General features: G+C 63.9%; 54 protein-coding genes (1 of these 54 running past the window's edge). 19 read left to right on the top strand and 35 right to left on the bottom strand.

Annotated features, from left to right (window positions below; all coding sequences use genetic code 11):
* Nucleotides 1-868, top strand: the end of a protein-coding gene (locus NKH30_RS11395) for a polysaccharide biosynthesis tyrosine autokinase (RefSeq protein ID WP_352995469.1). 1553 nt of this gene lie to the left of the window's left edge; 868 of the gene's 2421 nt are visible here — the last part of the coding sequence; the start codon falls outside the window, past its left edge; it ends in the stop codon at nt 866-868.
* 15 nt (nt 869-883) lie between these two features.
* Here NKH30_RS11395 and NKH30_RS11390 read toward each other — a convergent pair whose 3' ends face one another.
* Both NKH30_RS11390 and NKH30_RS11385 read right to left on the bottom strand, forming a co-directional pair.
* The gene (locus NKH30_RS11390; protein WP_352995466.1) at nt 884-1585 is read right to left on the bottom strand and encodes a metallophosphoesterase family protein; all 702 of its coding nucleotides are present in this window, start codon (nt 1583-1585) and stop codon (nt 884-886) included.
* Nucleotides 1586-1778: 193 nt separating this feature from the next.
* Nucleotides 1779-3686, bottom strand: coding sequence for a propionyl-CoA synthetase (locus tag NKH30_RS11385; protein WP_352995463.1), 1908 nt, complete (start codon nt 3684-3686; stop codon nt 1779-1781).
* Between the two features lie 173 nt (nt 3687-3859).
* On the opposite strand from NKH30_RS11385, the gene NKH30_RS11380 reads away from it, so the two are divergent.
* On the top strand, nt 3860-4651 hold the full coding sequence (locus tag NKH30_RS11380) for a DUF2259 domain-containing protein (protein WP_352995460.1): 792 nt from the start codon (nt 3860-3862) through the stop codon (nt 4649-4651).
* Nucleotides 4652-4935: 284 nt separating this feature from the next.
* Here the strand turns inward: NKH30_RS11380 and dhaK are convergent, their stop codons facing one another.
* From dhaK to NKH30_RS11310, 14 genes are all read right to left on the bottom strand, one after another.
* Nucleotides 4936-5922, bottom strand: coding sequence for a dihydroxyacetone kinase subunit DhaK (dhaK, locus tag NKH30_RS11375; protein WP_352681425.1), 987 nt, complete (start codon nt 5920-5922; stop codon nt 4936-4938).
* Between the two features lie 26 nt (nt 5923-5948).
* Nucleotides 5949-6371, bottom strand: a complete 423-nt coding sequence (locus tag NKH30_RS11370; protein WP_023676327.1) for a hypothetical protein — start codon at nt 6369-6371, stop codon at nt 5949-5951.
* 8 nt (nt 6372-6379) lie between these two features.
* Entirely contained in the window at nt 6380-7996 is a 1617-nt protein-coding gene (gene ptsP / locus NKH30_RS11365) for a phosphoenolpyruvate--protein phosphotransferase (RefSeq protein WP_352995457.1), read from the bottom strand.
* Nucleotides 7980-8282: an HPr family phosphocarrier protein gene (locus NKH30_RS11360; RefSeq protein ID WP_023676329.1), complete on the bottom strand. Its 303-nt coding sequence runs from the start codon at nt 8280-8282 to the stop codon at nt 7980-7982. Before NKH30_RS11360 ends, ptsP begins: the two co-directional genes overlap by 17 nt.
* A 22-nt stretch (nt 8283-8304) precedes the next feature.
* Nucleotides 8305-8694 (bottom strand): dihydroxyacetone kinase phosphoryl donor subunit DhaM, encoded by a 390-nt coding sequence (gene dhaM / locus NKH30_RS11355; protein WP_352469937.1) that lies wholly within the window; start codon nt 8692-8694, stop codon nt 8305-8307.
* Nucleotides 8691-9293, bottom strand: coding sequence for a dihydroxyacetone kinase subunit DhaL (gene dhaL, locus NKH30_RS11350; RefSeq protein WP_352469938.1), 603 nt, complete (start codon nt 9291-9293; stop codon nt 8691-8693). Before dhaL ends, dhaM begins: the two co-directional genes overlap by 4 nt.
* Nucleotides 9294-9374: 81 nt before the next feature.
* Nucleotides 9375-11018, bottom strand: a complete 1644-nt coding sequence (locus tag NKH30_RS11345; protein WP_352469939.1) for a dihydroxyacetone kinase subunit DhaK — start codon at nt 11016-11018, stop codon at nt 9375-9377.
* Nucleotides 11019-11085: 67 nt separating this feature from the next.
* Nucleotides 11086-12099 (bottom strand): ABC transporter ATP-binding protein, encoded by a 1014-nt coding sequence (locus tag NKH30_RS11340; RefSeq protein WP_352448469.1) that lies wholly within the window; start codon nt 12097-12099, stop codon nt 11086-11088.
* Entirely contained in the window at nt 12092-13204 is a 1113-nt protein-coding gene (locus NKH30_RS11335; protein ID WP_352448470.1) for an ABC transporter ATP-binding protein, read from the bottom strand. The genes NKH30_RS11340 and NKH30_RS11335 overlap by 8 nt, the downstream gene beginning before the upstream one ends.
* 3 nt (nt 13205-13207) lie before the next feature.
* Entirely contained in the window at nt 13208-13408 is a 201-nt protein-coding gene (locus tag NKH30_RS11330; protein WP_023676334.1) for a hypothetical protein, read from the bottom strand.
* A complete protein-coding gene (locus NKH30_RS11325) occupies nt 13405-14355 on the bottom strand; it encodes a carbohydrate ABC transporter permease (protein WP_352448471.1) in 951 nt (316 codons plus the stop codon). The genes NKH30_RS11330 and NKH30_RS11325 overlap by 4 nt, the downstream gene beginning before the upstream one ends.
* Nucleotides 14352-15299 (bottom strand): carbohydrate ABC transporter permease, encoded by a 948-nt coding sequence (locus NKH30_RS11320; RefSeq protein ID WP_031211681.1) that lies wholly within the window; start codon nt 15297-15299, stop codon nt 14352-14354. Before NKH30_RS11320 ends, NKH30_RS11325 begins: the two co-directional genes overlap by 4 nt.
* Nucleotides 15300-15426: 127 nt before the next feature.
* The gene (locus tag NKH30_RS11315) at nt 15427-16758 is read right to left on the bottom strand and encodes an ABC transporter substrate-binding protein (RefSeq protein WP_352448472.1); all 1332 of its coding nucleotides are present in this window, start codon (nt 16756-16758) and stop codon (nt 15427-15429) included.
* Nucleotides 16759-16970: 212 nt separating this feature from the next.
* Nucleotides 16971-17660 carry a PIG-L deacetylase family protein gene (locus NKH30_RS11310; protein ID WP_352743063.1) on the bottom strand — a complete coding sequence of 230 codons (690 nt, stop codon included), beginning with the start codon at nt 17658-17660 and terminating at the stop codon, nt 16971-16973.
* Between the two features lie 27 nt (nt 17661-17687).
* Between NKH30_RS11310 and NKH30_RS11305 the strand changes: the two genes are divergently transcribed.
* The 5 genes from NKH30_RS11305 to nhaA all read left to right on the top strand — a co-directional run bounded on the left by NKH30_RS11305 (nt 17688) and on the right by nhaA (nt 24599).
* On the top strand, nt 17688-18578 hold the full coding sequence (locus NKH30_RS11305; protein WP_352995454.1) for a DMT family transporter: 891 nt from the start codon (nt 17688-17690) through the stop codon (nt 18576-18578).
* Nucleotides 18579-18653: 75 nt separating this feature from the next.
* On the top strand, nt 18654-21272 hold the full coding sequence (gene hrpB / locus NKH30_RS11300) for an ATP-dependent helicase HrpB (RefSeq protein WP_352995452.1): 2619 nt from the start codon (nt 18654-18656) through the stop codon (nt 21270-21272).
* Between the two features lie 89 nt (nt 21273-21361).
* Nucleotides 21362-22687: an ActS/PrrB/RegB family redox-sensitive histidine kinase gene (locus NKH30_RS11295; RefSeq protein ID WP_352448476.1), complete on the top strand. Its 1326-nt coding sequence runs from the start codon at nt 21362-21364 to the stop codon at nt 22685-22687.
* 63 nt (nt 22688-22750) lie between these two features.
* On the top strand, nt 22751-23314 hold the full coding sequence (locus NKH30_RS11290; protein WP_023676342.1) for an ActR/PrrA/RegA family redox response regulator transcription factor: 564 nt from the start codon (nt 22751-22753) through the stop codon (nt 23312-23314).
* A gap of 91 nt (nt 23315-23405) precedes the next feature.
* On the top strand, nt 23406-24599 hold the full coding sequence (gene nhaA / locus NKH30_RS11285) for a Na+/H+ antiporter NhaA (RefSeq protein WP_352995450.1): 1194 nt from the start codon (nt 23406-23408) through the stop codon (nt 24597-24599).
* A 17-nt stretch (nt 24600-24616) separates the two neighbouring features.
* On the opposite strand, the gene NKH30_RS11280 is transcribed toward nhaA, so the two are convergent.
* The 7 genes from NKH30_RS11280 to NKH30_RS11250 form a co-directional block, all read right to left on the bottom strand.
* Nucleotides 24617-26044, bottom strand: coding sequence for a gamma-aminobutyraldehyde dehydrogenase (locus NKH30_RS11280; protein ID WP_352969941.1), 1428 nt, complete (start codon nt 26042-26044; stop codon nt 24617-24619).
* 25 nt (nt 26045-26069) lie between these two features.
* Nucleotides 26070-26885: an ABC transporter permease gene (locus NKH30_RS11275; RefSeq protein ID WP_352469946.1), complete on the bottom strand. Its 816-nt coding sequence runs from the start codon at nt 26883-26885 to the stop codon at nt 26070-26072.
* Nucleotides 26875-27825: an ABC transporter permease gene (locus tag NKH30_RS11270; RefSeq protein ID WP_352995572.1), complete on the bottom strand. Its 951-nt coding sequence runs from the start codon at nt 27823-27825 to the stop codon at nt 26875-26877. The genes NKH30_RS11275 and NKH30_RS11270 overlap by 11 nt, the downstream gene beginning before the upstream one ends.
* Nucleotides 27826-27839: 14 nt before the next feature.
* On the bottom strand, nt 27840-28835 hold the full coding sequence (locus NKH30_RS11265; protein WP_352995448.1) for an ABC transporter ATP-binding protein: 996 nt from the start codon (nt 28833-28835) through the stop codon (nt 27840-27842).
* A 190-nt stretch (nt 28836-29025) separates the two neighbouring features.
* Nucleotides 29026-30180 carry an ABC transporter substrate-binding protein gene (locus NKH30_RS11260; protein ID WP_352540421.1) on the bottom strand — a complete coding sequence of 385 codons (1155 nt, stop codon included), beginning with the start codon at nt 30178-30180 and terminating at the stop codon, nt 29026-29028.
* A gap of 304 nt (nt 30181-30484) precedes the next feature.
* On the bottom strand, nt 30485-31411 hold the full coding sequence (locus NKH30_RS11255; protein WP_023676350.1) for a LysR family transcriptional regulator: 927 nt from the start codon (nt 31409-31411) through the stop codon (nt 30485-30487).
* Between the two features lie 78 nt (nt 31412-31489).
* Nucleotides 31490-32266, bottom strand: a complete 777-nt coding sequence (locus tag NKH30_RS11250; RefSeq protein WP_352767217.1) for a DeoR/GlpR family DNA-binding transcription regulator — start codon at nt 32264-32266, stop codon at nt 31490-31492.
* 435 nt (nt 32267-32701) lie between these two features.
* Between NKH30_RS11250 and NKH30_RS11245 the strand changes: the two genes are divergently transcribed.
* Nucleotides 32702-33586: a phosphotransferase gene (locus tag NKH30_RS11245; RefSeq protein WP_352995569.1), complete on the top strand. Its 885-nt coding sequence runs from the start codon at nt 32702-32704 to the stop codon at nt 33584-33586.
* Nucleotides 33583-36036, top strand: a complete 2454-nt coding sequence (locus NKH30_RS11240) for a GcvT family protein (RefSeq protein WP_352995445.1) — start codon at nt 33583-33585, stop codon at nt 36034-36036. The genes NKH30_RS11245 and NKH30_RS11240 overlap by 4 nt, the downstream gene beginning before the upstream one ends.
* 18 nt (nt 36037-36054) lie before the next feature.
* Here NKH30_RS11240 and NKH30_RS11235 read toward each other — a convergent pair whose 3' ends face one another.
* Complete coding sequence (locus NKH30_RS11235) at nt 36055-36687, bottom strand: class I SAM-dependent DNA methyltransferase (protein WP_352995442.1); 633 nt, start codon at nt 36685-36687, stop codon at nt 36055-36057.
* Between the two features lie 103 nt (nt 36688-36790).
* Between NKH30_RS11235 and NKH30_RS11230 the strand changes: the two genes are divergently transcribed.
* Nucleotides 36791-37693 (top strand): phosphotransferase, encoded by a 903-nt coding sequence (locus NKH30_RS11230; RefSeq protein ID WP_352995439.1) that lies wholly within the window; start codon nt 36791-36793, stop codon nt 37691-37693.
* Here the strand turns inward: NKH30_RS11230 and NKH30_RS11225 are convergent.
* The 3 genes from NKH30_RS11225 to ilvD form a co-directional block, all read right to left on the bottom strand.
* Complete coding sequence (locus NKH30_RS11225) at nt 37690-38610, bottom strand: DMT family transporter (protein WP_352813803.1); 921 nt, start codon at nt 38608-38610, stop codon at nt 37690-37692. The genes NKH30_RS11230 and NKH30_RS11225 overlap by 4 nt on opposite strands.
* Before the next feature lie 219 nt (nt 38611-38829).
* Nucleotides 38830-40104 carry an amidohydrolase family protein gene (locus NKH30_RS11220; RefSeq protein ID WP_352969929.1) on the bottom strand — a complete coding sequence of 425 codons (1275 nt, stop codon included), beginning with the start codon at nt 40102-40104 and terminating at the stop codon, nt 38830-38832.
* Between the two features lie 231 nt (nt 40105-40335).
* Nucleotides 40336-42180: a dihydroxy-acid dehydratase gene (ilvD, locus tag NKH30_RS11215; protein WP_352681392.1), complete on the bottom strand. Its 1845-nt coding sequence runs from the start codon at nt 42178-42180 to the stop codon at nt 40336-40338.
* Nucleotides 42181-42470: 290 nt separating this feature from the next.
* Here ilvD and NKH30_RS11210 point away from each other — a divergent pair, with 290 nt between their 5' ends.
* Nucleotides 42471-42944, top strand: coding sequence for a VOC family protein (locus NKH30_RS11210; protein ID WP_352540429.1), 474 nt, complete (start codon nt 42471-42473; stop codon nt 42942-42944).
* Between the two features lie 164 nt (nt 42945-43108).
* Here NKH30_RS11210 and NKH30_RS11205 read toward each other — a convergent pair whose 3' ends face one another.
* The 4 genes from NKH30_RS11205 to NKH30_RS11190 all read right to left on the bottom strand — a co-directional run bounded on the left by NKH30_RS11205 (nt 43109) and on the right by NKH30_RS11190 (nt 46936).
* Nucleotides 43109-44707, bottom strand: a complete 1599-nt coding sequence (locus NKH30_RS11205; protein ID WP_502898805.1) for a peptide chain release factor 3 — start codon at nt 44705-44707, stop codon at nt 43109-43111.
* An 83-nt stretch (nt 44708-44790) separates the two neighbouring features.
* A complete protein-coding gene (locus NKH30_RS11200) occupies nt 44791-45153 on the bottom strand; it encodes a hypothetical protein (protein ID WP_352540430.1) in 363 nt (120 codons plus the stop codon).
* 260 nt (nt 45154-45413) lie between these two features.
* On the bottom strand, nt 45414-46340 hold the full coding sequence (locus NKH30_RS11195; protein ID WP_352681389.1) for a haloalkane dehalogenase: 927 nt from the start codon (nt 46338-46340) through the stop codon (nt 45414-45416).
* Nucleotides 46337-46936 (bottom strand): TetR/AcrR family transcriptional regulator, encoded by a 600-nt coding sequence (locus NKH30_RS11190; RefSeq protein WP_352614617.1) that lies wholly within the window; start codon nt 46934-46936, stop codon nt 46337-46339. The genes NKH30_RS11195 and NKH30_RS11190 overlap by 4 nt, the downstream gene beginning before the upstream one ends.
* 118 nt (nt 46937-47054) lie before the next feature.
* Here NKH30_RS11190 and NKH30_RS11185 point away from each other — a divergent pair, with 118 nt between their 5' ends.
* Nucleotides 47055-48131 carry an NAD(P)/FAD-dependent oxidoreductase gene (locus NKH30_RS11185; RefSeq protein WP_352995435.1) on the top strand — a complete coding sequence of 359 codons (1077 nt, stop codon included), beginning with the start codon at nt 47055-47057 and terminating at the stop codon, nt 48129-48131.
* Here NKH30_RS11185 and NKH30_RS11180 read toward each other — a convergent pair.
* Together NKH30_RS11180 and NKH30_RS11175 are read right to left on the bottom strand one after the other, a co-directional pair.
* Nucleotides 48125-49498: an amidase gene (locus NKH30_RS11180; RefSeq protein WP_352995432.1), complete on the bottom strand. Its 1374-nt coding sequence runs from the start codon at nt 49496-49498 to the stop codon at nt 48125-48127. The genes NKH30_RS11185 and NKH30_RS11180 overlap by 7 nt on opposite strands.
* Before the next feature lie 170 nt (nt 49499-49668).
* Nucleotides 49669-49884 (bottom strand): DUF6356 family protein, encoded by a 216-nt coding sequence (locus NKH30_RS11175; RefSeq protein WP_352469961.1) that lies wholly within the window; start codon nt 49882-49884, stop codon nt 49669-49671.
* Nucleotides 49885-49999: 115 nt separating this feature from the next.
* Between NKH30_RS11175 and NKH30_RS11170 the strand changes: the two genes are divergently transcribed.
* The 3 genes from NKH30_RS11170 to NKH30_RS11160 all read left to right on the top strand — a co-directional run bounded on the left by NKH30_RS11170 (nt 50000) and on the right by NKH30_RS11160 (nt 51696).
* Nucleotides 50000-50470 (top strand): Lrp/AsnC family transcriptional regulator, encoded by a 471-nt coding sequence (locus NKH30_RS11170; RefSeq protein ID WP_352995429.1) that lies wholly within the window; start codon nt 50000-50002, stop codon nt 50468-50470.
* Between the two features lie 84 nt (nt 50471-50554).
* Complete coding sequence (dut, locus tag NKH30_RS11165) at nt 50555-51040, top strand: dUTP diphosphatase (RefSeq protein WP_023717930.1); 486 nt, start codon at nt 50555-50557, stop codon at nt 51038-51040.
* Entirely contained in the window at nt 51040-51696 is a 657-nt protein-coding gene (locus tag NKH30_RS11160) for an HAD family hydrolase (protein ID WP_352458656.1), read from the top strand. Before dut ends, NKH30_RS11160 begins: the two co-directional genes overlap by 1 nt.
* Nucleotides 51697-51729: 33 nt before the next feature.
* Here the strand turns inward: NKH30_RS11160 and NKH30_RS11155 are convergent, their stop codons facing one another.
* On the bottom strand, nt 51730-52314 hold the full coding sequence (locus NKH30_RS11155; protein WP_352995426.1) for a TetR/AcrR family transcriptional regulator: 585 nt from the start codon (nt 52312-52314) through the stop codon (nt 51730-51732).
* Between the two features lie 80 nt (nt 52315-52394).
* Between NKH30_RS11155 and NKH30_RS11150 the strand changes: the two genes are divergently transcribed.
* The 4 genes from NKH30_RS11150 (at nt 52395) to NKH30_RS11135 (ending at nt 55634) form a co-directional block, all read left to right on the top strand.
* Nucleotides 52395-52805, top strand: a complete 411-nt coding sequence (locus NKH30_RS11150) for an SRPBCC family protein (protein ID WP_352540438.1) — start codon at nt 52395-52397, stop codon at nt 52803-52805.
* A 77-nt stretch (nt 52806-52882) separates the two neighbouring features.
* Nucleotides 52883-53740, top strand: a complete 858-nt coding sequence (locus tag NKH30_RS11145; RefSeq protein WP_352995423.1) for a hypothetical protein — start codon at nt 52883-52885, stop codon at nt 53738-53740.
* A 77-nt stretch (nt 53741-53817) separates the two neighbouring features.
* Nucleotides 53818-54621: an isocitrate lyase/PEP mutase family protein gene (locus NKH30_RS11140; RefSeq protein ID WP_352469965.1), complete on the top strand. Its 804-nt coding sequence runs from the start codon at nt 53818-53820 to the stop codon at nt 54619-54621.
* Nucleotides 54622-54635: 14 nt separating this feature from the next.
* Nucleotides 54636-55634: a proline racemase family protein gene (locus NKH30_RS11135; RefSeq protein ID WP_352469966.1), complete on the top strand. Its 999-nt coding sequence runs from the start codon at nt 54636-54638 to the stop codon at nt 55632-55634.
* On the opposite strand, the gene NKH30_RS11130 is transcribed toward NKH30_RS11135, so the two are convergent.
* On the bottom strand, nt 55565-56326 hold the full coding sequence (locus NKH30_RS11130; RefSeq protein ID WP_352995420.1) for a sulfate transporter family protein: 762 nt from the start codon (nt 56324-56326) through the stop codon (nt 55565-55567). The genes NKH30_RS11135 and NKH30_RS11130 overlap by 70 nt on opposite strands.
* Nucleotides 56327-56591 lie beyond the last annotated feature (265 nt).

The raw sequence follows: 56591 nt of genomic DNA, 5'->3' as shown, positions 1-56591 counted from the left end.
GGTCATCGGCAAGGCTGGCAAGGATGACCAGCGCAATGGCGGTCAGCCTGACGTCAAAGTCGTTGAATCCAAGACCGCCAAGTCCTCCAAATCCCAGCCCTCCAAAACATTGTCGGCAGCCGAAAAACGTGCGCGGATGCGGGTAACCGTCGATGCCCCGGCATCGATGTTCTCCGAGACGCTGCGCAACGCCAAGATCGCCTTCGACGTCGTGCTGGAGGGCCAGGGCAGCCGGGTCATCGGCGTGGTCTCGGTGCTTCCCGGCGAGGGCAAGTCGACGGTGGCGGCCAATCTTGCCGGGCTGCTTGCCGTCAACGGATCGAAAACGCTGCTGATCGATGGCGACCTGCGCAATCCCGGCCTCAGCCGCAGCCTCGGTATGGAGGCCGAGCAGGGCCTGATGGAAGCTGTGGTGAGCGGGCAGACATGGCAATCGGTCGGCAAGATCGACCGGCAGACCAAGCTGGCTATCATTCCGGCCGTCCTGCGTGGCCAGTTTTCGCATACCAGCGAGCTTCTGTCTTCAGCCGGCATGCGGCGTTTCATCGATAACGCCAAGGAAACCTTCGAATACATCATCGTCGATCTGCCGCCGCTCGGGCCTGTCGTCGACGCCAAGGCCTTCGCTCCGCTTGTCGACGGCTTCGTGCTGGTCACCGAGTGGGGACGCACGCCGCGTGCGATGGTGCAATCCATGCTCAGCTCGGAGCCCTACATCGCCAAGAAGATCATTGGCGCGGTGCTGAACAAGGTCGAACTGAAGAAGCTGGCCAAATATGGCGCGATCGGCGGCTCGGAAAAATTCTTCGACAAATATTCGAGCTACTATCTGGAAAAATCGGAAGCGCGCACCAAGGCAGCCGCCTGAGCGACGACATCGCGCTCAGGAAAATATCAACCTGGCGCGGTTGTCGACGATCCTGAGGGCGGTCAGCTGGCCGGTTTGGAAGGCGCCGGTGTCTATGCCAAGCCGGCGTCCCTCGAGCTTCGGAGTGTCGACCGGCGTATGTCCGTGCACGACATAGCGGTCGAGAAGATGCGCAGCGTCGAAGAAGTCCGAACGGATATTCAGCAGGTCGTCCTCGTCCTGCGCGGCGAGGTCGATGCCGGGCCTGATGCCGGCATGGACGAACACGAATTTCGCCGAACAGACCATGACCGGCAGCGCGCGCATGAAGCTAATGTGGTCGGCTGGAATGACTTCCCGAATGCGCTTGTCGACCTCCTCGCTTGACCCATAGAGATCGGCCATGCGCGACGGGTCGACGCCGTAGGAAAACAGCGTTTGCAGGCCGCCTATCGCCAGCCACGACTCTCTCGAAATGATCCCGTCGACGTAGTTCAGCATCACGACTTCGTGGTTGCCGGCAAGGCAGATGCGCTGGAAATCACGGAGCGGTGGCGCCAGCAGATGATCGAGCACACGCGCCGACTGGGGTCCACGATCGACATAGTCGCCAAGCATGATTATGACCTTGCGCCCTTCGAAGGGCGCCGAATCGAGCACGATCTTCTGCTCCAGGGCGCGGAGTTCCTTGTAGCAGCCATGCACGTCGCCGATCGCATAGACGACTGCGCCCCGCATATCGATCTCCAGCCGCTGGCGTGCCGCGGCCTGGGGCTTTCTCGATCGCTGGAACAGGGTCACGTATGGCGTCTCGCATGGCTGTGGGTGCGTCTCGATTCCGAAACAACATGACGACACCGCGCGTGGATACCACGTCCGGCGCCGGTCGTTCCATACCGGAGCTTCGGACACAACTCGGCTTCGGCGCCCATTACAGGCCGATGCCGCGGCGGTTCAGCGCGGCGGTGATCTCGTCGAGGATGGCCGGGTCGTCGATCGTTGCCGGCATGGCCCATTCCTCCTTGTCGGCGATCTTCTGCATGGTGCCGCGCAGGATCTTGCCGGAGCGCGTCTTCGGCAGGCGCTTGATCGTCACCACCGTCTTGAAGGCAGCGACCGGGCCGATCCGTTCGCGCACCAGGGTGACAACCTCGTTTTCGATGATGCCGGCGTCGCGGTCGACGCCGGCATTCAGCACGACGAAGCCGAGTGGAACCTGGCCTTTCATAGCATCGGAAATACCGACGACGGCGCATTCGGCGACGTCGGGATGCGCGGCCAGAACCTCCTCCATGGCGCCGGTCGATAGCCGGTGACCGGCGACATTGATGATGTCGTCGGTGCGAGCCATGACATAGAGATAGCCGTCCTCGTCCATCATGCCGGCATCCGCGGTTTTGTAGAAGCCGGGGAACTCGTCGAGATAGGCTTGGCGAAACCGCTCGTCGGCATTCCACAGCGTCGGCAGGCAGCCGGGGGGCAACGGCAATTTCACCACGACATTGCCAAGCGCACCACGCTTGACCTCATGGCCGGCATCGTCGAGCACGCGGATGTCGTAGCCGGGCATCGGCACGCCGGGCGAGCCGTATTTGACCGGCAGCAGGCCCAATCCAGCGGGATTGATGGTCATCGGCGAGCCGGTCTCGGTCTGCCACCAATGGTCGATCACCGGCACGGTCAATTTCTGCTCCGCCCATTTGATGGTTTCCGGATCGGCGCGCTCGCCGGCCAGGAACAGCGTCCGGAATTTGGACAGGTCGTATTTCGGGACGAATTCGCCCTTCGGGTCCTGTCCTTTGATGGCGCGAAAGGCGGTTGGCGCGGTGAACAGCGCGACGACGTCATGCTCGGCGATCACACGCCAATAGGTGCCGGCATCGGGCGTGCCGACCGGCTTGCCCTCGAACAGGATCGTTGTGCAGCCATGCAGCAGCGGGCCGTAGACGATATAGGAATGGCCGACCACCCAGCCGACATCGGAAGCCGCCCAGAACACTTCGCCCGGTTTGACGCCGAACTCGTTTTCCATCGACCATTTCAGCGCGACCATATGGCCGCCATTGTCGCGCACGATTCCCTTCGGCTGGCCGGTCGTGCCCGACGTGTAGATGATGTAGAGCGGATCGGTGGCAAGGACCGGAACACAGTCGACATTGGCACCCGCGGCCCGCTCGCGCGCCACGGCGTCGGCATAGTCGATATCGTGGTTTTCCCTGAGTTCGCAGCGCAGTTGGTCGCGCTGCAGGATAAGGCAGCTTTCCGGCTTGTGCCGCGACATCTCGATCGCCTTGTCGAGCAGCGGCTTATAGGCAACGACGCGCCCTGGCTCCAGGCCGCAGGAAGCAGAGATGATCAGCTTCGGCTTGGCGTCATCGATGCGGGTGGCGAGCTCATGCGAGGCAAAGCCGCCGAAGACCACCGAATGCACGGCGCCGATCCGCGCACAGGCAAGCATGGCGAAGGCTGCTTCCGGTACCATCGGCATGTAGATGATGACGCGATCGCCTTTTTGGATGCCACGATTCTTGAGCACCGAGGTCAGCGCGACCACCTCGCGCTTCAACTCGGCATACGTGAATCTCCTGATTGTGCCCGAAATCGCGCTGTCATGGATCAACGCGATCTGGTCGGCACGGCCGCCCGCCACATGACGATCGACGGCATTGAAGCAGGTGTTGCACGAGGCGCCAATGAACCACCTGCCATAGACGCCGGCATTGGCGTCGAACACCGTCTCGAAGGGCGAGAACCAGTCGATTGCGCCCGCGGCATCGGCCCAGAATTTTTCCGGGTCGCGTTTCCAGCCGTCGTAGACCTCGTGGTAGCGTGACGCCATCCAGCTTCCTCCCCAGGAATGTTTGCTGTCCTTGAAATAGCGTATGCTGGTTTGTGTAACCATGTATTTGTGCGTTTCGTTTGCTGTCGTTCTAACTTGGCCGCAAGTGCGGGTCATGAATGGTCTGGGGGCCGGTGTCGTTCGAATTTTCGGCATTAGGGGGTAAGGGCGCGATGAAATTGCGATATGAGCTTGGGTTTGCCGCGGTTGCGACGCTGGCGGTGGTGCTCGCTTCAGCTGCGCAGGCCGGCGATGCGGCGGCAAGGCGCATCATCGGCTTTTCGCCCGACGGCAACTATTTCGCCTTCGAGCAGTACGGCACGCTCGATGCCGGTGCTTCGGATTCGGGCTGGTCGGAGATCGACATCATCGACACGCGGACCGATGAGTTCGTCGGCGGCAAGCCGATCGTCATCGCCGACGAGACGGAGGATTCGACATTGACGCTTGCGCAGGCGAGGGCACAGGCCGCCGAACTGGCGGCGCCTTTGCTGGCCAAATATGCCATCGCGCCGCGCGGCGAGCGGACTGCCTTGGACAGGTTCACCTTTCCCGACGACATGGTCGCCTACAATGACATTGCGCGCCTCGAGCAGGTTTCGCAAAAATGGCTTTCGCCGGCCTATGACGAGCTTGGCACCATCCAGCTCGAGCAGATCCGTGCCGACAGCACGGCGGATTGTTCAGCGAGTTTCGACGCGACGCTGCAAGGCGAAACGACCGGCAAGGCGCTCGGCTTTCGCCTGACGCTGCAGGGTCAGGACGGCAAGCCGATCAAGCTGCTGCATGAGGACAAGGCGGTGCCCGGTTCGAGGAATTGCCCGACTTCCTACAGCCTGTCGGAATCTTACGCATTCACCCCGGATGGAAAACCGGGCGTGCTTGCGGTGCTCGTGCAGCGCTTCAGCCAGGGATTTGAAGGGCGCGACCGCCGTTTCATCGCCGTGACTGGCCAGGCGCACTGAGGCAACGCGCTGAGACGTAGTCCGCTACCCGAGTTTGTTGTCCCTAAAGCGGGAGGGCAGCGAGCATAAGTCCGACCCCGCCGACGATCAGCAAGGCGGCTGCCAGCACCTTTCCATGGCGCTCGAAACCCGTCGGCGCCCGATCCCAATTGTAACGCATGCTCGAACTCCCCAAACCCGCAGATTCTTTATCTTACGCAGGGTGAGGAGGGCAACTGTCTGGCGATGCGCGGCGTTGCCGATACCGGTCTTGTCACCGACTATTTCTGGGGCATTCTCCGCCGCTACATGCCCCAGCGCAGCGCGGCCGTATGTACCGGTGCATCCCACCAAACAGCCGCCTCGTCGTCGAGCATGCTCAGCGTGATCGAACAGCCGGCCATATCGAGCGAGGTCACATAGGACCCGACCAGCGACCGGATCACCGTCACGCCGTGCTTCTCGAAGATTTTGCGGGCGCTGTTGTACATCAGATAAAGCTCCATCAACGGTGTGCCGCCAAAGCCGTTGACGAAGAGTAGCGCCTGGCCTCTGGCACCGTCGCCCAGGTCACCCAGGATTGCGGTACAGATCTCCTCGGCGATAGCATCGGCGCTTTTCAATGTGTCGCGCCGCCTCCCAGGCTCGCCGTGGATGCCGACCCCGAACTCCATCTCGCCGTCGCCGATATCGAAGGTCGGCTTGCCCGCCGCCGGCACGGTGCAACTGGTCAGCGCCACGCCCATCGAGCGCGTCGCGCCGTTGACGCGCTCGCCGAGCGCCTTCAACGGCTCCAGTGCCATGCCTTGTTCGGCCGCCGCGCCGACGATTTTCTCGACCACCAGCGTGCCGGCGACGCCGCGCCGGCCGGTGGTGTAGGACGATTTTTCGACCGCAACGTCGTCATTGGTCACGATTTGCATCACGCCTTCCGACATTTCAGCGGCCATGTCGAAATTCATCACGTCGCCCTCGTAGTTCTTGACGATGAACAGGCAGCCGGCGCCCGTATTGACGACTTCGGCCGCCGCCATCATCTGGTCAGGCGTTGGCGAGGTGAATACCTGGCCGGGGCAGGCCGCATCCAGCATGCCGTGCCCGACGAACCCGCCATGTAGCGGCTCGTGACCCGAGCCACCGCCGGAGATCAGCGCCACCTTGCCCGGTGTGAGCAGCTTGCGGCGGACAAATTTGTGTTCCTCGCCAAGCGCCAGGATATCGGCATGCGCGGCAACGAAGCCGTCGAGGCTCTCGGTCAGCACCGTATCGACCGAATTCAAAAATTTCTTCATGGCCGTCCTCCCGAAATAGCCCAGCGTCAGCTGCCCTTGCCGGCGATGCTGGTGATCTTCTGGATGAAATCGTTGACCGCCCGGTCGAGCGCCGCGTTCTGCTTGTCGTCGCCGAAATCGGGAACGATCAGCGAGACATGGCGTGTCTTGCGCAAGCCTGCGGCCAGCGACATCTTTCCCGGATGCGCCCGATGGTAGGCCTCAAGGAAATGATCGCGTTCGGCCGGGCTGAAATGGCAGACGGAGAAGATAGCCGGCAAATGCTTCGACGGGATCGGCGTCGAATAGGCCGGGCTGGAAATCTGCGTGACGAAGCTGCGATGCTTGCCCAGCGCATCAGCGAGGCGCTGGCGCATGCCGGACGGGCGCTGGTCGATCACCTGCGACAGGATCGTCTTGTAGGCGCGGATCGCCTCTTCGGGGCCGGATTGCGACGCCTTGTCTGCCATACCGGGGCCTAGATCGAAACGTCCGCGATGGCCGCCTTGGCCATCGCGAGTTGGGCGGGAGCGACGGAGAGGTCACGCAGGCCGGTTTCGAGCAGCGCCGGGATCGAGGCGGGGTCGCCGCCGGCATCGCCACACAGGCTGACCGGGATATTATGCTCGCGGCCGAAGGCGGCAACCGAGGCGATCAGCCGGAGCACGGCCGGGTGCCTGACGGAATTCAGATGTGCGACCGACGCATTGTCGCGCGCGGCGGCCATCACGTATTGGGTCAAATCATTCGAACCGATCGAGAAGAAGGCGGCCTTGGCGAATGCCTCCGGTGCGATGGCCACCGACGGCACCTCGACCATGATGCCAAGCGGCGGCATTTTGTGCACGATGCCGCGCGCCAAAAGGTCAGCCTGCTCCTCAGCGAACAGCGCGGTGGCGCGTTCATACTCTTCCGGAACGGCGATCATCGGGAACATCACCTTCAGATTGCCGCGCATGGCGGCACGTAGCAAGGCGCGGATCTGCACGCGAAAGACCTCCGGACGCATCAGCGACAGCCTGATCCCGCGCAGGCCAAGGAATGGGTTACCTTCCTCGACGGTCAGGCCCGGCACAGGTTTATCGCCGCCCGCATCGACAGTACGGATCGTCACCGGCCTGTCGCCTGCCCATTCCAGCACTCTACGGTAGGCGCGATATTGCGTCTCCTCGTCCGGCAGCGTCTTGCCGAACAGGAATTCGGTCCGCATCAGCCCGACACCGTCGCACGCCGCAGCATCGATGCGGTCGACATCGGACGGATCGGCAATATTCACCTGCACGTGGACCGATATGCCGGTCTTCGTTGCTGCCGGCCTTGTCAAATAGGCTGCCGCTTTGTCGCGATGCGCCGCGAAAGACGATGACGATCGCCGGAATGCGTCGATCTCCGCTTTCGAAGGCGCCAACACGATGCCGCCATGTTCGGCATCGAGCAGTGCGATTCCGGCAAGGTGAGCCGGCGAAGCACCGGGCCCGGCTACCCCACGCGCTACGAGCCCCAACCCCACCACCATTGGCACGCCGCGTGAGCGTGCCAGCATTGCGACATGACTTGCGGCACTTCCGGCCGTAAGTGCTATGCCGCCGCCGGCACTCCAGTCGGTTTCGAGGAAGCGCGTCGGTGCGATATCCTCGCCGTAGAAGATCGCACCTGCCGGCGCGGCAATGTCGCCGCCCCCGGCAAGCGCGCGTAGCACCTGGTCGCGTATGTCGCGCATGTCGGCCGCGCGCGCCCGGAAATAGTCCTGCTCGGATGTTTCATAGCCGGCTATCTCGGCGTCGAGCGCTTTTCGCCAAGCCGCATCAGCAGCCATGCCCTCGGCAATTCGCGCAAAGGCCGGGCCGGTCAGCGAGTCGTCCTCCAGCATGGCGAGCTGGAATTCGAGGATCCCGGCCGCCTCGCTGTCGCTGGTTTGGATCAATGTCGCGAGCCGGCCTGCGGCAATAGAGATGGCGGCCTCAAGCGCCGCCTTCTCGTCCGCGGCAGTCGCCTTGCGGACATAACGCACAGCAGCCTGGTCCAGATCGAACAGCGGCCCCTCGGCATAGCCGGCCGATGCCGAAATGCCCTGCAGCCTAAGCGGTTCGGGCATGGTCCTTGCCTTCGTCGAAATCGCGCCGCACCAGCTCGACCAGTGCGCCGACCGCCTCGCCGGCGCCGTCCCCTTTGGCTCTGATATGCAGGACAGTGCCTTTCGGCGCTTTCGCCGCCATCACCTTGACGATGCTCTTGGCGTCGAACCATGGCCCGTTGGCGGCGAGCGCAATCTCGACGTCGGCCGAAAACGTCTTGGCAAGCTTGGTGAACTTCACCGAAGGACGCGCATGCAGTCCCACCTCATGGGTGATCAGGACGCTGGCTTCGGCTGCTGCGGACATGCTTGTCAAAATTCCCGTTCGTTCACGACGGCGACAATTCGTGCGCCGTCGCCACCACTTCCCTGAGCGAGGCGCCGCCGGAAGCCTCGGTCGCCGCCATCACCGCGCCTTCGACGATCGGCGCATTGCAGACGATGATCTTCTGGGCGCGTGGTTCGCCGATCATCTCGACCGCCATCTCGCTATTGGTCTCGGCACCGCCGAGATCGACGAGGATCGCGACCCCCGCCTCCGACCAGGCCTTGTCGATGGCGTCCATGATCGCCTCGACATTGGTTCCCAGCCCGCCATGGCCGTTTCCCCCGCACCATGCAAGCGGCACTTCGTTGCCGACCATCTGCCGCACCATGTCGGCGGTGCCTTCGGCGACCAGCGGCGAATGCGATACGATGACGATGCCGACATTGCTCATGCGCGCCTCTCGATTGCCTCGGCTACGGCCCGCACCAGAAGCGCAGTCGAGCGTGCGCCGGCGTCCATATGACCGATCGAACGGTCGCCAAGGAACGAGGCGCGCCCACGCAGCGCCTTCATCGGCACGGTCGCGTCGGCCGCGTTGTCGGCGATCTCGACGATGTCCGCTGCCGTCTTTCCCTGCAGCAGGGCCTCATGCACCGGCTGCAGCACGTCTAACATGGTTTTTTGCCCGGCCTGCGACTTGCCTCTGGCGGCAACCGCTTCGATCGCCTTGCCGAAGGCCGCCGCCAGGTCGGCGCGACCCGGCGCGGCGGAAATCTCCTTGCCGAGCGCCATGAACAGCGTGCCGAACAACGGACCGGAGGCTCCGCCGACGGTCATCACCAGTTTGGTGCCGATCGCCTTCAGCGCCTCGGGCAACGGCTTTGTCGCAAACGCGCCGGCCTCGGCCCGCACTGCCTCGAAGCCGCGTCTCATGTTGAGCCCATGGTCGCCGTCGCCGATGGCCTGGTCGAGACTGGTCAGCTCGTCGGCATGTGCGGCGATCGTGTTTGCCGCCGCCTCGATCAGCCTGGAAATATCCGCTGCCGCCATATCACCCATGCTCCTGGCCCCTGTGCTGCCGGCAGTACGAGAAAATTGCATATCCGGCAATTGAAGCATTCTTTTCCCCAGTCAAGCGGGTTCGAGCAACGCAGCGAGGGCAGTGAAGACCTCGGCGACGGCAAAGGCGCCGGGGTCGACCACGCCGTCGAGCTGGCTGCCAATATAAGCGGACCGCCCGGCCTTGGCCTTGCGCATGGCAGCGGTGGCCTCGGCGCCGCGTTGCGCCGCGACCGCCGCATCTTCCAGACTCCCCCTATCCAGCGCCCTCAAGGCGGGTTCCAGGGCATCGATCATCGTGCGATCGCCGACCCTCGCTCCACCATAGAAGGACATCCGATCGAGGCCGGCGAGAAGCGCCTTGGGAAGCGTTTCGCCAGACTCCAGCGCCTGCGCGGCGGCGGTGAAGAAGATCGACAACAGCACGCCGCTAGAGCCGCCCATGCTGGCGCTCAGGATGTCGCCGACGACGGCGAGCGTTGCGGCAGGGTCAGCGAGCGGCAGTGTTGCAATGCGGCCAAGCACACTGCGCGCACCGGCCGCCACTGTCGATCCGGTGTCACCGTCTCCCGCCTTGGCATCCAGTCCGTTCAACGAGCCTTCAAGCGAGATCAGCCGTTCGCAGACCGCGACAACCAACCGGTCGGTGCGTGCGTCCTGGCTGGCTTTCGACGCGTTGTTCGGGCCGGCGGCTTTGGCCATCGGCACGACGCTGGCTTGGCGAACGGCTCTTGCCGGCAGCCAGGCGTGGGGGCCTACCGGCGCCCGCAACGCCGCTTCGCGCGACGCATCGAGCCGGATCAGCGACAGGGAAAAGCCGTTCATGTTGAGCGCGGTCATAAGCTGCCCGGGCCCGATTGTCAGCGTCACCTTTTGCGCCAGCGGTGAAGCCAGTACCGCATTGGCGACAAGCAACATTTCCAGCGGTGGCACCGAACCGAGATTATTGATCAGCAAGGCGTAGTGGCTGACCGGATCAAGCCGCGCGGCAAGGCGCTCCGACATGATCGCAACCAGCCTTTCGGCACTTTGCACCGCAATCCGCTCAACGCCCGGTTCGCCATGGATGCCGAGGCCGAGTTCGGCATCGTCCGCCCCGAATCTTTCTTCATGGCTCTGGCCGGGGATCGAGCAGGATGACAGCGATATGCCGAGCGAAACGATATCCGCCGCCACTGCCCGCGCCGCCCCGGCAATCGCCGCCAGGTCAATGCCGGCTTCCGACTGGTGGCCGGCGATCTTGTGCACGAACAAGGTGCCGGCCAGGCCACGCGGCTGGGCAATGTCCGGCAGGGCGATATCGTCGGCGACAATCACCATCTCGACCCGGAAGCCTTCGGCGCGCGCCTTCTCGGCTGCCAGGCCGAAGTTGAGGCGATCGCCGGTATAGTTCTTGACGATCAGCAGACACCCGGCGGGACCGGTCACCGCGCGGATGGCGGCCAATACCGCTTCCACGCTCGGCGAAGCAAAGATCTCGCCCGAAACCGCCGCCGTCAGCATGCCAATGCCAACAAAGCCGGCATGGGCAGGTTCGTGCCCGGCCCCGCCGCCGGAAATGACCGCAACCTTGGTCTTATCCCAGTCCGCGCGGAGAATGACCTTGATCTCGGGATAGCCGTCGAGGCGAGCGAGATCGCCGGCGCCGGTAGTATCGAGGAAGCCGTCCAGGGCCTCAGTTACGATCGTATCCCTGCGATTGAAAAAATGCTTCATCGAATTGGTCCAGTCCGGTGCCCGAAATTGCCGGTTGAAAGGTGCCAGGAAAACACTCGCGCAGCGCTCACATCAGCCGTCGCCCATCGGGGCCGAAATACAGCGGCGAGCGATAGCGGATCATGATCTTGTCGCCCTGAGCCAGGTCGGTGTCGGGGTCGGTTAGCGTCACCAGCTTCCTGGTCCCCACCGTCACATGCAGATGGTTCTGGTCGCCGAGATGCTCGACCCAATCGACGACGCCGTCGGCATGGCCGTTCGCCGCCTTCTCGATCGAAAGATGTTCGGTGCGAGCACCGATCGTCTTTGTTCCCGCCGGCGCGCCGCCATCCGGCAGCAGTCCGACCGGCAACAAATTGATTGCCGGTTGGCCGAGCCGTGCGGCGACGTGTAGGTTTGCCGGCTCAGAATAGATCGCGCGCGGGGAACCGATCTGCACCAGCACGCCGTCGGCGAGAATGCCGATGCGGTCGGCCATGGTCATCGCTTCGATCTGGTCGTGCGTGACGTAGAGCATTGTGGCGCCGAGTTCCGCCTGGATGCGCTTCAGCTCTAGCCTGAGATCGGCGCGCAGCTTGGCGTCGAGCGACGACAGCGGCTCGTCCATCAGGTAGATCGACGGCTTGCGCACCAAGGCGCGGCCGATGGCGACGCGCTGCATCTCGCCGCCAGAGAGTTTGGTCGAGCGATTATTCAGCTTGTGGTGGATGCGCACCATCTTGGCCACGTCCTCGACGCGGCGGCGGATCTGATCCTCCGGCATTTTCCGTGCTGGCGAGCGCAGCGGAAAGGCGAGGTTGTCGTAAACCGACAGATGCGGATAGAGCGAATATTGCTGAAATACGAAAGCGGTGTCGCGCTCGGCCGGCGACAGCGTCGTCGTGTCGTGGCCGGCAATATGGATCGAGCCCGCTTCCGGACGCTCCAACCCGGCGATCAGCCTGAGCGTCGTCGTCTTGCCGGCGCCGGTCGGCCCGAGCAGCACGACGAATTCCCCGTCGGCGATATGCAGGTCGAGATTGTCGACGGCGACATGCTCGCCAAAAGCCTTGGTCACGCTTTTGATGTGAACGTCAGCCATGATGTGCTCTCCCCTGGGAGGCCGAGTCATGGATTTCGGTGCGCACCGCACGCCCGGATCCTTTTGCGAACAGCGACAGCCGCGCGCTGCTCAGCGCCAGGCCCACATGATCGCCCGGATTGAGCCGGATTTCGGCCGGCACCCTGGCCTTGATGATGCCGTCCGCTGTCTCCACCGCGACGATCTGAGTGGTGCCGAGATATTCCGTGCCGTAAATAGCACCGCGCAGCTTCGAAGCGTCATCGAAGCGGATGTGCTCCGGTCGGATGCCAAGCGCCATCTCGGCCGGCGCGACGTCCTCGCGGATCTCCGGCACGGCCACCTTCGCGCCTTGCACAACAATTTCCCTGGCGCCCTTTGAAAGCCCGCCGCCGAAGCCGAGGAAATTCATCGGCGGCGAGCCGATGAAGTCGGCGACGAACATCGTCGCCGGCCGGTCGTAGATCTCGCGCGGCGTGCCGAACTGCTCGATGACGCCGTGGTTCATCACCGCGATCTTGTCGGCCATCGACATCGCTTCCATCTGGTCATGCGTGACATAGACGGTGGTGGCGTGAATGCGGTTGTGCAGTTCTCGCAATTCATGGACCATCAGGTCGCGGAATTCGGTGTCGAGCGTGCCGAGCGGCTCATCCATCAGGAAGCATTTTGGCCGCCGTACGATGGCGCGGCCGAGCGCCACGCGCTGGCGATCGCCGCCGGCAAGCCCGGAGACCGATTTGTTGAGCAGATGGTCGATCCGCAAAAGCTTCGCCGTCTCCTCCACTCGGCTCCGGATTTCAGCGCCTGGCACGCCTTGCGCCAGCAGTGGAAAGCCGATGTTCTTCCGCACATTCATGTGCGGATAGAGCGCGAACAGCTGGAAGACGAAGGCGATGTCGCGCTCGCGGGCACGCCGCATGGTGACGTCCTCGCCGCCAAGCAGGATCTTGCCGCCGGTTGGCAGTTCGAGCCCGGCGATCATGCGCAACGTCGTCGTCTTGCCGCAGCCGGACGGCCCCAGCATGACGAAGAATTCGCCGTCCTCGACGACGAAGTTGGAATCTTGCACGGCGACGAAATCGCCGAATGCCTTCCTCAGATGTTCGACCCTGATCTCGGCCATCGTCTACTCCGGAAATTTCGAGACGATGATGAACATCGCCGTGCCCGCAAGCATGGTGATGAAGGAATAGGTGTAGAGCACCAGTGCGAAGGGCTGGAACAGCATCAGGAAGCCGATGGCGATGATCGCGGTGGCGACGTTTTCCATCAGCCCGCGCCTGGCCCAGACGGGCCAGCGCGATTTGCGTTTTGCGGTCATGCTCATTTACGCACCGCGCCAAAGGTGATGCCGCGCAGCAATTGCTTGCGAAGCAGGATGGTGAAGACCAGGATCGGCACCAGAAAGATCGTCGTGCCGGCCGCGACCGCCGGCCAGTCCTGACCGCCTTCGCCGATGATGGTCGGAATGAAGGGCGGCGCGGTCTGCGCCGTGCCCGAGGTCAGCAGCGCAGCGAAGGCATATTCGTTCCAGGCAAAGATCAGGCAGAAGATGGCGGTTGCGGCAATACCGGTGGTCGCCTGCGGCAGCACCGTGCGCCAGAACGCCTGCAGCCTGGTGTAGCCGTCGATCATCGCCGCTTCTTCATATTCGCGCGGGATCTCGTCGATGAAGCCTTTCAGCAGCCACACCGCCAAGGACACGTTGACCGCCGTATAAAGCAGGATCATGCCGAGAGCCGTGTCCGACAGGCCAAGCTCCCGGTACATCAGGTAGATCGGGATGGCGACCGCGATCGGCGGCATCATCCGCGTCGACAGGATGAAGAACAGAAGGTCGTCGGCGAGCGGCACCTTGAAGCGCGAAAAACCATAGGCCGACAGCGTGCCGAGGAAAACCGCGCAAAACGTCGAGCCGAACGCGATAATCAGCGAATTGACGAAGCGCGGCATGAAGTTGGACGGGCCGGCGATCACCATATTGCGCTTGCGCACCGTCTCGTCGCACAGGCCCGTCGCCGGTCCCAGCGAGTTGATGTATTCCGGTGTTTGCCGAGTCCGGGTCGAGAACAAATTGCAGTAGCCCTCGAGGCTGGGCTGGAACAGGATCTTCGGCGGATAGGCGATCGAATCCGGCGGCGTCTTGAAGCTGGTGGCGAAGATCCACAGCAGCGGCACGATCGAGATCAGCGCGTAGGCGACGATGATGGCGCCGGCGACGCGCTTCGACGTGGCCGACGGCGCGACAACGGAATGGGCTGACGTCAGGCTCATCTCTGCTTCACCTTGTTGAGCGCCTTGACGTAGATGTTTGCGAGGCCAAACACTGCGACGAACAGGATGATGGCGAAAGCCGAGGAATAGCCCGTCCGCCAGCTTTCGAAGGCCTGCCGCTTCAGCGTGATCGAGGCCACTTCGGTGGTCGATCCCGGCCCGCCGCCGGTGAGCAAATTGACCATGTCGAACATCTTGAAGTTCTCGATGCCGCGAAACAGCACCGCCAGCATGATGAAGGGCAGCGCCATCGGCAGCGTGATCGACCAGAACTGCCGCCAGTTGGAGGCGCGGTCGACCTCGGCCGCTTCGTAGATGTATTCGGGGATCGAGCGCAGGCCGGCGAGGCAGATCAGCATTACGTAAGGCGTCCACATCCAGGTGTCGACGATGATGATCGACCATGGCGCCAGTGACACGTTGGAGAGCATGCTGATCTCGGTTGCCGGAATGCCGGTGACGAACGAAACGGCGTAGGCGAACAGCCCGATCTGCGGCTCGTAGAGAAAGCGCCAGAAATTGCCGACCACCGCCGGCGATAGCATCATCGGCACCAGGATGATGGTCGTCCAGAAGGCGTGGCCGCGGAACTTGCGGTCGATCAGCCAGGCCAGAGTGAAGCCGATCAGCGTCTGCAGCAGGATGGTCCAGAACACGAAATGCGCCGTCGTCTGCATGGCGATCCAGATGTCCTGGTCGGCGAGGATGCGCTTGTAGTTGGCCAGCCCGAGGTTCTTCACAACCTCGTTGGGCCGATTGGCGCGAAAATTGGTGAAGGACAGATAGATTGCCCAGAACAGCGGAAAGATGTTGATAGCTAACAGCAACAGGATCGTCGGCGAGATGAACAGCCAGGCGAGGCCCTTGTCGCTGATGCCCCGGACCTTGCGGGCCAACGGCTCGGGCGTAGCCCGGGCAACGCTGTCCGCCGTCCGATTGAGCATGGTCAGTCCTGCTTCGGTCACTTGGCTCGTCTCTGACAATGGAATTTATCTGAACTGTGTCCCGTGCCAAGTGGCACGGGACGGTTCGGTCATGGGCTCGGGAGGAGCCGGTTACATCTTGCCCCGGCTACATCTTGCCATCGTCCTGGAAGACCTCGGTCCAGTCCTTGACGAGGCCGTCGAGCGCATCCTTGGCCGAGCCTTGCCCGGCAACGACATAGTCGTGGAAGCGCTTCTGCGATGCCTGCAACAGCGGGGCATAGCTCGGCTCGGCCCAGAAGTCCTTCACGATGGCCATCGAGTCGAGGAAGGTCTGCGCATAGGGCTGGCTGGCCGGGAAGGCGGGGTCCTTGACGACCGCGTTGAGGCAGGAATAGCCGCCGAGCGACCACCATTTGGACTGCACGTCCTTGTTGGCGAACCATTTGATGTATTTGAGCGCGGCTTCCTGCTTGTCGGAATAGGAGACCACCGAGATGCCCTGGCCGCCGAGCTGGGCGAACTGGTCCCCGTCCGGACCTTTGGGATTGACGAAATAGCCGATCTTGTCGCCGCCGACATTCTCGTCCTTCTGCAGGCCTGGCCAGGTGAAGGCGAAGTTCATGTGCATCGCCACCTGGCCGGATTTGAAGGCATCAACGCCTTCGCCCATGTAGCTGTTCGAGGCGCCGGGAGGGGTGCAGCAATCGTAGAGGGCTTTGTAGAACTCCAGGCCCTTCACCGATTTATCGGAGTTGACGAAGCCTTCCATCTCGTAGGGTTTTTTCGGGTTTTCGTACTGGAAGCCAAAGCTGTAGAGCACGTCCATGGCGCCCATGGTGATGCCTTCCGAGCCGCGCTCGGTGTAGATCGACGCGCCATAGACGGTCTTGCCGTCGATGTCGCGCTTCTGGAAGAATTCGGCGATCTGCTTCAATTGGTCGAAGGTCGTCGGCGGGCCGAGATCCCAGCCGTACTTTTCCTTGAATTCCTTCCGCAGCTCCGGCTTGGAGAACCAGTCCTTGCGGTAAGTCCAACCGACGACGTCACCCATGGCCGGCAGCGCCCAGTAATTCGGCGAGTTCTTCGGCCATTCCGAATAGCCGACGACGGTCGCAGGCACGAAATCATCCATGCTGATCTTCTCCTTGTCGAAGAAGTCGTTCAGCTTGACGTAATGGCCGTTCTCGGCGGCACCGCCGATCCACTGGCTGTCGCCGATGATGAGGTCGCACAGCTTGCCGTGCGAATTCAGCTCGTTGAGAAAGCGATCGGCATAGTTGGTCCACGGCACGAATTCGAATTTCATGCCGATGCCGGTTTCCTTGGTGAAGTCCTTGGACAATTCCACAAGCGCGTTGGCCGGGTCCCAGGCTGCCCAGCAAAGCGTCAGATCTTCTGCCTGCGCGACATTCGAAACGGCTGTCGACGCAAAGAGTGTCGATGCCAGTCCCAACGCCAATTTCAAGGTCGATTTCATGCCTTCCTCCCATTTGCGAAACGCGTCCGGATGACGGTTTCAAGAGCCCGCTAAACCCCTCCTCGGGGGCCCAAACACAACGACGCGGCGGCGCACCGGATGTTTAGTAATTTGTTTAGTGATGCAATTTTTACTAAACAAGGCAAGCGAATTCGTTGCTGCACCGCAGCATGCTGGACAGGAAAGCAACGTGAGAAGTTGCGGCGACCTGTCTAGGTCACCGTCTTGTTGCTGACGGCCACCGGACGGATAACTGGGGCCGGCGGCAAAAGCGCGCGGATATCGGCGAAGGGGAAGACTGGCTCGAAGCGGAAGGCCTCGGCAAACGATCCGGCCGGGCCGTTGCACTGGCCGGCGCGAAAGGCGTTCTGCGTGCGCGCCGCGTCGACGAAACGCTCGGGATCCTGCGACTGGTGCGCCCTGATCGCCTCCGCCTTGAGATCGAAATGCCTGGAGGTGTCGACGTAGTGCGTTGGCGAAAACCCGGTGCCGCCGAACGTGTCGGCATGTAGCACCGGCACCGAGAATGACGCTGCGATGCGCACGCCATCCGACAGCGCGCGGTGGTCGCCATGATAGTCGTTCGGCGCATGCGTTATCACCAGATCCGGCCCTATCTCGCCGATCAGTGCTTTGAGCGCCCCGATCAGCGCGGCATCCGCGACCAGCCCGCCATCGGGAAAGTCGAGGAAGCGCGGCGTCACGCCAAGCAGGCCGGCCGCCGCCGTCGCCTCCTTGCGGCGCGTGCGGGCAAGTGCGGCCGGATCGCCATAGCCGCCCCTGGCGCCATCCGTGGCTATGGCAAAAAAGAGTTCTGCGCCTTGCGCGGCATAGGCGGCCATCGTACCGAACATGAAGATCTCGATGTCGTCCGGATGCGCGCCAAGCGCCAATATCTTCACTCTCATCTCTCCCGGAAATGGAAAAACGTGCCCAACGGAATTCTGCTCGCGCTCATCGCCTATGCAAGCTATTCGTGCAGCGACGCGGTTGTCAAAAGCCTGGGCGGGCAGTTCAACGTCTTCGAGATCGGCTTCTTCTCGACATTGTTTGCCGGCTGCTTTCTGCTCTTTGCCAGGCCGGCAGGCGAGCGCTGGCTCGATTTCTGGCGCACCAACCGGCCCTGGGCGGTACAGGCCCGGGCCTGGGCCGGCATCGGCTCGGGCGTGCTCAGCGTCTATGCCTTCACCACCATTCCGCTGGCGGAAGTCTATGCGCTCATCTTTCTGGCGCCGCTGTTCGTCACTATCCTGGCCACGCTGGTCCTCAAGGAGAAGGTCGGCCCGTGGCGGTGGCTGGCGGTGGTCGCCGGCTTTGCCGGGGTCATGCTGGTCGTCAGGCCGGGGTTTCGCGAATTGCATCTTGGTCATCTGGCGGCGTTCATCATCGCCTTCCTGGCCGCCACCAATGTGATCCTGATGCGTTCGCTCGCCGCGCAGGAAAAGCGCACGACGATGCTCGGCGTGCTGATCGGCTACGGCCTGCTCTTCAACGGCGCCGGTGCGGCGGCTACCTCGTTCTCGCTGCCGGATGGCAGGCAATGGGCCTGGCTGGTACTGGCCGGCGGCTTTACCGCCGGCGGCCAGCTGCTGCATCTGCTGGCGGTCAAATACGCACCGGCCAACCGCATCGCGCCGACGCATTACTCGCAGATCGTCTGGGCGGTGGTTCTGGGTGCGCTGTTCTTCAGGGAATATCCGGATTTTCTGTCGCTGGTCGGCTTGGCCGTGGTCGGCGGTTCCGGCCTGCTGACCATGGTGCGCGAGGAGGTGCGGCTCGGCACGGTGCGCTGGAACCCGTTTTCGCGGACCAGGCTTTGAGTCGGCGCCGAGGTTGCGCCGCGACCGCCACCGCTGATATGCGGTTGCTGCCAACTGGCTGCACAGCATAGCACAATGACGACAAAACCCTTGCCGGACCTGCCGGTCTCCGTTGTCTTGCCGGTGCTCAATGAAACGCTGAGCCATGGTAACAGCGCCGTGCTGGTGGCGCCACCCGGTGCCGGCAAGACGACGCTGGTTCCACTGGCGCTGCTCGACGCTGAATGGCTCGGCGCCGGAAAGATCATCCTGCTCGAGCCGCGCCGCCTCGCCGCCCGCGCTGCCGCCCGCCGCATGGCCGAATTGCTCGGCCAAGAGCCCGGCGAAACCGTCGGCTATGCCATGCGCATGGAAAACCGCAGTTCCGCAAAGACCAGGGTTCTCGTCGTCACCGAAGGCGTGCTGTCCCGCATGATCCTCGACGACCCGGAACTGCCTGGTGTCGCGGCGGTGCTATTCGACGAGTTCCACGAACGCTCGCTCGACGGCGATTTCGGGTTGGCGCTGGCGCTTGACGTGCAGGGTGCGCTGAGGCCCGAACTCAGATTGCTGGTGATGTCGGCAACGCTCGACGGCGCGCGTGTCGCAAAATTGCTGTCCGGCGCGCCTGTGATCGAGAGCGCAGGCCGCGCCTTCCCGGTCGACATCCGCTATGACGAGCGGCCGGCCGGCGTCACGATCGAGGACGCCATGGCCAAGGCGATCCGCTCGGCGCTTGCCGGGGAGGAGGGCAGCGTGCTCGCTTTCCTGCCCGGCCAGCGCGAGATCGAGCGCACCGCCGAGCGGCTGGCGGGCAAGGTCGGCGCCGATACCGACATCGTGCCGCTCTATGGTATGCTCGACAACAAGGCGCAGGACGCGGCGATCAAGCCGGCGCCGCTCGGCCGCCGCAAGGTCGTGCTGGCGACGTCGATCGCCGAAACCTCCATCACCATCGACGGCGTCCGCGTCGTCATCGATTCCGGCCTGTCGCGGCTGCCGCGCTATGAACCGGCGAGCGGCCTGACGCGGCTGGAGACGGTGCGTGCTTCCCGCGCTTCCGCCGACCAGCGCGCCGGCCGTGCCGGACGCACGCAGCCGGGCGTCGCCATCCGGTTGTGGCGGGCCGAGCAGACAGCGGCCCTGCCGGCCTTCACGCCGCCGGAAATCCTCGAGGCCGATCTTTCCGGCCTGTTGCTCGATAGCGCAGCGTTCGGCGTCGCCGATCCGACCAGTCTATCCTTCCTCGACCCCCCGCCGGCTCCGGCGCTCACCGAGGCGAGGGTACTGCTACGTGCGCTCGATGCTGTCGATGCGGCAGGACGCCTGACGGATGCCGGTGCCGCGATGCGTAGGCTGGCGCTACCGGTGCGGCTCGCCCATATGGTCGCCGAGGCGGCAAGGACCGGAGAGGCGCTCGAGGCGGCGATGCTCGCCGTATTATTGACCGAGCGTGGCCTTGGCGGCGATGGTGCCGATCTCGAACGGCGGCTGCTGCGCTTTCGCGCCGAAAGATCGCCGCGCGCCACCGCCGCCCGGCAGCTGGCTGAGAGGCTGGCAAAGCAGGCTTCACCCTTCCCCTCCAGGGGAGGGTCGGCGAGCGAGCCGAGCGCAGCGAGACGAGCGAGACGGGGCGGGGTCGTCGATGGCGTGCCCGAAGCGGCCCCACCCCTATCCGCTACGCGGATCGACGCGCCGGGGCGAGCCACGGGTCTCGCCCGTCCTTCCGACCCCCTCAAGGGGGAGGGCAGCACAGCCGGCGCTCTCCTCATCCATGCCTGGCCGGATCGGGTCGCCAAAGCGCGCGGCGAGCGTGGCCGCTTCGTGCTTGCCAACGGCTCGGGCGCCATGCTCGACGCCTCCGATCCGCTGGCCGGCGAGACCTGGCTCGTCGTCGCCGACCTGCAGGGCAAGGCGCAGAACGCCCGCATCACCGCAGCGGCAGCCATCGATGAGGCCGACATCCGCACTGCGCTGGCGGAAAAGATCGAGGCCCGCCGCGAGGTGAGCTTCGACCGCGACAGGCGCGCGGCGCGGGTGCGCGAAACGGTTCGCCTCGGCGCCATCACGCTGTCCGAACGCATGCTGCCGGCGCCGACCGGTGCCGACGCGGATCGCGCCATCCTCGACGCCTTGCGCGAACACGGCCTGTCCCTGTTGCCGTGGAACAGGGAGGCGGAGACGTTGCGGCAGCGGCTCGGCTGGCTGCATCGCGGCCTCGGCGTGCCATGGCCCGATGTCTCCGATGCCGCGCTCCTCGAGCGCCTCGACGACTGGCTGCTGCCGTTCCTTTCCGGCGCGGCATCCTTTGCGGCAATCGATCCCAGCGTGCTTTCGCAAGGCCTGATGACGCTGGTGCCGCACGAATTGCAGCGCAAGATCGCCACATTGGCGCCGACCCATTTCGACGCGCCGTCGGGCAGCCGGCTGCCGATCCGCTATGACGGCGAATGGCCGGTGCTGGCGATCCGCGTGCAGGAACTGTTCGGCCTCGACCGGCATCCGGCGATCGCCAACGGCACTGTGCCGCTGACGCTCGAATTGCTGTCGCCGGCGCACCGGCCGATCCAGACGACGCGCGACCTGCCCGGCTTCTGGCGCGGCTCCTGGGCCGATGTGCGGGCAGAGATGCGCGGCCGCTATCCCAGGCATGTCTGGCCGGAGAACCCGCTTCTCGCCGCCGCCACCAGCCGCGCCAAGCCGCGCGGTACCTGATGCTTCCAGACTGTCATCCCGAACCGAGGCCCAGCTTCGACGGTTTTCGGAAAAGACCTCCGGCTGTTTCCCCTCTATAATCACTGGCCATGATAAACATCCTGCACGCACCCGACTTCCAGCAAAGCCAGCGGCTGCGCCTCAACACGCTGATCAGGTTGCGCTGGCTTGCCATCGTCGGCCAGAGCCTGACCGTGCTTGTGGTCGCTTACGGGCTGAAATTTCCGCTGCCGGTCAGCATGTGTTTTGCGCTGATCGCCTGTTCGGCCTGGATGAACCTTTTGCTGACTTTCCGCTATCCGGCGGCGCATCGGCTTACCCCGTTCTCGGCCTTTGCCATCCTGACCTTCGACAGCCTGCAGCTTGCCGGCCTGCTCTACATGACCGGCGGCCTTACGAATCCGTTTTCGCTGCTGATGACCGTGCCCGTCGTCGTCTCGGCGACGTCGCTGCCGCTGCGGCTGACCGCCATGCTCGGCGCGCTGGTGATCGTGGCGGCGACGCTGCTGGTCTTTTACCACCTGCCGCTGCCCTGGCATGAGGGGGCGCCATTGGCGATGCCGTTCATCTATGTCGCCGGCATGTGGATGGCGGTGTTCTGCTCCATCGCCTTTACCGCGATCTATGCGTTCCGGGTGGCCGAGGAGGCGCGGCTGCTTGCCAACGCGCTTGCCGCCACGGAATTGGTGCTGCAGCGAGAACAGCATCTCTCGGCCCTCGACGGCCTCGCCGCGGCCGCCGCACACGAACTCGGCACGCCGCTCGCCACCATCACGCTTGTCGCCAAGGAGATGGAGAAGGCGCTTGGCGAAGATCCGAAATACGGCGAGGACGTGAAGCTGCTGCGTTCGCAGAGCGAGCGCTGCCGCGAAATCCTGAAGCGCCTGACCAGCCTGTCCTCCGAGAGCGAGGTGCACCTCTCGCGCCTGCCGCTGACCTCGCTGGTCGAGGAGGTGACGGCGCCGCACCGTGATTTCGGCATTTCGATCAAGCTTCGGCCGGGCGAGCGCATCGGCCCGGAACCGGTGGGCCGGCGCAATCCCGGCGTCATTTACGGCCTCGGCAATCTGGTCGAGAACGCGGTCGACTTCGCCCGCAACAGCGTGACAGTGCGCTGGAACTGGAATGAGGCCGCCGTCAGCTTCTCGATCATCGACGACGGGCCGGGCTTTCCACCGGAGATCATCGACCGAATCGGCGAACCCTATATGTCGACGCGACAAGGCACCGAAGCTGGCGGCGGCCTCGGCCTCGGCCTATTCATCGCCAAAACCTTGCTCGAACGCTCCGGCGCGACGCTCGATTTCCGCAATTCAAGCGAGCCCGGCGAGGGCGCCATCGTGCAGATATCGTGGCCGCGCAGCGTCTTCCTCAATCCCGAGCAGGCTTCGGCCACCATGTTCGACACGGCCTAAATTGGACAATAGCGTTGCGAAACTATATTTGCGTAAAAATCAGGCAGCAGGATTTTCAGCACGATGAGTACTGACGAAACGATTGGCGCAATGGTCGAAGGCGAGGACACCTCGCTGCTGATCGTGGACGACGACAAGCCGTTCCTGACGCGGCTTGCCCGCGCCATGGAAACCAGGGGTTTCGTGGTCGAGACGGCGGAGAGCGTCGAGGAGGCGGTTGCCAAGGCGCGCGCCAATCCGCCGGCCTATGCGGTCGTCGACATGCGGCTGGCCGACGGCAACGGCCTCGACGTCGTCGCCGCGATTCGCGAGAAGCGCGACGATGCCCGCGCCATCATCCTCACCGGCTACGGCAACATCGCCACCGCGGTGACGGCGGTAAAGCTCGGCGCCATCGACTATCTGTCGAAGCCGGCCGATGCCGATGATATTTTTGCCGCCCTGACCCGCACCGCGGGCGAACGCGCAGCGCCGCCAGAAAATCCAATGTCGGCCGATCGCGTGCGCTGGGAACACATCCAGCGCGTCTACGAAATGTGCGACCGCAACGTCTCGGAAACCGCACGCCGCCTGAACATGCATCGCCGCACGCTGCAACGCATCCTCGCCAAGCGCGCGCCGCGCTAAAGGGCTCTCATTACAGGCTTGCCCGGCCAGCGCTGTTTGCGCATCATCGCTTGGCGGTGTCGGACCTTGCCGCTGATACGACGGAGGCGACATGCAGGACGAAAAGCGGCTGGTCTCCATGCTGCGCGAATTCCTCGACAGCGAGGCGGCCGGCGGCCTCATCCTGATGGCTGCGGCGGCCTTGGCCCTGATCGTCGCCAATTCGCCGCTGGGCGAGGCTTATTTCTCCGCCCTCCATGCCTATCTCGGACCGCTCAGCGTCTCGCACTGGATCAATGACGGCCTGATGGCGGTGTTCTTCCTGCTGGTCGGTCTCGAGATCAAGCGCGAAATGCTTGACGGCCAGCTGTCGACCTGGCCGCGCCGCGTGCTGCCCGGCATCGCCGCCGCCGGCGGCATGGCAGCGCCGGCACTGGTCTACGTCGCCATCAACCGCAACAATCCAGCCGCTCTGTCCGGCTGGGCGATCCCAACCGCCACCGATATCGCCTTTGCGCTCGGCGTGCTGTCGCTGCTCGGCAGCCGCGTCCCGGGTTCGCTGAAGATATTCCTCACGGCGCTTGCCATCATCGACGATCTCGGCGCGGTGCTCATCATCGCGGTGTTCTATACCAGCGGCCTCTCGCTCGCCTATCTCGGCGCCGCCTTCGCCGTGATCGCGCTGCTGGTGGTGCTCAACCGCATGCGGGTGCTGACGCTGCTGCCGTACATCTTGCTCGGCATCGTTCTGTGGGTTTTGGTGCTCAAATCGGGCGTCCATGCGACGCTCGCCGGCGTCGCGCTGGCCCTCACCATACCGCTGAAGATATCGCCGGGCAGCGGCCATGATCTCGACCATTCGCCGCTGCACCGGCTCGAACACGGCCTGCACAAAGTCGTCGCCTTTTTCGTCATCCCGATTTTCGGCTTTGCCAACGCCGGCGTCTCGCTCGCCGGTCTCAGCGCTGCCGCCCTGGCCGAGCCGCTGACGCTCGGCGTCGCCGCCGGCCTCGTCTTGGGCAAGCTGGTCGGCGTGTTCGGGTCTTCCGCGCTTGCCATCCGGCTTGGCTTCGCCGATCTGCCGGTCAATGCCGGCTGGCTGCACATGGTCGGCATTTCGCTGCTCTGCGGCATCGGTTTCACCATGAGCCTGTTCATCGGCTTGCTCGCCTTCGCCGGCGACGCCGCCCTGCAGGACGCGGTCAAGGTCGGCATCCTCGCCGGCTCTTTCATCGCCGCGCTCCTAGGCGCCGCAGTGCTGCTGGTCGCGCCGGCCGCAGGCGAGGCGGAGGAGGCGGAAGAATAGGCGTCTCCTCGCGGGCGCTACCCGTGAGCGACCATGACGTGGCGGACGGCGGTATAGTCCTCCAGCGCGTAGAGCGACATGTCCTTGCCGTAGCCGGATTGTTTCAACCCGCCATGCGGCATCTCGTTGGTCAGCATGAAATGGGTGTTGATCCAGGTGCAGCCATATTGCAGCCGGGCGGCCGTCGCCATGGCCCGCGAAACATCCTTGGTCCACACCGACGACGCCAGGCCGTAGTCAGAATCATTGGCCCAGTTCACCGCTTCGTCGACTTCGGAAAAGCGGGTGACCGAGACCACCGGACCGAACACTTCGCGGCGCACGATCTCGTCCTCCTGCAGCGCGCCGGCGACGACGGTCGGCTGGTAGAAGAAGCCGGAGCCCTCGCCCGGCTTGCCGCCCGTGGTGATCTCGATGTGCTTGAGCTCAGAGGCGCGCTCGACGAAGCTCGAGACGCGGTCACGCTGGCGACGCGAGATCAGCGGGCCGATCTCGTTCTCGGTATCGTCGGGGCGATCATACTTGATGGTCGAGACCGCAGTGGAGAGGTCGGCGACGAGCTTGTCGTAGATCTTCTTGCCGGCGTAGATGCGGCAGGCCGCGGTGCAGTCCTGGCCGGCATTGTAATAGCCGAAGGCGCGCAGGCCGTTGACCACCGCGCCGAGATCGGCGTCGTCGAAGACGATGACCGGCGCCTTGCCGCCGAGCTCGAGATGCGTGCGCTTGACCGATTTGGCGGCAGCCTGCAGCACCTTCTTGCCGGTGGCGACGTCGCCGGTGATCGAGATCATGTTGACCTTCGGGTGGTTGATCAGCGTGTTGCCGACGCTGTCGCCGCGACCGAGCACGACGTTGACGACGCCTTCCGGCAGGATCTCGGCAAGGATTTTCGCCAGCTTCAGCGCGGTCAGCGGCGTCTGTTCCGACGGCTTGAAGACGACGGTGTTGCCGCCGGCAATCGCCGGCGCCAGCTTCCAGGCCATCATCATCAGCGGATAGTTCCACGGCGCGATCGACGCGACAACGCCGATGGCGTCGCGGCGGACCATCGAGGTGTGGCCGGGAATGTATTCGCCGGCGACCTGGCCGGGCATCGAGCGGACCGCGCCGGCAAAGAAACGGTAGCAGTCGACGATCGCCGGGATTTCGTCATTGAGCACGGCATTGATCGGCTTGCCGCAGTTCAGCGCCTCGAGCGCCGCGAAATCCTGTGCAGCAGCCTCGATGCGATCGGCGATCTTCAGGAGATAGCCGGCGCGCTGCGCCGGTGTTGTGCGGGACCAGGTGACGAAGGCTTTTTCGGCAGCAAGCACGGCCGCCTCGATCTGCGCTGGGCTGGCCTCCGGCAGATTGAGGATGGTCGCCCCGGTCTTCGGGTTGAGGATCGGCTCCTCGGTCTCGGTGCCTTTTTCGAATTTCGAGCCGATCAGCATCTGCGTGTCCATGGAAGTCTCTCCCTTGTGAACGAGATCATTTGCCCGAACCGGCGATCTGGTCGCCGTCGCGGGTCAGGTAATAGGCAGCGAGGATGGGGAGCAGCGTCACCAGCACTACCACCATCGCCACGACATTGGTGACCGGACGCTGGCGCGGACGGATCAATTCTTCGAGCATCCAGATCGGCACCGTCTGCTGCTGGCCGGCGGTGAAGGTGGTGACGATGACCTCGTCGAAGGACAGCGCAAAGGCAAGCATGCCGCCGGCCAGCAGCGCGGTTGCGATGTTGGGCAGCACGACATGCCGAAAGGTCTGGAAACCATCGGCGCCGAGATCCATCGACGCCTCGATCATCGAGCCGGACGTGCGGCGGAAGCGGGCGACCGCATTGTTGTAGACGACGACCACGCAGAAAGTGGCGTGGCCGAGCACGATCGTCCAGAACGAGAACGGGATTTCGGCCAGCGCGAAGGCCGAGCGCAGCGCGATGCCGGTGATGATGCCGGGCAGCGCGATCGGCAGGATGACCAGCAGCGAGATGGTTTCGCGGCCGAAGAATTTTGTGCGGGACACGGCAGCGGCGCACAGCGTGCCCAGGACCAGCGCGATGGTAGTCGAGATCGCCGCGACCCGCACAGACAATGACAGCGCCTGCCAGACGTCGGGGCGGTTCCAGGTGACGGCGAACCATTGCGTGGTCAGGCCCGGCGGCGGCCAGACGAAGCTCTTCTCCTCGGTGGTGAAGGCATAGACGAAGATCAGCAGGATCGGCAAATGCAGGAAAAGCAGGCCGCCGGTGGCAGCGAGCTTCAGGCCGATCGGCGCGGATGGGCCACGGTCAGAGCGCATCGAAAGCCCCCATGCGCTTGGCGCCCCAGAGGTAGAAGCCCATGATGACGATGGGCACCACGGTGAAGGCGGCGGCGAGCGGGATATTGCCGGCGGTGCCTTGCTGCGAATAGACGGCCTGGCCGATGAACAGCCGCGAGGTGCCGATGATCTGTGGGATGATGTAGTCGCCGAGCGTCAGCGAGAAGGTGAAGATCGAGCCGGCGACGATGCCGGGCAGCGCCAGCGGGAACAGCACGTTGCCGAAGGTCTGCCCGGGCGAGGCGCCGAGATCGGACGAAGCCTCGACCAAATTGCCCGGCACGCGCTCGAGTGCGGCCTGCACCGGCAGGATCATGAACGGCAGCCAGACATAGACGAAGACGATGAAGGTACCGGTTGAGGAGACCGACAGCGAGTTGCCGCCGACGACCGGCAGCGACAGCCAGGCATCAAGCAGCCACAGAAGATGCAATTTGGCCAGCAGCCAGGTCAGGATGCCTTCCTTGGCGAGAATCAGCTTCCAGGCATAGATCTTGACCAGGTAGCTCGACCACAGCGGCAGCATGACGCCGAGATAAAACAGCGCCTTCCAACGGCCGCGCGCATAGCGCGCCGCATAATAGGCGATGGGAAAGGCGATGACCGCCGCCGCCAGCGTCACCAGCGCCGCCATTGTCACCGTGCGCAGGATAATGTCGAGATTGGCGGCCTGCAGCAGGTCGCCATAGGTCTTCAGCGTGAATTGCCGGTTGATCAGGCCGGAGAACTCGTCGATCGAAAAGAAGCTCTGCAAAAGCAATGCGAAGAGCGAGCCGATATAGACGATGCCGAGCCACAAAACCGGCGGCAGCAGCATGAGGAGCAACAGCAGCTTCGGCTGTCGCCAAAAAATATCCGACACCGCGCCACGCAGGCCGCCGCGTCGCGGCAGGATGGCGGGCGGCGTGGCGCGCGGCATGACGGTGTCGAGGCTCATCCGAGCTCGTCCATCAAATGCAAATGCTCGCGCTTGAAGGTGAGCACCACCGCCTCGCCTTCCCCCGGCAGCACAGCACCCGCCGGCACGATGGCATGCAGTCGCAAGCCCTCTGCATCGAGCGCCAGTCTTGTCGTGGCGCCGAGATAGTTGGTCGAGACCAGGCGGGCGGCAACCCCTTCGCCGTTGGCCCGGCCAATACGGATGGATTCGGGCCGCAGGCTGCCCCAGCGATACTGGCCGGCATAGCGCTGGACGAAATCCGGCGGCAGCACGTTGGACGAGCCGACGAAATCGGCGACGAAGCGGGTCTTGGGGCGCTGGTAGATGTCTTCCGGCGTACCGACCTGCATGATCTTGCCGTCATTGAAGACGGCCACGCGGTCGGCCATCGACAGCGCTTCGCCCTGGTCGTGGGTGACGAACACGAAGGTGATGCCGAGCGCCTTCTGCAGCGATTTCAACTCCTCCTGCATGTTTTCGCGAAGCTTGAGGTCGAGGGCGCCGAGCGGCTCGTCGAGCAACAGCACCTTGGGCTGGTTGACCAGCGCACGGGCGAGCGCGACGCGCTGGCGCTGGCCGCCGGAAAGCTGGCCAGGGCGACGGGCGCCGTAGCCGGGAAGCCGCACCAGCGCCAGCGCTTCTTCCGCCGCCTGTTGCCGCTCCGGTCTGCCGACGCCCTTGACCATCAGCCCATAGGCGACGTTGTCGAGCACGTTGAAATGCGGGAACAGCGCATAATCCTGGAACACTGTGTTGACGTTGCGGCGATAGGGCGGCACGCCCTCGGCGCGTTCGCCGAAGATCGAGATCGAGCCCGCCGTCGGCTGCTCGAAACCGGCGATGAGGCGCAGGCACGTCGTCTTGCCCGAGCCGGAAGGCCCGAGCATAGCAAAGAACTCGCCCGGCACGATGTCGAGATCGACCGCGTCAACGGCACGCACGCTGCCGAAATGGCGAGAGACGTTTTGGAAGGAAACGGCGGAGGTCATGGGGCTGTCCTGATCTGTCAGGCTCATCAAATTTCAGGCGATAGCGCTGCCTCTTATCCGCCTGTCGGCACCTTCTCCTCGTATAGTGGACGGGGAGAAGGGAGGCGCTGCAACGCTGGCGACCCCCCGGTTCTTCACCGGGAGAGGGTAAGGGTGAGGGGCAGCGCCGAGCTTCGTAGGTGAGGCGAACTCACCGCCCGCCGATGACGCCGATATAGTCCGACACCCAGCGGTAATAGGGCACGCACTGGTCGTTCTGGGTGGCGCATTTCGAGACCGGCGTCTTCCAGAACTTGATCTTGTCGAAATTGTCGTAGCCGTTGGTCTTGCAGCCTTCCTCCCCGAGCAGTTCGTTGCCCTTGCAGGCGGCGGGCACCACCGGCAGCGAGCCGAACCAGGCGGAGACGTCGCCCTGCACTTTTGGCGACAGCGAATGCTCCATCCACATGTAGGCGCAGTTCGGGTGGGCAGCATCGGCCTCCATCATCGTGGTATCGGCCCAGCCGGTGACGCCCTCCTCGGGGATAGTCGAGGCGACCGGCTTCTTGGCCGCGATCAGCGTGTTGACCTGATAGGGCCAGGAACCGGAGGCGACGACGCCTTCGTTCTGGAAATCGTCGACCTGGATGGCGGCGTCGTGCCAATAGCGTCCGACCAGCGTACGCTGGACCCGCAGCAGGTCGAGCGCCGCCTTGTACTGATCCTCGGTCAGTTCGTACGGATCCTTGATGCCGAGCTCCGGCTTGTGAGCCATCAGGTAATTGGCGGCGTCGGCGATGTGGATCGGCCCGTCATAGGCCTGGACGCGGCCCTTGTTCGACTTGCCGTCGGGAAGCTTCATTTCCTCGAAGACCACGTTCCAGCTCTTCGGCGCCTCCTTGAACACTTCGGTGTTGTACATCAGCACGTTCGGCCCCCACTGATAGGGGACGCCGTAATGGACTCCGCCGACGGTGAACCAGGGCGCATCCTTCAGCCGGTTGTCGACCGTCTTCCAGCTCGGTATGAGGTCGGTGTTGATCGGCTGGACGCGCTTGCCGGCGACAAGGCGCAGCGAAGCGTCGCCCGAGGCGGTGACGAGATCGAAGCCGCCCTCGTTCATCAGCGAGACCATCTCATCGGAGGTGTTGGCGGTCTTGACGTTGACCTTGCAGCCGGTTTCCTTCTCGAACGAAGTGACCCAATCATAGGCCTTGTCGGTTTCGCCGCGCTCGATATAGCCCGGCCAGGCGACGATATTGACCTCGCCTTCGCCTTTGCCGAGCTCCTTGACCTGGGCGATGGCCTGGCCGGAGAAGCTCAGCGCGACCGTCAAGGCAGTGCATGATTTCAGCAATGAATTCATCGTCGATCTCCCATTTTTGCATGACCTCGAAACCGGTTTCGGGTTTCGGAAGAAGATCATGCGCCCGTTCAAAAACGTTGGATGCGCGGCTCTGAAGGGCCGTGCTCCTCGCATCGACCCGAAAATCGGAATCGATTTTCGGAAAGCCCGATGCGAAAACTAAAAGTCTTAGAGCGTACTATGTGCGTCCAATTGGACGCACGTCGCTCTAACGGCAGCTTTGTTCCCTGACCGAAAAGTGCTGCGAAATTTCCGGTTTCGCAAATTCATTTATCAGAAAGCCGATATCGATTTTTCCGATACGTCAGCGGCCAATCTTCTCGGGCCGTTGGCGCACCATGCGCTGCGACTGGGCAAGTCCGATGAAGTCGCGCGCCGCCTGCGGCAGACCGGAGCCGCGCCGCCAGACCATGCCGACCTGGACGACCGGCAACGACCCCGAAATATCGCGCGATTCGATGCGGTCGCCTTCCAGCGACCATGGCCGGTAGACGAGGTCGGGCAGCAGCGCCACGCCGGCGCCGGTAGCGACGAGGCTGCGCACCGCTTCGACCGAGCGGGTGCGGAAGGCGACATGCGGCTTGGCGCCGATTGCCGTCAGCAGCTTTCCGGTATTCTCCTCGATCTCGTCGACGGTCAGCATGATCAGCGGTTCCGAGGCGATGTCGCCGATGCCGATGATGTCGGCACCGGCCAAGGGGTGGCCGAGCGGCAGCCACAGCCGGTAGGCCGAGACTTCGAGGATTTCGGACTGCAGTGCCGTGCGGTCGCGCAGGTTCGAGGTGACCATGACGGCAATGTCGAGCTTGCCGCCAATTAACAGGTGCTCGAGATAGTCGCCATTGTCCTCGATCGCCGAGACCTCGACACCCGGATAGGCGCGGCGGTAGCGGGCAAGAAGATCGGAAAGCACATAGCCGGCGACCAGCGAGGTGACGCCAAGTTGCAGCCGCCCGCTTGCCGCGGCCTGTTCGCCGAAGAAGGCGCGGCGCGCATCGGAAACGTCGGCCAGGATCTTTCTCGCATGGCGCAGGAACTGGTGGCCTTTGTGGGTGATGTTCAAGCCGCGCGGGTGGCGCTCGAACAGCTCGACGCCGAGATCGTGCTCCAGCTCCTTGATCGCCTCGGTGACCGACGATTGCGAGATCGACAGGTTCTGGGCGGCGCCCGACACCGTGCCCTGCTCGGCGACGGCGATGAAGAACTGCAATTGGCGGATGGTGAAAGCCATGGCCGGACTAAACACGGCAGACGCGGCGCTGGGAAGTGGGTGCTGGAGCAGATCTCCCGACAGAGCTCACGATAGAGCTCAGCCCTCGCTTCCGCCATCGGCAATGCTGAGCCGTGCGCCGGCCTGGGCGAGGGCGGCGCCGATGTCGTGCGGCGGCGGACGGTCGGTCGCGAGTTCGGAAAAGCCGCCGAAGCCGCAGACCTGAACAAGGCCCTGGCGGCCGAATTTGCTATGGTCGGTGACGACAAGCGAACGCTGGCCGCGCGACAGCACCATGCGGGCGAATTCGGCCTCTTCCAGATCATAGTCCATGACGCCGGTTATGGCATCGACCGCACCGGTCGATATCACTGCATGGCTGACGGAAAAGCGGCTGACGAATTCGATGGCCGAGACGCCGAAGGCAGCACCGGAATCGCTGCGCAGCTCGCCGCCGGCCATGTAGACCTTATTGCCGTTGACGGTGGCCAGTGTGCGGGCGATGTCGGAGGAGTTGGTGACGACCGTCAGCCGCCGGTGGCCGAGCAGTTCCCGGGCCAGGAAAGAGGTGGTGGTGCCGGTGTCGAGCATGATCGATTCGCCGTCGCGGATGGTGGCGGCGACCATGCGCGCTATTGCCCGCTTGGCATCGGCGTTCTCGCGCATGCGCCGCTCGAACGGCGCTTCGCCGGCAATCGACGGCAGGCCGACGGCGCCGTGCATCTTGAGGATGGAACCGTCGCTGGTCAGTGGCTTGACGTCGCGGCGTACTGTCTCCAGCGAGACGCCCAGCCGGTCGGCCAGGCTCGCAATGGTCACCGTGCCTTCCTCCTTGAGGAGGCGCAGGATTTCGCCATGCCGCTTCGAGTGGACCATCGGTTCCATCCGGTCGGATTGTTGCACCGCTGACCGCTTCTACGGCATAAATGCCACTAACTCCAAGGAATTTAGCAAAATTCGGGCAAAAAGCCAAAAAATACCACAATTTCGCGTTGACAACACCTCCAGCGTGGCGCGACATTATCGCTGTGACAGGCTCGGAACGGAGGACGACGGCTGAGCCGCACGAAAAATCGCTTGCCCGAACGCCCGGGAGATCGTCGGGTGCAAGGGTACCGAAATTCAGGATCCGCGGGGGCGGATGCCGGCGTCGAAGAACCCGGCACAAAGGGGCTCGTCGGTGCGGTGCGGGATACCGATCCCGAGATCTGCACCGACGAGATCTTCGCGTTGCCTCCATTCCTCCGTCCGATTGTCATCGCTGGCCAGCCGTGACATGCGTGGAAAACTGACCCAATGTTGGACGAGATCGTGACTGTCGAAGACCGCATCCGTGCGCTGCCTTGCTGGACCGGCAGCATCGACATCGCGCCGCTGCCGGGCGGGCTGAGCAATGCCAATTATCTGGTCAAGGACGCGGCCGGGCGGCACGTCGTGCGGCTCGGCCAGGACTATCCGTTCCACCATGTCTTTCGCGAGCGCGAGATGATGACGGCGCGGGCAGCGCACGCGGCAGGCTTCGCTCCGGCCGTCCACTACACTGGACCCGGCGTCATGGTGACGGAGTATCTCGGCGCCAAGGCCTATGTCGCGCAGGACGTGCGCGCCGATCTCGGCCGCGTTGCCGCATTGCTGCGCGGGTTCCACCGGGAGATGCCCGGTCATGTCTCCGGCGCCGGCTTCATGTTCTGGGTATTCCATGTCATTCGCGACTATGCGCGCACGCTGGAGGAAGGCCGCAGCCGCAAGCTGGGCGACCTGCCGCGCCTGCTGACGCTGGCGAACGAGCTCGAGCGCGCGCAAAAGCTGCTGCCGATCGTATTCGGCCATAATGACCTCTTGCCGGCTAACATAATCGACGACGGTCACAGGCTGTGGCTCATCGATTTCGAATATGCAGGCTTCAACACCGCGATGTTCGACCTTGCCGGCGCAGCGTCGAATGCAGGCATGAGCGACGAGGAGTCCTTCGCCTTCCTGACCGCCTATTTCATGAAGGAGCCGGACCCGGCGATACGGCGCTCGCACGCCGCCATGCAATGCGCGTCGCTGCTGCGTGAGGCGATGTGGGGCATGGTTTCCGAGCTTTACCTCGACGCGCCCGGTGTCGACTACGCCGCCTACGCCGACGAAAACCTGGCGCGGCTCGAAGCCGCCCTGGAAAACTACAGGACAAAATACGGGACGCGGACATGACCTTGCCCGCCCAGGCCGGGATCGTCGTCATCGGCGGTGGCATCATCGGCTGTTCGACGGCCTATCATCTGGCGCGCGACCACAAGGCCGAAATCGTGCTGCTCGAACAGGGCAAACTGACCTCGGGTTCGACCTGGCATGCTGCCGGGCTGGTCGGCCAGCTACGCTCGTCGGCGTCGATCACGCGCGTGCTCAAATATTCGGTCGATCTCTACAAGGGGCTGGAAGCCGAAACCGGCCTCGCCACCGGTTGGAAGATGACTGGCTGCCTGCGCCTCGCCACCAATGGCGACCGCTGGGTCGAGTATAAGCGGCTGGCAACGACGGCTAAGAGCTTCGGCATGGACATGCATCTGCTGTCGCCGGCCGAGGTCAAGGAAATGTGGCCGCTGCTGGAAACCGGCGACCTCGTCGGCGCGTCCTGGCTGCCGACCGACGGTCAGGCAAGCCCTTCCGACATCACCCAGTCGCTGGCCAAGGGTGCGCGCATGCATGGCGCAAAATTGTTCGAGGAGGTGCGAGTCACCGGCTTCGAAATGAGAGACGGCCGCATCACCGCGGTAAAGACCAGCAAAGGCGATATCGCCTGCGACAAGGTGGTGAACTGCGCCGGGCAATGGGCGCGGCAGGTGGGTGCGCTGGCCGGGATAAACGTGCCGCTGCAGCCGGTGAAGCACCAGTACATCATCACCGAAAAGATTGATGGCCTGCCGACCGACGCGCCGACAATTCGCGACCCCGATCGCCGCACCTATTTCAAGGAGGAGGTCGGCGGGTTGGTGATGGGCGGCTACGAGCCGAACCCGCAGGCGTGGACGACCGGTCTGCCGGGCGGCGATGTGCCGGACGATTGGGAGTTCCGGCTGTTCGACGATGATTACGATCATTTCGAGCAGCATATGAGCCAGGCGATCGAGCGTGTCCCGGCGCTCGCCAATGCCGGCGTCAAGCAGATGATCAACGGGCCGGAGAGCTTTACGCCGGATGGCAATTTCATCCTCGGTGTGGCGCCGGAATGCGCCAATATGTTCGTCGGCGCCGGCTTCAATGCCTTTGGCATCGCGTCCGGCGGCGGCGCCGGCTGGGTGCTGGCGCAATGGGTCGTCGACGGCGAGGCGCCGCTCGATCTGTGGGTGGTCGACATCCGCCGCTTCTCCGATCTCCACCGCGACCGGCAATGGGTCCGCGACCGCACGCTGGAAGCCTATGGCAAGCACTACACGATCGGCTTCCCGCATGAGGAATATGTCAGCGGCCGGCCGCGCATCGTCTCGCCTTTGTACGAGCGGCTGCAAAAACATCGCGCCGTGTTCGGCTCGAAACTTGGCTGGGAGCGGCCGAACTGGTTCGCGCCGGAAGGCATCGAGCCGAAGGACGTCTATTCGATGGGCCGGCAGAACTGGTTCCCGGCGGTTGGCGACGAGCACCGCCACGTGCGCGAAAAGATCGGCATTTTCGACCAGTCGTCTTTTGCCAAATACGAAATGACCGGAGCCGACGCGCTGAAGGCGCTGGACTGGATCTGCGCCAACGACGTCGCCAAGCCGGTCGGCCGGCTGACCTACACGCAGCTCCTCAATACGCGCGGCGGCATCGAGGCCGATTTGACCGTGGCGAGGCTCGGTGAGGAAAAATTCTACGTGGTCACCGGCACCGGTTTCCGCACGCATGATTTCTCCTGGATTGCCGATCATATCGGCAGGGCGTTCGACGTGACGCTGACCGACGTCACGGAGGATTTCGGCACATTGTCGCTGATGGGGCCGCGCGCCCGTGACGTGCTGTCAGCGGTGACCGATGCCGACGTCTCGAACGCCGCCTTTCCGTTCGGCCATGTTCGCGAGATCGCCATTGCCGGTCACGCCGTCCGGGCACTGCGCGTCACCTATGTCGGCGAACTCGGCTGGGAACTGCATGCGCCGATCGCGGCGACGGGCGAGGTTTTCGACGCGCTGATGACGGCGGGCGCTGTCCACGACATTCGCCCGGTCGGCTATCGGGCGCTGGAATCGCTGCGGCTGGAAAAGGGCTACCGCGCCTGGGGCGCTGACATTACACCCAACGACACGCCGCAGGAGGCCGGCCTCGGCTGGGCGGTGAAGCTCAGGAAGAACACCGATTTCCTCGGCCGGCGGGCGCTTGAAAAGCTCGATGGCTCGACGCTCAGCAAACGCTTTGCCGGCTTCACCGTCGATGATCCGGACGTCGTGCTGCTCGGGCGCGAGACCATCCTGCGCAACGGCGAGGCGGTCGGTTATCTCACCAGCGGCGGCTATGGCTACACCATCGGCAAGAACATCGGCTACGGCTATGTGCGCAATGCCGATGGCGTCAACGATGATTTCCTTACCTCCGGCAACTACGAACTGGTGGTGGCAATGGAACGGACGCCGGCTAAGATACACCTCGAGCCGCTTTACGATCCGGCAGGAGCAAAGGTGAAGGCATAGAGCCTTCCGGTTTCAGCCTTAGTTCACGATGAGCACCAGCCCCCGGCTCGGCACGGTATCGGCCTCGCCTGGCATCGAAACATAGGGCGGCGTCTCTTCGGCGCGCGTGACGGTGCCTTGCGCCTCGAGCTCGGCGATCCGCGCGGCAAACCCGGCATCCCACAGCGTGTTCTTCACTGTCAGCACGATCACCCCGCCCGGCCGGCAGATGCGGATCAGCTCGTCCAGACCCTCGGCCCCGACATGGCCGGACGTGAAGACGCCGGCTGAGATGATCCCGGCATAGGCGTCGTCCACGAAGGGCAGCGGTCCGCCAAGCGCCAGGCAGTGCAGCGCTGAATAGACGCCCTTGCGCGCGGCTTGCGCCAGCATGCCTTCCGAGATGTCGAGCGCCTCGACCTGCGGATAACCGGTAATGGCAAGCCATTCGCCGATGAGCCCGGTGCCGGCGCCGGCATCGAGCAGAGGAGCGGCGCCGCGCGCCAGATGGCGGGCCAGCAAGGCAAGGCAGATGGTGGGATGGCGATAGCCAGCCGCCGACATGTCGGCGTCATAGGTGCCGGCCCACCTGTCGTAAAGAGCCGCGATGTCTTCCGGCCGCTTCGCCGCATAGGCTGCGGCGAGCGCGCTCTGATGTTTGCTGTTTGTCATTGCTGTCCGTCGCCTGGTATCGATCCGCAACACGATCATAGCCAAACGGCGAAAACTGTGGAACCGTCGTCGTCCCAATAATACGGGGAAAGGAGCGAAATCCATGGCGGACGACCGGGCGCGCGCCGCACTTGCGGCCATTCCGATGCTGGCCGGCTATGATGGCCCTCTGGAACGGCTCGGCGGTCTCACCAACCTCGTCTTCCGCGGTAAGGATTTCTGCCTGCGTATCCCCGGCAAGGGTACCGAGGAATACATCAACCGCGCCAACGAGGCAGTGGCGGCGCGGGAAGCGGCGAAGACCGGCGTCAGTCCGGATGTGCTGCATGTCGATGCCGAGACCGGCGTGTTGGTGACCCGCTTCGTTGCCGGTGCCGAGACGATGTCACCGGAAAAGTTCAAGATTCGGCCGGGCAGCCCGGCACGCGCCGGCAAGGCCTTTCGCAAACTGCACACATCCGGCGCGGTGTTCCCCTTCCGCTTCGAGCTGTTTGCGATGATCGACGATTATCTGAAAGTGCTGTCAACCAAGGACGTCGCCCTGCCTGCCGGCTACCACGATGTGGTCCGCGAGGCGGAGGAAGTGCGCTCAGCACTTGCGGCTCAACCTCTGACGATCGTCGCCTGCCACTGCGACCCGCTCTGCGAAAACTTTCTCGATACGGGCGACAGGATGTGGATCGTCGATTGGGAATATTCCGGGATGAACGATCCGCTCTGGGATCTCGGCGACCTCAGCGTCGAAGGGGAATTCGACGCCGCGCAGGACGAAGAGATGATGCTGGCCTATTTCGGCGGCGAGCCGAGACCGGCGGAGCGCGCCCGCATCGTCATCTACAAGGCGATGTGCGACCTGTTGTGGACGCTCTGGGGCTTGATCCAGCTTGCCAACAAAAATCCGGCCGACGACTTTCGCGCCTATGCCGACGGCCGGTTTGCGCGCTGCAAAGCACTGATGGAGATGCCGGAATTTTCGCGGCATCTCGCAGCGGTGCGCCGGGGTTAATTCACACCCTTCGGCACGTTTTCCGGCGGCACGGAATCGACCACCTTCTGGCGGTGGAAGATGAACAGGCCGGCCAGCACGACGATGGCCGAGCCGATCAGGATGCGCGGCCCAGGCACATCGCCGAAGAAGGCGAGGCCGAAGACCACTGCCCACAACAGCAGGCTGTAATGCAGCGGCGCCAAGGTCGAGGCCGGCGCCAGCTTCAACGCCCTGGTGATCATCAGATGCGCGCCGCAGGAGACGATGCCGAGAAGCAGCATGGCGCCGAAATCGAGCGAGGACGGCGTCTTCCAGCTGCCGAGGGTCAACGCAGCGCCGACCAGCAGCGTGCCGATGGTTTGCCAGGTGACCAGCGAGGTGTCGCTGGTGCCGCGCAGCCGCCGATTGAGGATGATGGCGAAGGCAAAGGAAATGCTGCCGGCGAGCGCGAACATCGACGACAGCGAGAACGCGGCCGAGGACGGCTTCAGCATGATCAGCACGCCGCAGAAACCGACCAGGATAGCCGCCCAGCGGCGCCAGCCGACCCTTTCGCCGAGCAGGAAGTGCGACAGCGCCGCGACATAGATCGGCCCGGCCATGTAAAAACTCATCACATCGGCGAGCGGCAGATAGACGACCGCCGCGTAGAACAGCGCCGTGTCGAGCGTCGTCATCACCACGCGAAGCAGCTGCAGCTCCGGCCGCTCCATGCGAAACAGCTTGGCCGCACCCTGATGTGCAATCATCGGCCCGAGTATGAAAAACGCGCCGATCGAGCGGATCAGCACGACCTGGCCGACAGAAAAACTGGCGACCAGCCACTTGCCCATCGCGTCGTTCAGCGCAAACAGGAAGTCGCCGGCGAGCATCAGCAGGATGCCGGCCAGCAGCACGTTCATGATCGTTGAGCACTGGGCTGCGGGCCGCGCCATTCCGTTACCGGTTCCTCGCCGTGGGGTACGGTGACCCGCGTCGTAGTCGCAAGCTGCGGCCATGACGAGGCGAAAATCGAGAATTCGGTAAGACCAGCGCCGGAAATCGGCTGGACTAATGCATGTCGCGCAAAAGTGTGCAGCGGTTTTGCGATAACGACACGCTTAAAAACAAGACCTTAAAGCGCGTCGCGTGGGTCCGTTCAAACGCGACGCGCTTTAAGCGTGGCGCCGGTTCACCGTGCCCGGCCTTCCGGCGATCGAAAGCCGCGTGTCCTGCCGGCTGCGCTCGGCCACCACCTTGCCCCTGGCGATGACGCAGAGGCGCTCTGGGCGCAGCCGCAGGGCCTCGACTGGGTTGCCGGCATCGAGAACGACCAGGCTGGCGCGCTTGCCGACCGCCAGGCCAAGGTGGTCGAGGCCCATGATGGCGGCATTGACGTTGGTGACCATATCGAAGCAGCGCGCCATCTCGGCCGGGCTCGACATCTGCGCGACATGCAGGCCCATGAAGGCGACGTCGAGCATGTCTGCGGTGCCCAGCGAATACCAGGGGTCGAGCACGCAATCCTGGCCCCAGCCGACGCGGATGCCTTGCGCCAGCATCTCCTTGACCCGCGTCAGTCCGCGGCGCTTGGGAAAGGTGTCGTGGCGGCCCTGCAGCATGATGTTGATCAGCGGATTGGGGATCGCCGAAACGCCGGCCTCGGCAATCAGCGGCAATAGCTTCGAAACGTAGTAATTATCCATCGAATGCATCGATGTCAGGTGCGAGCCGGCCACTCTGCCCTGCAACCCGAGCCGCTGCGTCTCATAGGCAAGCTGCTCGATGTGGCGCGACAGCGGATCGTCGGTCTCGTCGCAATGCAAGTCGACCATCAGGCCGCGCTTCGCCGCGATTTCGCAGAGCTCGGTGACGGAGCGCGTGCCGTCGGCCATTGTGCGCTCGAAATGCGGAATGCCGCCGACGACATCGACGCCTATGTCGAGCGCCCGGATGGTGTTGTCGCGCGCCGTCGGCGAGCGGTAAAACCCGTCCTGCGGGAAGGCGACCAGCTGCAGGTCGATATAGGGGCCAACCGTCTTCTTCACGTCGAGCAGCGCCTCGACCGCCAGCAGGCGGTCGTCGCAAACATCGACATGGGTGCGGATGGCGAGCAGGCCCATCGACACCGCCCAGTCGCAATAGGCGAGCGCACGGTCGCGCACCGCTTCGCAGGTCAAAAGCGGCTTCAACTCGCCCCAAAGCGAGATGCCTTCGAGCAGCGTGCCCGAGACATTGATGCGCGGAATGCCGAGCGAAAGCGTGGCGTCCATATGGAAATGCGGATCGACGAAGGGCGGCGAGACCAGATTGCCATGGGCATCGATCGCCGTGCCGGCGCTGACGTTCAGCTCGGGCTCTATCGCTGCGATCGTTTCGCCGACGATGCCGATATCCGCGATCCTGCCGTCGGGCAGCATCCCGCCGCGCACCACAAGGTCAAAATCCATCTAGCGCCACCTCGTTCAAAAAAGCCGTTTCTTTCCATGCAGCGTGCTGCCGCAAGGCGGAACCTTCAGGCGCGGCCCTTCCCTTCTTCCCTTGTGGAAGAAGGTGGCCGCGAAGCGGCCAGATGAGGGGTGTTCCAGCTTGGCGCCGGCGGCACTCCGTCCAGCACCCCTCAACCGTCTTGGCGCTGCGCGCCAATCCACCTTCTCCCACAAAGGGAGAAGGAAAAGCCTCTATTCCGGCACGTACCGCACCGCCCCCTTGGCGGCACTTGTCGCCATCGCCGCATAGGCGCGCAAGGCCGTCGTCACCTTGCGCTTGCGCTTTTCTTCGGGCTTCCAGGCAGCCGTTCCCCTGGCCTCCATCGCGGCGCGACGGGCGATGAGTTCGGCGTCGTCGACAGCAAGCCTGATGGTGCGGTTGGGGATATCGATCTCGATCGTGTCGCCTTCCCTGACCAGCCCGATCAGACCGCCTTCCGCGGCTTCCGGCGAGACATGGCCGATCGACAGGCCGGAGGTGCCGCCGGAAAAACGACCGTCGGTGATCAGTGCGCAGGCTTTGCCGAGACCTTTCGACTTCAAATAGCTGGTCGGGTAGAGCATTTCCTGCATGCCGGGTCCGCCGCGTGGCCCTTCATAGCGGATGACGACGACATCGCCGGCCTTGATCTCGTTCGACAGGATCGCCTTGACGCTGGCGTCCTGGCTTTCGAACACTCTTGCCGGACCGGTGAATTTCAGGATCGATTCATCGACGCCCGCCGTCTTCACGATGCAGCCATCGATTGCCAGATTGCCTTTCAGCACGGCAAGGCCGCCATCCCTGGAGAAAGGATGTTCGACCGAGCGGATGACGCCCTTCTCGCGGTCGAGATCGAGATCGTCCCAGCGGCGGTCCTGGCTGAACGCGACTTGCGTCGGCACGCCGCCGGGTGCCGCCAGGAAGAAATCGCGGACATTCTGGCTGGTGGTGCGCGAAATATCCCAATGATCGAGCGCTTCGCCGAGGCTTGCGGCGTGCACCGTCGGCAGGTCGCGGTTGATCAGCCCGGCGCTATCCAACTGGCCGAGGATGGCCATGATGCCGCCGGCGCGATGGACATCCTCCATGTGGACGTCAGCCTTGGCCGGAGCCACCTTGCACAGCACCGGCACCCGCCGCGACAGCCGGTCGATGTCCTCCATGGTGAAGTCGACCTCGCCCTCATGTGCTGCGGCGAGGATGTGCAGGACCGTGTTAGTCGAGCCGCCCATGGCGATGTCGAGCGTCATGGCGTTCTCGAAGGCGCCCTTCGAGGCGATGCTGCGCGGCAGCGCGGTGTCATCGTCCTGCTCGTAATAGCGCTGGGCGAGATCGACGATCAGATGACCGGCCTCGACAAACAGCCGCTTGCGGTCGGCATGCGTGGCCAACGTCGAGCCGTTGCCGGGCAGCGAGAGGCCGAGCGCCTCGGTCAGGCAGTTCATCGAATTGGCGGTGAACATGCCGGAGCAGGAGCCACAGGTCGGACAGGCCGAGCGCTCGATGATCCTGACGTCCTCGTCGGACACCTTGTCGTCGGCGGCTGCGACCATAGCGTCGACCAGGTCAAGCGCCTGGGTCTTGCCGGCGAGCACCACCTTGCCGGCCTCCATCGGCCCGCCGGAGACGAAGACGGTCGGGATGTTGAGGCGCAGCGACGCCATCAGCATGCCGGGCGTGATCTTGTCGCAATTCGAGATGCAGACCATCGCGTCGGCGCAGTGCGCGTTGACCATGTATTCGACCGAGTCGGCGATCAATTCGCGCGACGGCAGCGAATAGAGCATGCCGTCATGGCCCATGGCGATGCCGTCATCGACGGCAATGGTGTTGAACTCCTTGGCAACGCCGCCGGCTTTTTCGATCTCGCGGGCAACCAGCTGGCCGAGATCCTTCAAATGGACATGGCCCGGAACGAATTGGGTGAAGGAATTGACCACGGCAATGATCGGCTTGCCGAAATCAGAGTCCTTCATCCCGGTGGCGCGCCACAGGCCGCGGGCGCCGGCCATGTTGCGGCCATGGGTGGTGGTGCGGGAACGGTAGGCGGGCATTGAACTGTCCTTGCTGTCTGCGTCGCGCCCAAAGGCGCGGAAAACCGGAATTAAGCCGCAGGCCTTATAGACGCCACACTCTGGTCTGGCCACAATTTTGCGCTGCGCCAGGGTGCGGAACGAGCGGCCAGCCAAAGACGCAGCCGGCCCAGACCGTAAAAAAGTCAGAGGTGCTGTCGGATCGGGTCTCGTTCGAGCGTCCTTGGGCAGACGGCGGAACCGGGCATCAATTGCCAGCCAGCCGTTTTGCGAGTGAAAACAAAGCCAAAACCAGCCCGAGGAGCAAGAGAATGCAAAAGATCACCCCCTGCCTGTGGTTCAACGATCAGGCCGAGGAGGCCATGAACCATTATGTCTCCATCTTCAAGAATTCGAAGGTGCTGAGCGTGATGCGCTGGCCCAAGGGCAGCGGCGATAATGAGGGCAAGGTGCTGATGGTCTCATTCGAGCTCGACGGCGTTCAGTTCCAGGCGCTGAACGGCGGGCCGCAATTCAAGTTCACCGAGGCGGTCTCGCTCTCCATCGACTGCAAGACGCAGGAAGAGGTCGACTATTTCTGGGACAGGCTCATCGCGGGCGGTGGCCAGCCCAGCCAGTGCAGCTGGCTGAAGGACAAATTCGGCCTCTCCTGGCAGGTCGTTCCCGAGCAGCTGCCCAGGCTGCTGCTGGACGCCGACAGGGAAAAGGCCGGCCGCGTGATGCAGGCGATGATGCAGATGAGCAAGATCGACATCGCCAAGATCGAAGAGGCTGCGAAAGGGTAAACGAACGCGATCTTTCCTTCGTGCCGGAGAAGGTGGATCGGCGCGCAGCGCCGAGACGGTTGAGGGGTGCTGGACGGAATGAGACGTTGGTGTTTCCTGGAACACCCCTCATCCGTCGCCTTCGGCGACACCTTCTCCCACAAGGGGAGAAGGGAAGGGGCGCATCAAGCCGCCCTGTCGCGGACCTGATAATCCTTGACCGCGGTGAAGCGGATCGCCTTCCAGCGCTCGGCCTCGTAGTTGAGCGAGAAGGCGTGCTGGGCGAGGAACACCGGATCGTTGTCGAGATCGCGCGCGATGTCGCCGCGATGCGCCTCGATGAAGCGCTGGAGTTCGGCCTTATCGTCGGCCGATATCCAGCGGCAGACGGAAAAGCGCGACATCTCGAAATCGACCGGCAGTGTGTATTCGAAGTTTAGCCGCTCCTTCAAGACGTCGAGCTGCAGGGCGCCGACGACGCCGACGATGGCTGGCGAGCCGTCCTCCGGCGAGAACAATTGCACGACGCCTTCCTCGGCCATCTGGTGCAGTGCTTCCTTGAGCTTCTTGGCTTTCATGGCATCGCCGAGGCGAACGCGGCGCAGGATTTCAGGCGCGAAATTCGGCACACCGCGAAACAGGATCTCCTCGCCTTCGGTCAGCGTGTCGCCGATGCGCAGCGTGCCGTGGTTGGGGATGCCGACGACATCGCCGGCGAACGCCTCGTCGGCCGTGACGCGGGTGCGGGCGAAGAAGAATTGCGGTGCCGACAGGCTCATCGGTTTTCCCGTGCGCACCAGCTTGGCCTTCATGCCGCGCTCGAGCTTGCCGGAGCAGACGCGGACGAAAGCGATGCGGTCGCGATGGTTGGGGTCCATATTGGCCTGGATCTTGAAGACGAAGGAGGTCATCTTGTCCTCGGTCGCCTCGACCTTGCGGCTGTCGGCCTCCTGCGCGCGCGGCGGCGGCCCGTAGGCGCCGAGCGCCTCGATCAGGTCGCGCACGCCGTAATTGCGCAGCGCCGAACCGAAATAGACCGGCGTCAAATGGCCCTCGCGGAAGGCATCGAGGTCGAGCGGGCGACAGGCCGCGCGCGCCAGTTCCAGCTCCTCGATGAAGGCCTCGCGCTCGTTCTCCGGCAACAGGCCGGCGACGCGGTTGGAATCGGGTCCATTGACCGGCGTGCGCTCCTTTTCGGCGTCGCCCTTGCGCACCGCGTTCAGCGCCAGATGGTAGGTCCCGGAAAAGGTCTTGCCGCGGCCGATCGGCCAGGTGATCGGCGCTGTATCCAGTGCCAGCTTCTGCTCGATCTCGTCGAGGATGTCGAATGGGTCTCGGCTTTCGCGGTCCATTTTGTTGACGAAGGTGATGATCGGGATGTCGCGCAGCCGGCAGACCTCGAACAGTTTCAGCGTGCGCGGCTCGATGCCCTTGGCGGCGTCGATGACCATGACCGCGCTGTCGACCGCCGACAGCGTGCGATAGGTGTCGTCGGCGAAATCCTCGTGGCCGGGCGTGTCGAGCAGGTTGAAGACGGTGTCCTCGTATTCGAAGGTCATCACCGAGGTGACCACCGAAATGCCGCGCTCGCGTTCGATCTTCATCCAGTCCGAGCGGGTCTGGATGCGGTCCTTCTTGGCCTTGACCTCGCCGGCAAGCTGGATGGCGCCGCCGAACAAAAGCAGTTTTTCGGTGAGCGTCGTCTTGCCGGCGTCGGGGTGGGCAATGATCGCGAAAGTGCGGCGGCGCGATACCGCTTGTTCGATGTCTTCAGCCAATTTCATGGAATCCTGTCTGTGGCGCGGGCTTCTAGCAGCGCTTTTCCAGCGTGTCGAACGGAAACACCGCTGATACCCCGGCAGCAGGTTCAGTCTCTGACGATAGCCGCCTGCGTGACCGAGCCAACGTCATCCAGGCGCATAACCAGCCATTCAGAGTCGATCGAAAAAAATCCTCTTTCCGAACCAAGAATATAAACCAGACTCCAGTCCTCGAAATAGTCCGTCTTCGGCGGCTCGCCGAGCATGGCAACAACTTCTGCCCGCGATTTCCCAACCAACGCCCCGGTCAGCACCAAACCGTCAGCGATGCGATGGCGTTTATGCAAAGGATCCAGCCAGTTGTCGTCCTGCCACCAAGATCGAACGAACGGCAGCGGGCCAAAGAAGACGGCATAGACAATGGCGGCTCCGGCTGCAGCAAAAACCAACCCTTTTATCCAGCGGCGCAAATGACCCTCATGTGATTGAGCTGAACGTTTCCAGTGAGGCGATCGTCATCGACCCGCTTCGAGAGCGGTCCCGGCAACGCCCTTGGTAAGTCTGTAGCATGGTGGCAATGAGGGCAAGAAGTCCTGGGCGTTTGAAGGTACACGGCCGTGAGCAAGAACATCATCGTCATTGGATCCGGCATCATTGGCGCCTCCATCGCTTGGCACCGGCAGAGCTAAGCTGTCGACCTCTCCGGCTGCCGCCGGTTCACGTCCCGACGTCAGGCCGATTCGGTCGCTCGGCTCTCGAAGGCCACCTCCGGAATCCACTCGGCAATTGTGGCGCCGATCCTGTCGGCATGGTCCTCCTGTAGATAATGCGCGCCGGGTCCGAGATCGATCAACCGGCAGTTCTTCAGGCCGGCCGCGAATTCCCGTGCCGCATGCGGCGAGACGAGGGCCCCCGGATCGCCTGAGAAAAGCAGCTTCGGGTAGGAGGAGAGCCGGAGCGCCCGATGGTCGTACTCGCTGATGGCAGCGACATCGGCGGGCTGGCCTTCAATCGGCAGGTCGCGCGGCAGCCGCAGGATCGGCTTGCGCGATTGGGGCGTCGGGAACGGTGCCCGGTAGGAGGCCATTTCCTCATCGCTCATCGTGCGCAGCACCGCAGCCGGAAGCACCTTTTCGACGAAGACGTTGTCTTCCAGGACAAGCTTCTCACCGACGCCAGGCGTGCGCATTGCCTTGAACAATTCGCGCGCCTGCGGACGCTGGTGAAAATCGTCCCAACTCTCGAAGGGGCGGATGAATTCCATGAAGGCGAGGCCGAGGATCCGCTGCGGCCGCCGGGCCGCGAGATGGAAGGCGAGCGCGGTGCCCCAGTCCTGCGCGACGACCACCACGTCACTGATGCCAAGCGTCTCGATGAAGGCGTCGAGATAGCGGACGTGGTCGAAGAAGCGATAGTCGATGTCCGGCTTGCCGGATTGGCCATAGCCGATCAGGTCGGGCGCAATGCAGCGGCCGAACGGCGCCACGTGCGGGATGATGTCGCGCCAGATGTAGGACGACGTCGGGTTGCCGTGCAGGAATAGCACCGTCGGACCGGCAGTACCTGCCTCGACATAGGAGATGGTGGAATCGAGTACCGCGACTTCCGAGCGCGGCACCGTTGTGCGGGATTGCTGCTTTTCGAGTTTCGGGTTCATCGGATCAGCTCCTTTTTTACGAAGACTGTTTTGAAGACGATATTCTTGAAACGCTCGAGCGGTTCGGGACTGCGCTCCACCTTCATGCGCAGCATCGCGCCTTGCCAGGAACTCAACAGGAAATCGGCGAGGTCCTCGGCATCGAACGCGTCGGTGATGTCGCCAGCCGCCTGGCCCTCGGCGATGCATTCGGCAAAGGGCTTGCGCCAGCGTTCGAAGATGGCGACGAGTTGCAGCCTCAGCGCCTCACTGTGAGCAGCCGTCTCGAGGCTGAGATTGCCGATCATGCAGCCCCGTGCCCAATCATGCGCCTCCAGCTTCGACGTGATGATTTCGAGATAGCGGCGCAAGCGCCCGACCGGGGGTGTGCCGTCCCGGGCAAGGGCCTGCTCCGCCAAACCGCTCACATAGGCGAAATAGCGGTCCAGCACCTCGCCGGTGAACGCCTCCTTGGAGGCAAAATGATTGGTGAAGGACCCCGGACGGGCATCGGCCGCGGCGACGATGTCGCGTACGCCGGCGGCCGAATAGCCGGAGCTCCAGATGGTTTTGAAACCGGCGTCGAGAAGTTTTTCGCGAAGTGAATGTCTAGCCATGCCAGGTAAAATACGTACGTACGTATTAAAGTCAAGAGGCACATTTGATACGGCTCGCTCTTGGCAGAACCCACGGGCAATGGCATCGCAGTGGTGGCGTTGGAACGAGGAGTGAAGCATGACAGCTGCGAAAGAAGTGATCGTCATCGGCGCCGGTATCATCGGCGCCTCCATCGCCTGGCACCTGACCAGGGCTGGAGCAAAGGTGACGGTCGTTGCCGGCAGCGGCGCCGGCGGCGTCGCGACACCGAATTCCTTTGCCTGGATCAATGCCAGCTGGGGTAATCCGCAGCCTTACTTCCGACTACGGACTCGATCGATGGCCGAATGGACGCGACTGGCGAACGAGGTGCCCGGCATCCCGTTGCAATGGTGCGGCGGCCTGTGCTGGGACCTGCCACGTCCCGAACTCGAAGCCTATGCGGCCGAGCACTCCGCATGGGGCTACGGCATCGAGCGTGTCGACCGTGCCGGAGCGGCCCGCATCGAGCCCAATCTGACCGAGCTTCCCGATTTCGCCCTTTATGTCGCCGAGGAAGGCGTTGCCGAGCCGGTCGCCGCCACGCAAGCACTGCTGGCCGACGCCGAACGGCGCGGCGCGCGAATTGTAGCCGGGACGACCGTCACCGCTCTGGTGCAAGCCAACGGCAGGCTTGCCGGCGTCGATACATCCGGCGGGCGGATTGCTGCCGACGAGGTGGTGATCGCGGCCGGAGCCGGCTCTCCGGCAATCGCTGCCACAGCCGGGATAGAACTGCCGATCGAAACGCCGCCCGGCCTGATCGTGCATTCGCGCCCCTACGAAAAGCTGCTCAACGGCCTGGTGATCGGCGACCGCCTGCATATGCGCCAGACGGCGGAAGGCCGCGTCATCGCCGGCTCGGATTTCGGTGGCGCCGATCCCGGCATGGATGCCCCGGCCACCGCCCGCGACCTGTTTGCGGCGATGAAGGCGATGCTGCGCGGCGCGGATGGGCTGGAACTCGATTTCCACACCGTTGGCTATCGGCCGACGCCGGTCGATGGCTTTCCGATCATAGGCCGCGCCGAAGGCACGAGCGGCGTCTATGTTGCGGTCATGCATTCCGGCATCACGCTGGCGCCGGCCGTCGCCCTGTTCGCCGCCCGCGAAATCCTCGACGGCGAGCGCGATCCGCTGCTTGATCCCTACGGACTGGCGCGGTTTACTCAATAGCCGGGCGGACGGCGAAAGCCGCCGGCCAGCGGCTCGATTGCCCTGGCGATCCCGAGCAGGCGCCGCTCCGACCAGCGTTTGCCAACAAGCTGTAGTCCGATGGGCAGGCCATTGCTGTCCTGTCCGCAGGGCAGCGACAGTGCCGGATGGCCGCTGTAGTTGAACACCGCGCCATAGGCCGGCAGCATCCAGTAGCTTTGCGTCTTGCCGTCGACCTCGATCGGCGTTCCCGGCTCGCAATGCGGGAAGGCGGTGGCCATGGCGACCGGGCACAGCAAGGCGTCGCAGCCGTCGAAGAACCGTTCCCACGCCAGGATGGAGCGGTCGCGGCGGGCGAGCGCCTCGAACCAGCGCGAGACCGGCGTCGGCTTCTCCGGTGGTTTGGGCTGCGCCGCCTCCAGCATCATGCCGATCAGCGCACCGCCTTGTGCTAGGTCGTCGTGCAGGTCGAGCTCCGGCAATTTGGCATCCTCGACGATGGCGCCTGCCGACTGAAGCTCCTTTGCCAGACTTTCGACCGCCGCGCTGATCTCGCCGGCCACCGGAAAGCCCGGAAAGGACGGCGCGACGGCAATGCGCAAATTTCTGAGATCCAGCTCCGGCATGGTTTCGACCGGTACCGGCGCAAGGTCGGTATCGCTTCCATCCGGCCCGGCAATGAGGCCGTAGATCAGTGCCAGGTCCTCGACGCTGCGCGCCAGCGGTCCGAGGCAGGACATCAGCCGCACGCTGCGCGGCGCCCCGCCCGGGTCGGGGAAGGCGCCGGCGAGCGAGACGCGGTGCTCGGTCGGCTTGAGGCCGTAGACGCCACAAAAGGCGGCCGGCAGCCGGATCGAATCCTGCATGTCGGTGCCGACCTCGAACGGCGTCATACCAGTGCCGAGCGCCGCCGCCGCACCGCCGCTGGAGCCGCCGGCGGTGCGCTGGAGGTTCCAGGGGTTGCCGGTGCGGCCGAACAGTGGATTGTCAGACTGCCAGTCACCGAGCATCGTCGCCACGTTCGTCTTGCCCACCAGCACGCCGCCTGCCGCCTTCAGCCGGGCAACCACCGGACTGTCTGCCCTCGGAGCATAGTCGGCGAAGGCCGGGAAGCCGACGGCGGTTCTCATGCCGGCGGTTTCATGCGTGTCTTTCAGTGTGAACGGCACGCCATGCAGCGGCCCAAGGGCCTCGCCGCGCGCCTGCGCGTCGTCGGCTTTGACGGCGCGTTGCCGCGCACCGTCCCGATCGAGGGTTACGACGGCATTGACCGCCTTATTGTGCCTGTCGATCTGCGCCAGATGCTCGTCCAGCACCTCTATTGCGGAAACCGTACGGTCGCGGATGGCCGCGGCCAGTTTGGTGGTCGAGGAAAAGACGATATCCATGGTGAATGCTCCGGGCTATCGCGCCGCGATCCTCAAAATGGCGGATTGGCGCGTGGATACAAGCCTGGCTCGGCATTCGACGATGGCGGCGCTTGATCGGGATTGCGCTGCGGGGCCTGTTGAGGGTCGGCGCTGTCCAGCGGCCTCGCCGCGCTCGGTACCTCTGCGGCTTACCGTCCTCTGTTGTGCGTCCGCTCATAGAGCTCACGGATGATGCCGCTTGCCGTGGTCTCGAACAGAAACGGCAAGAAAGCATGAACGAGCGCGGCAAAGGCCGCCATGAACAATCGCGACGAGAACCATGCGGCGAAAGCCATATGGCCGAAATAACTCTCGCCGACCGCGGCCGGGTGAGAGGTGAAAAGTCTTGCGAGCCGTGCGGTCATGTCGATCCCTCCTGCCTGGATGAAGAGCCGGCGATGAGTATACTGGCATGGGTGTTCGGTTCATCGGTCTCAAATTGTCCTTGTGAAAGGCTGAATTTTGGGACAAACATCCCACATGGCGCCGGAAATCGACGAAATAGACCGGAGATTGCTGGCCGAGCTGCAACGCGACGGCACGCTGTCCGTCGACCAGCTCTCGGCAAGAATATCGCTGTCGCGCAATGCCTGCTGGCGCCGGGTGAAGCGGCTGGAGGAGGACGGCGTCATCACCGGCCGGGTGGCGCTGGTCGATGCCGACAAGCTTGGGCTCGGCCTTTCGGTGTTCATCCTGATCCGCACCTCCAACCACGATCCCGACTGGCTGCAAAGATTCCGGGCGGCGGTGACCGGCTTTGCCGAGATCACCGGCGCTTACCGCATGTCCGGCGATCTCGACTATGTCCTGCGCGCCCGCGTCGCCGATGTGAAGGCGTATGACCGGCTCTATCAACGGCTGATCGCCAAGGTGGCACTATCCGACGTTTCGGCCTCCTTCGTCATGGAGGAGATCAAGGAGACCACGGTCGTTCCGATGGAACTGCACTGAGGCGGAACCGCACTGAAAGAAAGCCGTTGATAGCATTGCCGCCGAGTTGACTGAGCCGGCGTTCGCGACGATAGGATCAGCCTCATGCGCGCAGCACTTTATCCCACCTCCGTCATCGGTCCGGCTGTCGGCTTCGTCAGGCTGCCGCATGGCGAGGGCTTGCCGCTTCCGGCCTATGAAAGCTCGGGCGCCGCCGGCATGGACCTGCGCGCCGCCGTCCCGGACGACAGGCCGCTCTTGATCCTGCCGGGAAAGCGCGCGCTGGTGCCGACCGGGCTGGTCCTGGAAATTCCGGAGGGCGTCGAAGGCCAGGTCCGGCCGCGTTCGGGCCTCGCCTTCAAGCACGGGCTCACCTGCCTCAACACGCCGGGCACCATCGACAGTGACTATCGCGGCGAGGTCAAGGTGCTGCTGATCAATCTCGGCGACGAGGATTTCGCGGTGACGCGGGGCATGCGGATCGCCCAGATCGTCTTCGCCCCGGTGACGCAGGCGACCGTCGAGGAGCGCACATTGGCTGGCGGCACAACGCGCGGCTCGGGCGGCTTCGGATCGACCGGCACGGCCTGATGAAAATACCCAAGCTCGTCATCTTCGATTGCGACGGGGTTCTGGTCGACACCGAGAACCTGGCCAATCGGCGCCTCGCCGAATGGCTGACCGCGGCCGGCTTTCCGGCCAGCTTCGAATATTGCCGGAAGAATTTCTCCGGCCGCAGCATGGTCTCGGTGCAGAAGGAAGTCGAGGCGACCGGCGTCAGCCTCGGCGCCGATTTCGTCGAGCGCTGGAACGCCGGCCTGCCGGACCTGTTCGCGCATGGCGTCGAGGCCATCCCCTACGTTCGCGAGTTCATCGAAACCGTGCACGCCGCCGGCATCGCCACCTGCGTCGCCTCGTCGGCACGGGTATCGAAAATGCACATCACGCTCGGTCAGACCGGGCTGCTGCCGCTGTTCGAGCATGCGCTGTTCAGCTCGACCATGGTCTCGCGCGGTAAGCCGTTCCCCGACCTCTTCCTGCATGCGGCAGCGACGATGGGCTTCGCACCCGCCGACTGCATCGTCATCGAGGACAGCGTCGCCGGCACGGCAGCCGGCATCGCCGCCGGCATGCGCGTCTATTCCTACCACGGCGACCCGCTTTCCGACCGCGACGGGCTGATCGAAGCCGGCGGCATCCTGTTCGACGACATGCGTGAACTGGCCGGGCTGGTGCCGATCCACTGATCGCCTTTGCGCAGCCTGCATGCGCGCCCGATCTCAGACCGGGCGCGGCGCCCCAAGTACTCGGTCGACCGTGTCGCGTATGAGACTGCGCAGATTGGCCGGCCTGTCGAGATGACTGACGACAAGGAGGCCGTCGGCCGCCACCGTTAGCGCGTCCGCGGTGCGGTCCGGATCGGGATCTGCGTCGGCGATCAGCAAGTCCCTGAGGGTGCCCCACTTCCAGTGACGATGCTGATCGATCGCCTGGCGAACCGGGCTGCTGGGGTCCGGATATTCAGCAGCGGCGTTCTGAAACGGGCAGCCGCGGTAGCCCGGCTGATCCGCCGCGTCGGCGATGAGATCGAATATGGCAAGGATCATCTGGCGAGGTGGCCGCCGGCCAAGGCTCGCGATTGCCGCCCGTCCTCCCTTGCTGAGCTCCTCGATATAGGCGCGGACGAGGTCGTCCTTGGCCGCGAAGTGATGATAGAACGTCGCCTTGGCAACGCCGGCCTCGGCGATGATGCGGTCGATCCCGACTGCACGGACCCCCTCCAGAGAAAACAGTGCGGTCGCCGTATCGAGGATTCGACGACGCGCAAGGCTTTCGGGACGATCGTTGATTCGGGCTGTGGACATGCCTTGACTATAGCAGACAGATCTGTATACATCCACATGTAGACAGACAGGTCTACCTACTACCAGAAGGACCAGCGAACATGGTTTCAATAGTCAGGGAAATCATCGTAGATGCTTCACCGGAAAGCGTATGGGCGACGGTGGGCGACTTCGCCGGCGGCGCACAACGGATAGCCCCAGGCGTTTTCGTCGACTGTCGGGTGGATGAGGGCGACGTACGGGCCCTTACCTTCGCCGACGGCAAGATTGTGCGAGAGCGGCTCATCGCCCGCGACGAGCAGAGCCGGCGGATCGTGTGGGGATGGCTCGGCGACGAGGTCACCCACGATAATACCTCCATGCAGGTCTTTGCCGAGGGCGAGGGCCGGAGCCGCCTGGTCTGGATTCACGACACTCTGCCCGACGAACTCGGCGCGTGGCTCGCAGCCGCCATGGATCAGCTGGTGCCGGTTTTCCAGCAGACCCTGGCGAGCCAAGCCAAGCCAACATAGTGAGGCAACGCCAGGTGTTTCCTCTTGGTCGCAAAATGCTCTAGCTTGCGCGCGCCCGAGATAACGAGCGCGCGCGCATGACCTTCTCCCTGCTTCGTTTCATCTTTGCCTGCCTGCTGCTGCCCTGTCTTTGGACGACGGCCAGCGCGGAGGCCGTCAGTTTCCCGGAGCTCGGCAGCGCCGTCCCCGGCCACGGCGATGTCACCTATCTCGATCTCGCCAGGATGGTCATTCCCGATCTGGCGGCGGACAAGGACGGCTTTTTCCGAGGTTCGATGCCGATCGAGATGCGCCACATCGCTGGACCGGACTACGACGGCTCGCCGCCGGCGACGTCGGGTCTTTCCAGCGGCGACGTGCTCGGCATCAAGGCCGGCGGCAAGGACCGGCTGGCGATGCTGCTCGACCTCGGCGACTCGCCTGACAGCGCCGAGGGTTATGCCGTGCTGGCACTCTACGACATCACCGGCAAGCCGGCCCTGCTCGACGCGGTCAATGTTGCCGTCGACCGCAGCACCTACTTTCGCGATCCGGGCAAGCTGTCGATCGGGCCCGGCGATGACGTCATCATCACCGCGAGCACGCATTTCAATTCGAGCCAGGGCTATGTGATCGCGCCGCTGGTCATGGTCCGCAACGACAGGTTCGAGCTGATCGACATGATCTATACATTCGACGAAAACCTCTGCACCAACCGAAGGACGCAGAATGTGGCCTTCCAGGTGATCGCCGACGGCCAGCCCTATGCAGCCATCAAGGTCACGGTGACCGACGCGACGCTGCCGGGAGAAGAAAGCTGCGACGGCCAGCCGCCGCCAGAGGCGTCTTCGCGCGACATCTCCGTCACCTATCATTGGGACAAAAATGCTTCGCGCTACTTCAAGGAGTCCGACGCGCTGGATCGATTGGCAGATGACAACGCCAAACGCTTCTGAGCCAACCGCATTTGTTTGCCCGGCGCCTTCCGCCGGGCTAGAATTTGCCTCACATTCTGCACTGGAGGGGAGCATCCATGGACAAGGGCAAGATTTTTCGCGACCTGCATGCCTCGATCTTCGTCATGGCCAATTCCTGGGACGTCGGCACGACCAAGCTCTTGGCCTCATTCGGCTTCAAGGCGCTGGCCACGACCAGCGCCGGCTTTGCCTTTTCGCGCGGCCTGCCGGACGGCGCGGTGACGTTCGAGGCGATGATCCATCATTGCCGTGAAGTGTCAGCGGCGACCGGGCTGCCGGTTTCGGCGGACCTCGAAAAGGGCAAGGGCGACAGCGCGACAAGTGCCGGCGAGACCATCTTCGCCGCCGAGGCGGCTGGCCTCGCCGGCTGCTCGATCGAGGACCATACCGGCGAGCCCGACAAGCCGATCTATGATTTTGCGCATGCCGTCGAGCGCGTCGCGGCGGCGGCGGAAGCGGCACGGGCACTGAAACGCGATTTCGTCTTCACCGCGCGGGCCGAGAATTTCCTGTGGGGCAAGCCCGACCTCGACGATACGATCAAGCGGCTGCAGGCCTTCGAGAAGGCCGGCGCCGACGTGCTCTATGCACCGGGGCTGGGCGACATCGAGATGGTGCGAACCGTCTGCTCGGCGCTGACCAAGCCGGTCAACGTCATGGCCGGGCCCGGCTTCACCATCGCCGACCTGGCCATGGCGGGGGTAAAGCGCGTCTCGCTCGGCCCATGGCTGACCAATTTCGCCTTCGGGATGCTGGAGACCGCGGCGCGCGAGATCCAGCAGGATGGCACCTTCGGCTTCACCCGCGCCGCCATGCCGTTCGGCAAGCTGCAGGCGCTATTTGCCAAACCTTCCGCCTAGGTCGGGTCCGGCAAATGACGCTCACGGTCGTGGACATGCACACCGGCGGCGAGCCGCTGCGGATCGTCACCGGCGGCTACCCCGATATTCCCAAGGGCACGATCCTCGAAAAGCGTGCGTATGTGCGCGACCATCTCGATCATCTCAGAAAGATCCTGATGTTCGAGCCGCGCGGCCATTACGACATGTATGGCGCGCTGTTGGTGGAGCCCGACCTGCCGGGCGCCGACCTCGCGGTGCTGTTCATGCACAATGAGGGCTATTCGACGATGTGCGGCCACGCCATCGTCGCGCTCGGCCGCTACGCCGTCGACGAGCGGCTGGTGGCGCCACGCGAGCCGATGACGACCGTCAATATCGAGGCGCCATGCGGGCTGATTTCGGCTGCGGTCGAGGTGAGGGACGGCAAGGCCGGCGCGGTGTCCTTCGAAAGCGTGCCGGCGTTTCTGTTCGCCGGCGACCAGCGGATCGAGCTGCCGGGCTATGGTCCGGTCGGCTTCGACGTCGCCTATGGCGGCGCCTTCTATGCTCTGGCCGACTGCCGCCAGTTCGGGCTGGAATTCGGCAGGAACCGCGTGCGCGATTTCGTCGATGCGGCGACCGCGCTGAGTGATAAGCTGAAGGCCGAATTGCCGCTGTCGCATCCCGACCATGCTGATCTCGCCTTTCTCTACGGCACCATCCTGACCGACGGACAGGATGCGTTCTCCGATACGCCGACCAAAAACATCTGCGTTTTCGCCGAGGCCGAGGTCGACCGTTCGCCGACTGGCTCCGGCGTCACCGCGCGGTTGGCCGTCATGCACGCCAAGGGCCAGATCGAGATTGGCCGAACGCGGCTGTTCGAGAGCATCGCCGGCTCGCGCTTTTCCGGCGCCGTCGTACGCACGGCCACAGCCGGGCCGCATGACGCCATCATCGCCCGCGTCGGCGGCCGCGCCTATTACTCAGGGCGGGCCGAATTCATCGTCGAGGACGACGACGAACTGGGCAGGGGTTTTCTGCTGAGATAGCTCCCTTCCCGTGCCGAGATCGCCTTGTGCAGATGCACCATCATGGCGGCGGCGAACAGTGGCGTCAGAAGGTTGAGCAGCGGCACGGCGAGGAAAGCGGCGACCACCAGCCCGGCCAGGAACACGGTGATCGAGTGCTTTCTGCGCAGCGCCTTGGCCTCGGCCTCCGGGCGAAAGCGCATGGCGGCGAATTCGAAGAACTCGCGCCCGAGCAGATAGCCGTTAACGACGAAGAAGGCGGCGATGTTGATGCCCGGCACCAGCAGCAGCAGCAGGGCGACGATATTGCCGAGGATGACGACGCCGAAAAACCGGATCGCCAGCACCAGCGAGCGCAACGCCGGCACGGCGCGGCCGGGCGGGTCGTTTGGATAATCGGTGCGCTCGACCACTTCGGCGACGTCGTCGAGGAACAGGCCGGCGATGATCGCCGTCACCGGCGCGATGAGCAGCGCCAAGCCCAGCGCAAGGCCGATGCCGGCGACGACGGCGCCCAGCCATCCGGCCCAGGAGGGTAGGGCGGGCAGCCATGCATCGATCCACGGCCAGGCCAGCCATTCGAACAGGCTCTTGATCCCGAACCACAGCGCCGCCAGCGCCAGCAAGGTCAGCCCCAGTGTCTTCAGGAACACGGAACGGAATTCGGGCGAGAACAGCCGGCTCAAGGCGGCACGGGCGGCGTCGAGGATCACGGCGTTTCTAATTCCATGTCAAACGAGGCCCATGGGCGATATTTCGGGATAGGCGGAGACAGGTCGCGAGACAAGCGCAAACCGCGCGATACGAAGCATGCGATCTGCCCGGATTTATAACTCGCGGCCTAGGCAAAGCCGCATCAAACCGCTAGACCCGCCCGCGCCCGGCGTGGCAGAAAGCCGGTGGGTTTTTGGCGGAGACATGAATTGATGCCGGACTATGACGTGCTTTGTATCGGAAATGCCATCGTCGACATCATCG

This window comes from Mesorhizobium sp. M1273 (assembly GCF_040318195.1).
GTDB lineage: Bacteria > Pseudomonadota > Alphaproteobacteria > Rhizobiales > Rhizobiaceae > Mesorhizobium.
This window is presented reverse-complemented; position numbering and strand designations above follow the sequence as displayed.

Coding starts and splice junctions, on each gene's coding strand:
- NKH30_RS11335 (WP_352448470.1), bottom strand. CDS start 13,204: ATGGCCGAGATCAGGGTCGAACATCTGAGGAAGGCATTCGGCGATTTC.
- NKH30_RS11275 (WP_352469946.1), bottom strand. CDS start 26,885: ATGCGCTCTGACCGTGGCCCATCCGCGCCGATCGGCCTGAAGCTCGCT.
- NKH30_RS11175 (WP_352469961.1), bottom strand. CDS start 49,884: ATGACCGCACGGCTCGCAAGACTTTTCACCTCTCACCCGGCCGCGGTC.
- ptsP (WP_352995457.1), bottom strand. CDS start 7,996: ATGCCCGAACCGCTTAGGCTGCAGGGCATTTCGGCATCGGCCGGCTAT.
- dhaK (WP_352681425.1), bottom strand. CDS start 5,922: ATGAAGAAATTTTTGAATTCGGTCGATACGGTGCTGACCGAGAGCCTC.
- NKH30_RS11145 (WP_352995423.1), top strand. CDS start 52,883: ATGACCTTCTCCCTGCTTCGTTTCATCTTTGCCTGCCTGCTGCTGCCC.
- NKH30_RS11230 (WP_352995439.1), top strand. CDS start 36,791: ATGGCGGACGACCGGGCGCGCGCCGCACTTGCGGCCATTCCGATGCTG.
- NKH30_RS11370 (WP_023676327.1), bottom strand. CDS start 6,371: ATGGCAGACAAGGCGTCGCAATCCGGCCCCGAAGAGGCGATCCGCGCC.
- nhaA (WP_352995450.1), top strand. CDS start 23,406: ATGCAGGACGAAAAGCGGCTGGTCTCCATGCTGCGCGAATTCCTCGAC.
- dhaM (WP_352469937.1), bottom strand. CDS start 8,694: ATGAGCAATGTCGGCATCGTCATCGTATCGCATTCGCCGCTGGTCGCC.
- NKH30_RS11140 (WP_352469965.1), top strand. CDS start 53,818: ATGGACAAGGGCAAGATTTTTCGCGACCTGCATGCCTCGATCTTCGTC.
- NKH30_RS11390 (WP_352995466.1), bottom strand. CDS start 1,585: ATGCGGGGCGCAGTCGTCTATGCGATCGGCGACGTGCATGGCTGCTAC.
- NKH30_RS11345 (WP_352469939.1), bottom strand. CDS start 11,018: ATGAAGCATTTTTTCAATCGCAGGGATACGATCGTAACTGAGGCCCTG.
- NKH30_RS11290 (WP_023676342.1), top strand. CDS start 22,751: ATGAGTACTGACGAAACGATTGGCGCAATGGTCGAAGGCGAGGACACC.
- NKH30_RS11260 (WP_352540421.1), bottom strand. CDS start 30,180: ATGAATTCATTGCTGAAATCATGCACTGCCTTGACGGTCGCGCTGAGC.
- NKH30_RS11325 (WP_352448471.1), bottom strand. CDS start 14,355: ATGAGCCTGACGTCAGCCCATTCCGTTGTCGCGCCGTCGGCCACGTCG.
- NKH30_RS11225 (WP_352813803.1), bottom strand. CDS start 38,610: ATGGCGCGGCCCGCAGCCCAGTGCTCAACGATCATGAACGTGCTGCTG.
- NKH30_RS11240 (WP_352995445.1), top strand. CDS start 33,583: ATGACCTTGCCCGCCCAGGCCGGGATCGTCGTCATCGGCGGTGGCATC.
- NKH30_RS11135 (WP_352469966.1), top strand. CDS start 54,636: ATGACGCTCACGGTCGTGGACATGCACACCGGCGGCGAGCCGCTGCGG.
- ilvD (WP_352681392.1), bottom strand. CDS start 42,180: ATGCCCGCCTACCGTTCCCGCACCACCACCCATGGCCGCAACATGGCC.
- NKH30_RS11205 (WP_502898805.1), bottom strand. CDS start 44,707: ATGAAATTGGCTGAAGACATCGAACAAGCGGTATCGCGCCGCCGCACT.
- NKH30_RS11160 (WP_352458656.1), top strand. CDS start 51,040: ATGAAAATACCCAAGCTCGTCATCTTCGATTGCGACGGGGTTCTGGTC.
- NKH30_RS11250 (WP_352767217.1), bottom strand. CDS start 32,266: ATGGTCCACTCGAAGCGGCATGGCGAAATCCTGCGCCTCCTCAAGGAG.
- NKH30_RS11280 (WP_352969941.1), bottom strand. CDS start 26,044: ATGGACACGCAGATGCTGATCGGCTCGAAATTCGAAAAAGGCACCGAG.
- NKH30_RS11385 (WP_352995463.1), bottom strand. CDS start 3,686: ATGGCGTCACGCTACCACGAGGTCTACGACGGCTGGAAACGCGACCCG.
- NKH30_RS11380 (WP_352995460.1), top strand. CDS start 3,860: ATGAAATTGCGATATGAGCTTGGGTTTGCCGCGGTTGCGACGCTGGCG.
- NKH30_RS11190 (WP_352614617.1), bottom strand. CDS start 46,936: ATGGCTAGACATTCACTTCGCGAAAAACTTCTCGACGCCGGTTTCAAA.
- NKH30_RS11170 (WP_352995429.1), top strand. CDS start 50,000: ATGGCGCCGGAAATCGACGAAATAGACCGGAGATTGCTGGCCGAGCTG.
- dut (WP_023717930.1), top strand. CDS start 50,555: ATGCGCGCAGCACTTTATCCCACCTCCGTCATCGGTCCGGCTGTCGGC.
- NKH30_RS11270 (WP_352995572.1), bottom strand. CDS start 27,825: ATGCCGCGCGCCACGCCGCCCGCCATCCTGCCGCGACGCGGCGGCCTG.
- NKH30_RS11235 (WP_352995442.1), bottom strand. CDS start 36,687: ATGACAAACAGCAAACATCAGAGCGCGCTCGCCGCAGCCTATGCGGCG.
- NKH30_RS11180 (WP_352995432.1), bottom strand. CDS start 49,498: ATGGATATCGTCTTTTCCTCGACCACCAAACTGGCCGCGGCCATCCGC.
- NKH30_RS11265 (WP_352995448.1), bottom strand. CDS start 28,835: ATGACCTCCGCCGTTTCCTTCCAAAACGTCTCTCGCCATTTCGGCAGC.
- NKH30_RS11360 (WP_023676329.1), bottom strand. CDS start 8,282: ATGTCCGCAGCAGCCGAAGCCAGCGTCCTGATCACCCATGAGGTGGGA.
- NKH30_RS11330 (WP_023676334.1), bottom strand. CDS start 13,408: ATGAGCATGACCGCAAAACGCAAATCGCGCTGGCCCGTCTGGGCCAGG.
- NKH30_RS11320 (WP_031211681.1), bottom strand. CDS start 15,299: ATGCTCAATCGGACGGCGGACAGCGTTGCCCGGGCTACGCCCGAGCCG.
- NKH30_RS11295 (WP_352448476.1), top strand. CDS start 21,362: ATGATAAACATCCTGCACGCACCCGACTTCCAGCAAAGCCAGCGGCTG.
- dhaL (WP_352469938.1), bottom strand. CDS start 9,293: ATGGCGGCAGCGGATATTTCCAGGCTGATCGAGGCGGCGGCAAACACG.
- NKH30_RS11220 (WP_352969929.1), bottom strand. CDS start 40,104: ATGGATTTTGACCTTGTGGTGCGCGGCGGGATGCTGCCCGACGGCAGG.
- NKH30_RS11150 (WP_352540438.1), top strand. CDS start 52,395: ATGGTTTCAATAGTCAGGGAAATCATCGTAGATGCTTCACCGGAAAGC.
- hrpB (WP_352995452.1), top strand. CDS start 18,654: ATGACGACAAAACCCTTGCCGGACCTGCCGGTCTCCGTTGTCTTGCCG.
- NKH30_RS11185 (WP_352995435.1), top strand. CDS start 47,055: ATGACAGCTGCGAAAGAAGTGATCGTCATCGGCGCCGGTATCATCGGC.
- NKH30_RS11255 (WP_023676350.1), bottom strand. CDS start 31,411: ATGGCTTTCACCATCCGCCAATTGCAGTTCTTCATCGCCGTCGCCGAG.
- NKH30_RS11210 (WP_352540429.1), top strand. CDS start 42,471: ATGCAAAAGATCACCCCCTGCCTGTGGTTCAACGATCAGGCCGAGGAG.
- NKH30_RS11340 (WP_352448469.1), bottom strand. CDS start 12,099: ATGGCTGACGTTCACATCAAAAGCGTGACCAAGGCTTTTGGCGAGCAT.
- NKH30_RS11315 (WP_352448472.1), bottom strand. CDS start 16,758: ATGAAATCGACCTTGAAATTGGCGTTGGGACTGGCATCGACACTCTTT.
- NKH30_RS11195 (WP_352681389.1), bottom strand. CDS start 46,340: ATGAACCCGAAACTCGAAAAGCAGCAATCCCGCACAACGGTGCCGCGC.
- NKH30_RS11155 (WP_352995426.1), bottom strand. CDS start 52,314: ATGTCCACAGCCCGAATCAACGATCGTCCCGAAAGCCTTGCGCGTCGT.